Origin of the sequence: Paenarthrobacter sp. YIM B13468, assembly GCF_042788025.1 — a bacterium.
GTDB classification, from domain to species: Bacteria; Actinomycetota; Actinomycetes; order Actinomycetales; family Micrococcaceae; genus Arthrobacter; species Arthrobacter aromaticivorans.
The window spans coordinates 1-56,485 of sequence record NZ_JBHZPI010000006.1 but is presented as its reverse complement, the minus strand read 5'-3'; the positions used below and the strand labels follow the sequence as shown (position 1 = coordinate 56,485).

The window sequence follows — 56,485 nt, the reverse complement described above, 5'->3', positions numbered from 1 at the left end:
GTCGAACGCGAGTCGCAGCAAGGCTGGGGCGCCAAGGTGGTCACGCGCCTTTCCGCCGACATCCGGAACCGCTTCCCTGAAGCGAAAGGCTTCTCCCCCAGGAACTTGCGGTACATGAAGAGTTTCGCCCAGGCCTGGCCGGACTTCCCAATGTTGCAAGCGCCGCTTGCAACATTGCCCTGGTACCACCAGATCGCGTTGATGGAAAAGCTCGACGACGCCGCCACGCGGCTTTGGTACGCCGCGGCGGCCGCCCAGCATGGATGGTCCCGCAACGTCCTGGCGCACCAGATCGCCACCCGCTTGCACGAGCGGTCAGGGCAAGCCATTACCAACTTTGCTTCCACCATGGTGCGGGCGGACTCTGACCTGGCGCAGCAGGCTACCAAAGATCCTTACGTTTTCGACTTCCTGGCCATGACAGATCGGCACACGGAACGGGATCTGGAGGTGCAATTGGTGAAGCATGTGGAGAAATTCCTGCTCGAGCTGGGCCAAGGCTTCGCCTTTGTCGGCGAGCAGGTCCGGCTGGACATCGCCGGCGACGAATTCTTCGCGGACCTGCTCTTCTACCATTTGAAATTGCGCTGCTACATGGTCATTGAGCTGAAGGCCGTGAAGTTCGAGCCCGGATTCCTGGGTCAGTTGGGCATGTACATGGCTGCGGTTGACGATCTTATGGCTCACCCGGACGACAAACCCACCATCGGGCTGTTGCTCTGCAAAGAGAAGAACAGCGTCGTCGCCGAGTACGCCCTGCGTGGCTTCAACGCTCCGGTGGGGATCGCGGAGTGGCGAACCTCTCTGGCTGACTCCTTGCCTGATGAGTTGGTGGAAAGCCTGCCCAGCATCGAGACCCTGGAGGCCGAGTTGGCCAGGCGGGACGGTGTCCTGCCGGACTGACCTCAGACGTTTTCCTTGAACCAAGCCAAGGTGTCGTTCCAGGCAGCCGTAGCCTGGGCCTCGTTGTAGCGGTCGCTTGTGTCGTTGTGGAATGCATGGTCCACACCCGGGTACACCTTGAGTTGGTGCTTGACGTGCGTTGCGTCCAGGGCGTCCTTCAACTGCGGCATGGAACCGGTGATCCGCGCGTCTTTTTCAGCGTAGACACCAAAAACGGCGGCTTTGATGTTGGGCACCTTCGCAGGGTCCGGGGCTGGGCCGTAGAACGCGGAGGTTGCCTTCAGCCCCGGGATCTCGGTCGCTGCCTGCCAGGTGATGCCTCCACCAAAACAGAAGCCGACCATGGCAATGCGGCCCTTCTCCACGAAATCCTGGTCGTTCAGATACTCGAATGCAGCTTGGAAGTCGCCAACGTGCCGCTGGGCTCCTGCCTTGGTGAGCGCACCCGGGACAGCGTCTGGATCCATTGATGCGGTGCCACCCTCCCTGCTGAGGAGATCCAGCGCCAAAGCTGCGTAGCCTTCCTTGGCAAAACGCCGGGCGACGTCCTGGATGTGGGGCGTGAGGCCGCGGTTTTCGTGACAGATCAGGACGGCCGGGCCCGGCTTAGCATTCTCGGGCCTGGCGAGGTACCCGCCGATCTCGGTCCCTCCGGAAGTGAACTTCACGGTTTCTGTTTTCAGGCTAGCGGCCCCTTCCGGTACCGTCAGCGGACTCTTGGCGTTGGGGACCGCTGTGGTGTTTCCCGACCTTACTGAGGCCGTGGGCATTGGGTCCCCTATTTTTGGCACCTCGTCCGGTGTACAGCCCACCAGCGTCATAGCCGCCGCAGCCGCGGTCATGCTTCCCATGATGAACGCCACGCGCCTGGTGAAGGTCCCGTGGGACAGGTCGCCCGAGCGGTAATCGTCGTAGAACTCTTCGATCAAGTACTTTTCAAACTTCTCAAGTTGAACCACTTGCGTCCTCCCGAAGTTGGCCAACATCTTCCTCTGATGGACAGACGCGGGCAAGGGCGGGAAGGGTTCACGGACGGTTTCGATCTGCCGCCAAAATTCGCGCCGGTAGTAATGTCGGTGGGTGCTGACATAGTGAAAATATGAGCCGGAGTCAGCAGATACAAGCCACCCAGGGGGTCGCCTCGGTGCCTGCACGTGCTCATGCAGGCAGCGTCAGCGGTGACCTGATAAATCAACTCCGTGCTCTTGAGGATATGAAGTCTGCCATCTCAGGCTTGCAGGCGAAGATAGCCGTGGCCTTTGACCTTGCCCAGCGTCAAGAGCAGGCAGCAGCGGGGCTTCCGGCTGCTGAACGGGGCCAAGGCGTATCAGCCCAGGTTGCCCTTGCCCGGCGGGAGTCTCCGAATAAGGGATCGCGTCTCCTTGGCTTCGCCAAAGCCTTGGTGACCGGAATGCCACGCACCCTGGCTGCGCTGGAGACCGGCCAGCTCAACGAGTGGCGGGCAACGCTGCTGGTGAAGGAAACAGCCTGCCTTTCTGTCGAAGACCGCTGTGCCGTTGACGAAGAACTCGCCGCCGACACCGGAACCTTCGACGGCGCTGGAGACCGCGCCATCATCGCCGCAGTCAAAGCAGCCGCCTACCGCAGGGATCCGCGCTCGGTCACTCAACGCGCCGCCCATGCGGCCTCGGAACGGCATGTCAGCCTCCGCCCCGCACCGGACACCATGACGTACCTGACCGCGCTGCTGCCCGTCGCGCAAGGCGTCGCCGCATACGCTGCCCTCACCCGGCACGCAGACTCCGCCCGCTCCGGCGGGGATAGCCGGTCCCGGGGCCAGGTCATGGCGGACGCCCTCGTCGAACGCATCACCGGTTCGCCTGCAGGGTTCTCTGGGATCGACCTTCAACTCGTCATGACCGACCGCACCTTGCTCCAAGGCGACGCGGAGCCCGCACGGCTGAACGGTTACGGCACAGTCCCAGCCGAATGGGCCAGGGAACTCTTGACTGGCAGTGACAGCAAGACAGACCAAGACTTCACCGTTTGGCTCCGACGACTGTTTACTTCACCAAGCACGGGCGAACTCCTCGCGACAGACTCACGGGCACGCCTCTTCCCCAAAGGAATGAGACGGTTCATCGAAACCCGCGACCACAGCTGCCGCACGCCCTATTGCGACGCACCCATCCGGCATATCGACCACATCATCCCCTGGCACAAAGACGGATCAACCAGCGCGGGCAACGGTGCCGGGCTCTGCGAACAATGCAACCACACCAAAGAGAACCCAGGGTGGAGGGCCAAACCAGAACCCGCAGGGAGACACACGTTGACGGTTACCACGCCCACCGGGCACAGCTACCGTTCCACCGCACCTCCATTACCAGGATATGAACGAGTACTGCAGGGGCAACTGCCTCGAAGTCCACGCCCGGGATAGCCATGTGGGAAAATTGCGGGCCTTGAGGGCTCAAAAACAAAGGTGAAGGTCCAGGCCCTCATCGCCCTCAAGGCCGACTTCCCGCTTCCGCTTCTTTTTCAGGTCGCGGGTTTTGCCTGATCAACGTTTTTCTATCATCAGGCGGGCCTTCAAAACCCTGACCTGCAAGAGGAGCTCAGGTCCTCCATCACGGACATCTTTGAGAAGAACCATGGGCCGTACGGGCACCGGCGGGTTAGGGAACTGCTCAACCGTGGCTGGGCGGTGGCAAGAAAGACGATGCTGCAGTTGATGCGGGCTCTCGGTTTGCCCTACGTCTCGTGGCGCACTCTGGACATCTCAAGGAAAAACTCTTCCAGTTCGCACAAGCACGATCAGTCCGCATAAAGCTTTGCGATTACTCGTTCGAATACAGGGCGGACTTGGGATGGATGCCCGCCAGCATCTTCCGAAGCCACGGCGGCGTTGAGGAGAACGCTTAGTTCGTCAACAGACGTGACTCCCTTAGGCAACCGCAGATACCAGTCAAAGCCCCTTGGCCGAGGCTCAAAACCCGCTGCCACAAGGTAGTCATCCAAGAAGTCGTCAATAACCTCTTGGTCCTGGTCGGTGAAAGGGACTTTCTTGATCGTTGGGGAGCCCGCAGTTGCCGTAACAACCGAGATCTCCTTTGGAATGCTGCGTTTGGGATTACGGACACCACGGCCAGGGCCAGCGACGGCAAGCACCAGCGCTTCCCACCCATTCTCAGGAAGTAAAACGAAGCCGGCCGGCGATGGCGTCGTCGAAAATTCATTCCACACGTGCACACCTCTGCGGTCGGATGAAGACTAAGACACAGACTCAAACTACATCAGCAACGACGAAGTCCCCGTCCCAAGTGGGACGGGGACTTCCTTGCAAAGCCGACGCCAGAGTGGAGCTCGCACGAGTCCAACTTCCGGGGACCAGTTCACGCAGAGCGTAAGGGGCCTTGAAGATACCGGGACCTGAACGGTCTTAGAACTCCCAGTCCTCATCCTCTGTGTTGACAGCCTTGCCAATCACGTAGGAGGAGCCCGAGCCGGAGAAGAAGTCGTGGTTCTCATCGGCATTCGGGGAAAGTGCCGACAGGATGGCCGGGTTCACGTCGGTGACGGAGGCCGGGAACATGGCCTCGTAGCCGAGGTTCATGAGGGCCTTGTTGGCGTTGTAGTGCAGGAACTTCTTGACGTCCTCGGCCAGGCCGACGCCGTCATAGAGGTCGTGCGTGTACTGGACTTCGTTTTCGTACAGCTCGAAGAGAAGCTCGAACGTGTAGTCCTTGATTTCGTGCTTGCGGGCCTCGGAAACCTTCTCCAGGCCCTTCTGGAACTTGTAGCCGATGTAATAACCGTGCACGGCCTCGTCACGAATGATGAGGCGGATGAGGTCGGCCGTGTTCGTGAGCTTGGCGCGCGAGGACCAGTACATGGGCAGGTAGAAGCCCGAGTAGAAGAGGAAGCTTTCCAGCAGCGTGGAGGCCACCTTGCGCTTCAGGGGGTCGTCGCCCTGGTAGTAGTCCATGACGATCTGCGCCTTCTTCTGCAGGTTCTCGTTCTCGAGCGACCAGCGGAAAGCGTCGTCAATCTCCTTGGTGGAGCACAGGGTGGAGAAGATGGACGAGTAGGACTTGGCGTGCACCGATTCCATGAAAGCGATGTTGGTGTACACGGCCTCTTCGTGCGGCGTCAGCGCATCCGGGATCAACGACACGGCGCCGACGGTCCCCTGGATGGTGTCCAGCAGGGTGAGACCCGTGAAAACGCGCATGGTGAGCTGCTGCTCTTCCGGCGTCAGCGTGTGCCACGACTGGACGTCGTTGGACAGCGGCACCTTTTCCGGAAGCCAGAAGTTGTTGACCAGTCGGTTCCAGACTTCCACGTCCTTGTCGTCCTGGATCTTGTTCCAGTTGATTGCTTCGACGTGGCTAAGCAGCTTGACCTTTTCGGTCATTTCATCCCCTTTTAGCGTTGGGTTCTTAAGGTAAGCGTACGACGGCGGGTGGTGACCCGCCGTCGTAATCTTTAGTTTTGCAAGCGGCAGCTGCCGCAAGATATCAACCGATACAGGTTGATCAGAGCATGCAGCTGACGCAACCCTCCACCTCAGTCCCTTCCAGCGCGAGCTGGCGGAGACGGATGTAGTAGAGGGTCTTGATGCCCTTGCGCCATGCGTAGATCTGCGCCTTGTTGATGTCGCGGGTGGTGGCGGTGTCCTTGAAGAACAGCGTCAAGGACAGGCCCTGGTCCACGTGCTGCGTGGCAGCTGCATAGGTGTCGATGATCTTCTCGTAGCCGATTTCGTAGGCATCCTGGTAGTACTCCAGGTTGTCGTTGGTCAGGTACGGAGCCGGGTAGTAGACGCGGCCAATCTTGCCTTCCTTGCGGATCTCAATCTTGGCAGCCACCGGGTGGATCGACGAGGTGGAGTTGTTGATGTAGCTGATGGAACCGGTGGGCGGCACGGCCTGCAGGTTCTGGTTGTAGATACCGTGCTCCATGACTGAGGCCTTCAGCTCGCGCCAGTCATCCTGGGTGGGAATGTGGTGGCCCGCGAAGAGCTCGCGGACACGCTCCGTTGCCGGAACCCATTCCTGCTCCGTGTACTTGTCGAAGAACTCGCCGGAAGCGTACGTGGACTTCTCGAAGCCGCCGAACTTCTGGCCGGTCTCGATGGCGAGACGGTTGGAGGCGCGCAGAGCGTGGAACAGCACCGTGTAGAAGTAGATGTTGGTGAAGTCCAGGCCCTCTTCGGAACCGTAGTGGACGTGCTCGCGGGCAAGGTAGCCGTGGAGGTTCATCTGGCCGAGGCCAATCGCGTGGCTCTGGGCGTTGCCCTGGGCGATGGACGGCACCGAGTTGATGTAGGACATGTCAGACACGGCGCTGAGGGCGCGGATGGACGTCTCGATCGAGAGACCGAAGTCCGGCGAATCCATGGTCTTGGCGATGTTCATGGAACCGAGGTTGCAGGAAATGTCCTTGCCCACGGTCTCGTAGCTTAGGTCTTCCGCGTAAATGGACGGCGATGAAACCTGCAGAATCTCCGAGCACAGGTTGCTCATGGTGATCTTGCCGTCGATCGGGTTGGCCCGGTTCACGGTGTCCTCGAACATGATGTACGGGTAGCCGGACTCGAACTGGATCTCCGCGAGGGTCTGGAAGAACTCACGGGCACTGATCTTGGTCTTCTTGATCCGGGAATCGTCAACCATCTCGTAGTACTTCTCCGTGACGGAAATGTCGGAGAAGGGGACGCCATAGACGCGCTCGACGTCGTACGGGGAGAAGAGGTACATGTCCTCGTTCTTCTTGGCGAGCTCGAACGTGATGTCCGGGATCACCACGCCCAGGGAGAGCGTCTTGATGCGGATCTTCTCGTCGGCGTTCTCGCGCTTGGTGTCCAGGAAGCGGTAGATGTCCGGGTGGTGTGCGTGCAGGTACACGGCACCTGCACCCTGGCGCGCACCAAGCTGGTTGGCGTAGGAGAAGCTGTCTTCGAGGAGCTTCATCACGGGGATGACGCCGGAGGACTGGTTTTCGATCTGCTTGATCGGGGCGCCGTGCTCACGGATGTTGGTGAGCGAAAGGGCAACACCGCCGCCGCGCTTGGAGAGCTGCAGTGCGGAGTTGATAGCGCGTGCAATCGACTCCATGTTGTCTTCGATGCGGAGCAGGAAGCAGGAGACGAGCTCGCCGCGCTGGGCCTTGCCTGCATTCAGGAAAGTGGGGGTCGCCGGCTGGAAACGGCCATCGATGATTTCGTCAACAAGGCGGCTGGCAAGTTCTTCGTTACCGCGGGCAAGGTGCAGGGCAACCATGCAGACACGGTCTTCGTAGCGCTCAAGGAAGCGCTTGCCGTCAAACGTCTTCAGCGTGTAGGACGTGTAGAACTTGAAGGCGCCAAGGAAGGTCTCGAAGCGGAACTTCTTCTTGTATGCACGGTTGAAGAGCTCACGGATGAAGTTCATCGTGTACTGGTCAAGGGTTTCGCGCTCGTAGTACTGGTTCTTCACCAGGTAGTCGAGCTTCTCTTCCAGGTCGTGGAAGAACACGGTGTTGTTGTTCACGTGCTGCAGGAAGTACTGGTGCGCGGCTTCACGGTCGGCTTCAAACTGGATCTCGCCGTTGGGGCCATACAGGTTAAGCATGGCGTTGAGCTCGTGATAGCCCAGACCCTTATAGGCCTCCGGCAGTGGCTTCTTGGCCGTTTCCACAGCGCCCCCGGTTACTTCTGTTTCTGCGACAGTAGTGTCCAAAACTTTTCCAATCCTTGATTGACCCGATCGACGTCTTCCGGCGTCCCCATGAGTTCAAACCTGTAGAGATGCGGTACGTTGCACTTGGCGGCGATGATGTCTCCCGCTGCGCAATAGTTGTCCGCGAAGTTGGTGTTTCCTGCACCGATAACACCACGGATCAGTTCCCTGTTCCGTGGGTTGTTGAGAAACCTGATGACCTGCTTGGGCACTGAACCTTCGCCGTTCGTCCCGCCGTAAGTCGGCAGGACGAGGACGAAGGGTTCAAGTGCTTGAAGCGGAGCATCGTGCGCATAGAGCGGGATGCGCGCCGCATCCCTGCCCAATTTCTGGACAAAGCGCTTGGTGTTCTCAGATGTCGAGGAAAAGTAGATGAGGTGACTCCTCGTGGTCACAGTGTCCGTGTCACTGCGCACGGATGCCGTTGCCAGCGGTGCCATGGGAGTCACCTCGACTACATAGGAATTCTTGCTTGCTATGGTGGCGAAGTCCGAAAGGAAACTTAGGCCACGGAGGAAACGGCCTGGGCCAGTTCCTCGATCTTGTCCGGGCGGAATCCAGACCAGTGGTCCTGCTCGGTCACGACGACAGGAGCCTGCATGTACCCCAGCGCCTTGAGGCGTTCGAGTGCCTCGGCGTCCTGGGAGATGTCGACACTCTGGTAGGCAATGCCCTTCTTGTCGAGTGCCCGGTAGGTTGCGTTGCACTGAACACAGGCCGGCTTCGTGTAAACCGTAACGGTCATGATCCCTGTCCCCTTAGTTGAAGTCTGTCGCTCTTCGTATCTGGCGGGCTCAACCGGAACTGAATACTGAATCCGATACCGGCCCGCAGGCTGCTGTGGCAGCCAACACGCTTATTTAGTCTTGTGCTGGTTTCCCGCTCAATCCGTAAACCGATACTACATGTAGTGCAAGCGCCTCGCCGGGACCCCAAGATGATGTATTACAAGTATGTCATTCAATCCACCGCTCGTCCACAGGGCAGGTGCCTCAAAATGTCCGTGATTCCGCCAAAGTGGGAGATGAAATCCACACCCTGTGGACTACTTAGCCACATTTAATCTCCAGCGTGTCGCCGGGTTCCGGCGTGTCGTGACACTTTGAAAATGTGGCGTGGCGTACACAAAGCCAACACCCAGATTTGCTGGTGGTCCAAGGCAGAGTACGGTTGCCGTGGTGCTTCACAGGAGACCACTCCCCTGTGTTGGCGCGAAGAATCGAGCAAAAGGACAGCTGATGGTCAATCTTCTCCATCTCAGGACCCTGCTGGAGGTCACCCGACTGGGTTCCTTCGCTGCAGCGGCCGCGCAGCTTGGCTATACAGCCTCCGCCGTTTCCCAACAGATGGCCGCGCTCGAACGGGATACCGGCGTCGAACTGTTCCAGCGTTCCGCGAGGAGCGTCGTTCCCACCGAAGCGGCTGTCACCATGACGCGGCACGCGTCCAAGGTACTGACCGACGTCGAAGCACTGATGGCGGCAGCATCAAGGACCAACGATGCGCCAGCCCAGGAATTGCGGCTCGGCATCTTCCCGAGCCTTGCCACGTATGTGCTGCCGGACATCCTCAGGAATGAGCGGTGGAACGGACTGGGCATAGAGCTGCGGGTATCAGTCGCTGAGCCGGCGCAGACCATCCAGGGACTGCGCAGTGGCGGAGAATTGGACGTCGCCCTCGTGTACCAGGTGGGACAGTCCGGATTGGCGTGGCCACATTCCCTGGAGCGGCAATGGATCGGCGACGACGACTTTCGCGTGGTGCTGCCCGCTTCATGGAAAATCCGCGAGGATGCCGAGATTGAGGCCGCACACCTCTCGGACATGCCGTGGATCATCCACCACCCGGGCACCAGCGACGCCCTGGTGATCGAACGGTTGTTTGCCAGCTGCAACCTGCATCCCCGCGTCGTGGCTTACAGTGACGATTTCCACGCCAGCCTGGAGATGACCGCGGCTGGCCTGGGTGCTTCGCTGGTACCGGAACTGGCGTTGCGCAACAGGCCACCCGGCGTCGTGGTCCTTGACGTCCCGGACATCCGGCTGGCACGAAACGTGTTCGCGCTGCTCATCAACGAAAAGCGCACAGCGCAAGTGCAACTGTTTACGCAACTCCTGGCCGACACCCTCCGTGGCACCTCCGAAAAGAGCGGTTTGCACCCCCTGAAATCAGCGCCTGTCAAGGGTCCGCAGCGTCGGAGGTGAATTCTTCCCAATTGCTGGAACCGGCCCCATGTTGGGGTTAGATTGATCACATGGGCAAGGTAGCGAGCACACATTTTGGGGAGATCGAGCTCAATCACGGGCGTGAACATTGCTTCGTGACCAAACACGAACTCGGCGGCAATCAGCTTGAGCTGGACCTCAACGTCACGGCGCAGGACCACTTCGACGAGGCTGCCATGCACAAGGTGGACTATCGTTTGCGCTTCCTGCCGGAGCTGGTTGACCAGGTCCGGGAGATGATCGCCGATGAGCTTGACCAGGACGGCACCAACCCGCAGCAGTTCCTGCATTTCCATAGTTCCCAGCTCAAGGAAGAGCAGCTCGAATCGGTTTTCGGGGTCAGGGACAAGTCCCAGCTCACCAACGACGTCTTCCTCAAAGCCCTCAAACTGGGTCATGTGGCCATCTACCCTGGCCAGCCCGAGCGCTACTTCGTCCTGGACTTCACCCTCGGCTCGCACTTCACGGATGAGCTGCTGGTAGTAGCCGCCGATGAAGACGGCGTGGTGGACGACGAAATCCTTTGGGAGTCGTGAAGGACACGTCCTTAATCGCACGACGGCGGCCGGGAGAAGCGGCCAGGTGTTTTTAGCTTGCGTATTCCTGGCGGGGGGCCATGGTGTTTACGCGGCCAGCCGGCCGGGATGGCCGCGGCAGCGCAAGCTTGTCCAGCACGTCCAGGGCGTCAGCGTGCTCATTGAACGTGTACAAGTGAATGCCCGGTGCGCCGGCATCCAATGCTGCATTGGCAAGATCCACGGTGGCCGCGACGCCGATCCGCCGACACTCGGCTTCAGTGTCCACGGCAGCGAGGCGCTCCACGAGTTCCACGGAAGGATCGACGCCGGCTAGCTCACCGAGCCGCTTCAGCCGCCGGAGGCTGGTGAGCGGCATGACACCGGGGATGATCGGAATGGTGACCCCGGCCCGACGTGCACGGGTAACCAGGTCAGAGTATTCGTTCGCGTGGAAGAAGACCTGCGTGATCGCGAAGTCTGCACCGGAACGCTGCTTGGCCAGGAGAACTTCGACGTCGTGTCCCACACTCGGCGATTCAGGATGCCTGGTGGGGTACGCGGCCACTCCGACAGCGATCTTGCCGGCGCAAAGAAGTGCTGAACGACGCTGCTCCACGCGGCGGATCAGTTCGATCAGATCCTGGGCATACCTGAGTGAGCCGCTGGCAGGCCGGCTTCCTTCCTTGGGCAGATCCCCGCGCAGTGCCAGGATGCCACGGACGCCGTGGTCCAGGAGCTCGCCAATGATCTCCGCCAGTTCCGCCGGTGTGTTGCCTACACACGTCAAGTGGGCCAAAGGCCGAAGCGTGGTTTCGAGCAGGAGGCGGTTGATGAGGTCAACGGCGGTATCCCGGTTGGATCCACTGGCGCCGTACGTCACGGAGACGTAGTCCGGCTCGGTGGCTTCGAGTTCACGGATCGTGGTCCACAGGGTTTCTGCGGCCGCCGGGGAGCGAGGGGGAAACAGCTCGTAGGAAAGTGCTACGGGCGCCGCTCCGGCGGGGTTGGAATGTAGGTCAAGGCTTGGTGGCGACATTTGCGTCCTGGCTGTTCGTCATCGAACGTCACCCAATGGATCCAAGGAAACCATTGATTGCATGATCGATGAATTGAGTTTGGGATACACGAAAGAACTCCAGCAGGACGCAGCAGCGACTGGTACGCCTCGAATGAAGCTTTCCGTGTGCAAATGTCAGGCCCACATGGGGGCACCCACACCCTCCTCACCGCCCTTGCGGGGCGGATCCAACGGAGGATCGCTGACACGTTACCGCGGTAACTTGTTTACGACTGTAGGTCGTGGGTATCGGGCGGTTCAACTCGACTACCGAATTAAGACGCGGTTTTACGATCCGCGAAGAAGGATCTGTGAACTTTGTTCGCCGAAAGGCGATCTGCAGTAGAAATCCTCCTGCAGGTGAAGGCTTCACCAGGGCTTGTCTACGCCGGACTCATTCCCGGGGCCGCGTAGATACGCCTCGCGTTCCTGCCCTTCTGCCCGCTCCCGTTGGGCCTCTTGCGCGTTCTTTCCCAGCTTCTGGAGTTGCTCCTGCTGTTGGTCAGGCGGCGTATCCTTGGCTGGCTTCTCCGCATCGGCCCTTCCGTCGGAGCCCGAAGCCATCTTGGCTTTAAGCCGATCAGCAGCTGAATCCAGGGCCTTCCCCTCTCCGGACGAATTTCCGGGACCTTCCTGCGCACACTGGGCAGGTGAGGACTCGATGACGTCCAACGCTTCACGAAACAACGTGGCTGCCGTCGGCTTACTGCCTGCCGACAGGGCAGCATCACCCAGTTTCTCGACGCTCAACACCAGATTGACCCGCACCTGGCATTCATCCTGGCCGGCGCCGGCATCCAACGCCGCCTCGAAGTCCTTCCGCGCCGCAGTGAAGTCGCCTGCCAGAACATGGGCGTCGCCGGATGCAAAGTAGGCCTTGTGCGACTCGAACGAGTTTGCAACCTGCAGCCACGAAGCGGCCCTGGCTGCGCCATCCTGATCGGAGGTTTCGAAGGCACGTGCAGCGTAGCCCCCCAAGGGACCCACGCTCAGGAGTTTCGCTGCCACGGCGAGCGCAAGCAGAGCCGGTGGAGCGGACCACAGCGCGAGGCGGCGTCTCCGGCGTCGAACATTGTTCATGCCAGTGGCTCCTTGGCTTTCGGGGGCAGTCTTTGACCCCGCACTTCCCGTAGCGCGATGAAATGCCGCACGGGTTCGTGAAGGGCCAGCAGGAATCCGGCGAGCGCCAGGAGCCAGTAGAGTTCCACGCGGCCGGGTCCGTCGTCGTTGGTAGGCGTGAGGGCTCCGGGCTGGGCTTTGGCAAGCATGTCAGCCGTGGGTTGGCTCCCGGCCCGGTGGACGTATGGGACTTGGAGTTGGCTTGCGATATTTTGCAGTTGCCCTTCGTCGATCCTGGACACTGCATCCTCGCCCGAGCCCTTGTCCTGCAGATACCGGACTTCGGTGTCCGAGGTGTCCTTCATCCGGCCGCCCTGCCCGGTGCCGTAACCGAGCACCGCTCCCCCGCTGACGCTGTTCGCATCCACCGGCAGCGGCACTGGTGCCTCGGCGGCCGTGTTCTCGCCGTCCCCGGCGTAGAACACCAATGCTGGACGTCCTGGGTGCTGCTCCCGGGCGGCCGCGAGCCTGTCTTTGAGCAACGCTCCCGCACCCGTAACGCTGCTGCCGTTGGCGTACCGCGGGTTTTGCGGCTGCAGTGTTGTCATAGCGGTTTGCAGCGCGGTGGCATCCTGGCTCAACGGCATGCGGACGGTCGCCTTGTTGTCGAAAGTGATGAGGGAAAACCTGGCGCCCGCTAGTTCCTTGGCGATGGCCATCACGTCGCTCGTCGCCCCTGACAAACGGGTGCCTGTGCCGTTGTAGTCTTCTGCGGCCATGCTGGTGCTGGTATCGACAACGAAGAAGACATCCACGTCCGCGACGGCTGTCCTTGCCTCGCTGCCGGGCCACCCTGGTCGCAGCGCGGCAAGGACCAGAAGCACGACGGCGGCGCCCCGGACGGCGGCTGGCCGCACCGACCCTTTTGGTCCGGTGCTGCCGGAGACCGGCCCGCGAACGATGGCCCACAGGGTGAGGGCTATGATCCCGACGCCCATGGCAGCGAGGAACGCCCACGGAACAATTGGCAGAAGTGTCACGGGTTCAGCCTCCATCCCAGGATCACCATTCCGGCACCCGCCAGCAGCGCGACCCCAAGCGGCAGCGCCGGGCTATCGCTGACTACAACCTGGGGCGCGGCCAGGTAGCTGCTGGCCTCGGTCTCCTGCACTTTCTGGACTATCCCTGGCACCGCATCAGGACTGTCCAGAGCGAAGTAGCTGCCCCCGGTTCCTTCGGCAACCGCCTTGAGTTGGCCACCAGGCTGATCAGCTTGATCTCCGTAGTCAAAGTCGCCGGGGTTCAGTGCATACACCTTGACGTTCTTGCTGCGGGCCAGCTCCCCGGCCTGCTGAAGGGTGAAGATGGGGTCCCCTGAGAGGAAGTTGTCAGTCGCCAACACAACAGACCGCGAGCGCTTGGCGTTGCCGGCCTCCGAGTCAACATCCGGGAAGCCTTGCACACAGGATGCCAGGCCGTCGCCGATCAGGGAGGATCCTCTCCCGTTCCATGTCCCGTCGAAGAAGGATCCTGCCCCGCTGTCCAGGGCCTTCTGGGCTGCGGTGAGCTGTTCGGCCGCATAGTCGTAGTCGTCTGTCAGCGGGAACAGTTGGACGCTGCTGCTATCGAAGATCACCATGCCGATGCGCTCGCCATCGAATTGCCGGGCAAGTTTCTGGAACACTTTGGCGATGGCGGCGTCCGTACTGGTCATGGATCCTGAAACATCCAGGCAGAGGATGATGTCCCGGTTCCGGATTTCGGGCTGCTCTGTGGTGCGCTGGGCAGGTCTTGCAGCGGCTGTGGCTGTGGCCGCCAGAAACAATGCACCCAAGGCCACGGCGAGGACCAACGTGGCCTTGTACCGCCGCAGCACGTTTTGGTACTCGGGAAGGTCGGTGAGGCGCTCGCCGTGTGCCACTGGCCTGCCCGTCTGCGACCGACGCCGGATCAACAGTCGGGCGGCAATCACCAGTGCCAGGGCAGCAAGGGGAAGAATCCACCAGAAAGTCAGTTCCACGCCTGCACCACCTGGCGTGCAGTCTTTGCGGAGTCCCGAACGGATTGCATGGCTACGGGCGCAAATTCGTTGGGGTAGATCAAGGCGATACCCACGGCGAACTGATCCAGTCCGTTGCGGCGCAATTCCTCCAGTGTCATGGAAGTGGCCGGAAGGCCTGTGGCTGCACTCGCAAATTCCCGTACGAGGAGGCTGAGTCGCTGGTGGGCGTCGCGCCCGGGGAGGCGGCCGGCGTCGGCCTCTCTTTCGAGGGTATCTATTGCTGACAGGCAGCTGGCCCGCAGCGTTTCCAGATCGTATGACGTCCCGTGCGCGCCTGCCGGTGTCTTTGGTGCTGCTTTGCGAACAGGCCACAGGATCCATCCGTACCAGCATGCTACGAGCAGCAGCAGCACCAAGCCCAGCCATAGCCAAAGCTGCTGATATTGAAGGGGCGCGTAGAAGCCCGCGTTATCCTGCACGGTTGCTACCCTTGGGGGACTTCGCGCCCGAGCGGTGCTTCTCCAGGAGCGCGAACACCGCCGTGAGGACGTCGCCCGTGGCGCCAACCGGCTGCTCAGCAATTCCGAGCCTGCGGAAGAAGACGCTGCGCTCCTCCTCACGTTTTCGCCTTGCGCTGGCGTATGCGGCACGAACAGCGCTGTTCCCCGTCACCGGCGCAGGGATCCGCTGGCCGTTCCCGACGTCGAAGCTGGCCTCCTGCGTAGGCGCCGGGTTCCCCGGTTCCCTGGCCATGCGGGCGTCGAGGATAGTGAGCCAGAGGACTTCGTGCCGGGCCCTCAGGCGCCGAAGCAGCATTTCAGTGTGGGCGTCGGGCCTAAACTCATCGGCGAGAACGGCAATGAGCAGTCGGCCCTTCAAGAACCTCAGCGCGTAGTCGAGTTGCGCTGTGATGGCGCTCGCCGGCCCATCCAGGGAAATGCCGGCCTCCACTTCCCGGAGCAGCCGCTCCAGGTGCTCTTCCCCGCTTTGAGGCGGGAGGTAGCGGGAGGTGAAGGCCGAGCCGTGCAGGAGTCCGACGTCGTCCCCGTGCCTGCAGGCGAGATAGCCCAGCACGCCGGTAGCGTCAACGGCAATGTCTTTTTTGGATTCACCCGAGGCGGCGTGGGCTGCCATGTTCCGTCCTGTGTCCACGAGCAGCAGCACCGAGTGACGGCGGACGGCCACATAGCGTTTGACCAGCGGTGATCCGTGGCGGGCAGTGGCTTTCCAATCAATGTCCCTGACTTCGTCGCCAGGTACGTACGAGCGCAATTCGTCAAAGTCCAGGCTGCGGCCCTTGAAGACAGAACCGTATTCGCCATCCAACAGGGTGAGGGTCCTGCGATGGGCGAAGATGAACATCTTCGACTTCACGCGTCGGAGGAGGCTGGGCATCCGGTGACCGTTACGGCGTCTGCACGGACGCGAGCACCGCATCAATGATGGTTTCCACGGGGATCCCTTCAACCACGGCATCGAACCCGAGCACGATTCTGTGGCGCAGGATCCTGTGGGCCAGTTTCTTGACGTCTTCCGGGATGACATGGTCCCGCCCGCTTAGGAGTGCCAATGCCCTCGCAGCCTGGCTGAAGGCAATGCTGGCCCGCGGACTTGCACCGAACTCAATGAGGTTGGCCAAACGAGGCTCCAGATATTGTGAGGCGTTGCGCGTCACATAGGCCAGGCCAACGATGTACCTGATGATGGCAGGATCAACGTAAACCCTCTTGACGAGTTCCTGCACCTGGACGATGGCGTCCAGGGAAGCGGCTGCCGGGGGCTTCTGCGCTGCGCTGTACACCCCGGCATCTATCCGCCTGATGACTTCGGCTTCCTCCGCCGGGCTCGGATAGTCCAGGACGTCCTTGAGCATGAAGCGATCCATCTGTGCTTCCGGAAGGCGGTAGGTTCCCTCCTGCTCAATCGGGTTTTGCGTTGCCAGCACCAGGAAAGGCTCGGGCAGCGGATATGACTCGCCACCGATTGACGTCTGCCGTTCCTGCATCGCCTCCAGCATGGCGCTCTGCGTTTTGGCGCTGGAACGGTTGATCTCATCAAGGAGCACAATGTTCGCATGAACGGGTCCCAGTTGGGTGACGAATGTGCCTTTGGCTGCATCAAATATCTGGGTGCCGGCGATGTCGCTTGGCAACAGGTCCGGAGTGCACTGGATCCGGCGAAAATCCGCACTTACCGACTCCGCGAGAGCTTGCGCTGCTGTGGTCTTGGCCAGACCCGGAACGCTCTCCAAAAGTACATGTCCGCCGGTCAGGAGGCCGATCATCAGCGTCTCCTGCAGCCTCGACTGGCCTACCACCTTGGTCTCAAAGCTGCGGATAATGCTGCCGACGAGCTGCTGGGCACGGGCCAGGTCCGGTGCATCGATTCCGGTCGTGGCTGTGTTCTGAAGCACTCGTGGTCCCCTCGCTGGCGTGAATCCACTCTATCCAAGCCTCCCCTGAACAAGCCCGCAATGGGGAGCTCTCCCCATGGGCGCTTCTGAGGTCTATCCTTTTGCCATGCCTCAGCTACCAGCCCGCTATGAGCAGTACCTCACCGGCCAAAGCCAGCGCGTCATCGACGCCGTCCGTCCAGTTCTGCTGCAGTCCGCCGCAGACCAAAGGCACGGAGTCCGGATTGTGTACAACGCAGGCCCCACCGGACACCAGGCTCATCTGGACGAGTCGATACCCTACGGCGAAATAGTCGAGGACATCGACTAGCCCTTTACCGAGCCGGACAACGCGAAGGAGCTACCCACGCTCCGGGATACCAGCACGTACAGCAGCAGCACCGGCACTGAGTACAGGATGGAAAACGCCGCCAGCTGCCCATAAGCTATGGCGCCATGCTGGCCAAAGAAGCTGAAGATGGACACCGCAGCTGGTTGCTTGGCTGTGGAGAGCAACAGGATGAAGGGGACGAAGAAGTTTCCCCAGGCCTGGATGAAAACAAAGATGAATACAACGCCCAGGCCCTGCCTCATAAGCGGCAGCACGATGGTGCGCAAGGCCGCCATGCTTGAGGCGCCATCCATCCATGCCGCTTCCTCCAGTTCCAGGGGAACGGAGTCCATGAAGTTCTTCATCATCCAGATGGCCATGGGCAGCGTGGTTGTAGCCATGAAGAATATGGTGGCCATCATGGAATCGAGCAACTGGAGCTGGACGAACAACCCGTAGACGGGCACCATAATGGCGGTCACTGGCAACGACGTCCCGAAAAGCACCGAGTACATGAACGGCTTGTTGAACCTGGACTGGTAGCGGGACAGCGGATACGCAGCAAGGACTGCTGCCACCAAATTGACCGCCGCTGTTCCGGCCGAGAGAAGGAAACTGTTCGTCAAGGGCTGGAACAACAATTCCGGAGTGAACACCGCGCCAAAATTATCCATCGAAGGCGCCGACGGCACCGCTGTCTGGTACCCGGCGTGAGGATCGACGGCGGCCAGCAGCAACCACAGCAATGGCGCCACAAAGCAGAAACCGATCACGGCCAAAGCGATGTCTGCCGCAATCCGCGGCCTGGACATCACGGCTTCTGCTCCCTGAGCAGGCGGACATAGACAGCGCCGAAGACCACTCCCAACACAATCAATACCGAAGCAACAGCCGTGCCATAGCCGATATCCCCAAATTTGAAGGCCTCTTGGTAGGCCAACACCGGCAGGGTGGTACTGGCATTGGCTGGGCCACCGGCTGTCATCACCCAAATAAGCGTGAACACGGCCAACGTCTGCAGGGTAATCAGCATCAGGTTGGTGGCGATGCTGCTCCTGATCAGTGGCAACGTGATAAATGCCAGGCGCTGCCAGCCTTGCGCACCATCCATCAAGGCAGCTTCCGAGACATCCTGTGGCACGTCCGCTAGGGCGGCCCTGTACACAAGCATGGAGAACGCCGTTCCCCGCCACGTGTTCGCCAGGATAATCGCGACAAGCGGGAACGTGTACAGCCAGTCCGGCCCCTTCCCGCCAAAGAGGGCCAGCATTTGATTCAGTGTGCCGTCACGGTTGAAGTAGGCATAGGCCGCGAAGGCGGCCACGATTTCCGGGAGTATCCAAGCTGCTACCACCGCCGTTCCTACCCACGAGGAAACTGCCTTACGTGAGCGCCTCATGAGCAGCGCGATGAGTAGACCGAGCACATTCTGGCCGAGCACGGCCGAGGCCGCGACGAAAACAACAGTCAGCCATGCCGCCAGTGGAAACGAGTCATCGCTGAACATCCGGACGTAGTTCTCCAGCCCCACCCACTGTGGATCCCGGGCCGCCCGGCCTGAAAGAGCGGCGTTGGTGAAGGACGCATAGAAGGACCAAGCCACCGGGGCAAGCAGGAACACCAGCAGCAGGAGAACGGAAGGAACAACCCCCAGCAGCCGCAGGTAGCGGCGAATCGTCATTTCCCTGCTGTCATTTCTTTGATGTCATCTCTCCAGCACCTTGCCATCACCAACGAGCTTGCGCACCGTGGCGTCATACTCCGCTGCGGCATCTTCAGGGCTTTGCTTTCCAGTGATGACAGACTCGGTGGCTACCTGGACCGCCGTCGAGATCCTTGGGTAATCTGCGGTAGCCGGGCGGTAATGCGTCACCTTCACCAACTCCGAGACGTCCTTCACGAACGGATTCGCCGAAAGGTAGCTCGATTCCGATGCAACATCCGTCCGAACCGCTATCTGGGAGTTGTTAACGTCAAAGGCCAGGGCATTCTTCTTGTTCAGCGCGGTGGTGAGGAACTTGAACGCAAGCTCAGCGTTCTTGCTCTTGGCACCAACTGCAAGGGTCCACCCACCGGACATGCTGACGCCGCCGGGCTCCTGTCCGTTCCGCGTGGGGAACATGGCCACACCCATTTCCTGCTCGTAGCCTGCCCACTCATAGGCCCCGCCTTTTTGCCAGAACGACGGCGTATACGAGCCTTCCACGGTTGCCGCGAGTTTGCCCTGCGGGAACCACTCGCCAAAGACTTTCTTCCAGACATTGGCGTCGAGGGCTTCAGCCGGGCTCACTGCAAGCTTTTCGTCGTAAAGGGTCTTCAGGAAAGCCAGCGAGTCAGTAAAGCCCTGGGAGCCCACCACCCACTTCTTTTCCTTTTCGTCGTACAGCGTGCTGTCAGTCCCGTAGAGGAGTTCGTAGAAGCTCTGCATGACGGTGCCCTCGCCGGTACCCTTGCCGGCGTACATATTGAAGGGAATCACGCTTGGGTCCGAGGCTTTGATGGCACGTGCCGTGGACAGGATGTCTTCCCACGTTTTGGGCTGCCACGGAACAGCAATTCCGGCCTTCTGCAGCACTGCCTTGTTGTACCAGATGGCACGAGTGTCAGTGCCGAGAGGCACCGCGTAAATACCTCCGTCGTCGGCCCGTCCTGCTGCTTTGGCGGCTTCGTTGAACCTGGACCAGTCGTCCCACTTTTCAAGATAGCTGTCCAGCTTCAGGAGGTAACCGGCGTCGACGTCGGAACGCACCTTGAACGTGTCCTCATAGAAGACATCCGGCGCGGTGTCCGGGGAACGCTGGGCCAGGGCGAGCTTGGTTCCGTAGTCGTCGTCGTTGGCTTGGATCGGTTCGAGGTTAACCGTCACCGAAGAGTTGGCCGCCTCGAATTCCTTTTTGGCGTCCTGCATGACGGTATCCAGGGCCGTGAACGAATCGGATTTCTGGTAGACGATCTTCAAGGTCTTGTTCTCGGCAGCAGGCGGCGTCGAGGAACAAGCGGTTGCAGCGAGAAGAGCAGCTACGACGGGAAGGACGGTGGCAAACCTCATTGGGCGGCGCATTTTGCTCCAATCGAGTCAACGTGGCTGAGTAATTAGCCCTCCAGCAGGAGCCGTTGGGCACGTGGTGCCAGCGTGTGCTCCAGCACGAGGCATGCCGCACCAATGGCGCCCACGTCCTCACCCACTCCGGAACCCACAACTTCAATACCGTGGATCATGCGTGCCGCACTGTTTTCAGCTATCAGGGCCGGAACACGATCCAGGAAGTACTTTGACATCCGCCCCCAGAAAGGACCGCCGAAAACAACGCGTTCCACGTCCAGGGTGTTGGTCACCACCGAGACAGCACGGGCCACGAGGGTGGCTGACTTGTCAAGGATGGCAATGGCTTTTTCGTCGCCGGCGTCGGCTTTGTCGCACAACAAGGCGTAACGTTCCTGGACCTGCGGCCCATCTGCATCCTCGCCATGGCTGTCAAGCACACCGGCCGCCTCCGCCTCAGCAACCAGGACCTGAGGGATACACGAGGATTTCACACAACCACGGAGCCCGCAGTCACACTGGGGCCCCGTCGGATCAACGATGATATGGCCGATTTCGCCCGCGTTACCGGACGTTCCACGGACCACTTCATCGTTCAGGACAATGCCGCAACCAATACCCGTGCCCATGTACATGAAGACGAAACTGCCCGCACCGCTGGCCCCGCCGGCCCAGGTTTCGGCCACTGCGGCACTCGTTACGTCCTTGTCCACCAGCGTCTCCAGCCCGGTGGCCTCCGTGAGGGCTTCCCGGATACGCACGCGATTCCACCGAGTCAACAGCGGCGGCTCCACAACGGAACCTTCATCGAGGTCGATCGGGCCCGGGACGGCTACGCCGAGCCCCGCGATCTTGGATGCATCCACGCCCGATTCCTCAATGAGGACCTTGATCTGCTGGGCGATGCTCGTGATCACCGCCGCAGGCTCACCACCGGGAGTAGCCATCCGCGAGTGCCTGACGACATCGCCAAGGAGGTCCAGGACGACGAACGTGATGACTGCCGGGTCAAGATGGACGCCCACCGCATACATGCCCGATGGGTTCAGCCGCAGGATGGTCCGCGGCTTTCCTGGGCCAGTACCCTCTTTGCCAGCCTCCACGATCAAGTGCTGGTCAAGCAGGCGACGGGAAATATTGGAGATCGTCTGGGGGGACAGGCCAACAATCTGCGCCAGTTCAACACGGCTGAGCCCACCCGAGGACCTCCGGATCGCCTCCAGAATGACCGTCAGATTAAAGTCACCCATGCGGGGTAGATTCGTTCCGCGCCTCGGTGTGGGCTGCCGGATCTCAGTCACTGATTCCCCTAAGTAATTTTCGAAAAAACATCATCGTACTTCGTCTTTGTCTGAATCGTACGATACCCATGCTCACACGGGTATGCGCACACGCAGGCAACGGTGTCAGGGGTTGGTAACGATGAGACTAAATTCCTGTATGGAAGCGCCGGACCGGCTCATCCACGACGACTCCGCGTCACTGTGAACTTCGGGTTCCGGCCTTCCTCCACGGTGGGACCTATGAGCCGCTCAAGGGTGGGCCTGTATTGAAGGTGGCTGTTGTACACGGTCCACAGCTCGCCGCCCGGCGCGAGAACGCGGGCGGCCGCTTCGAACATCTTCAGGGCAGCGCCGGCATGCACGCTTGCTCCAAGATGGAAAGGTGGATTCAACAGGACGAGATCCGCGCTGCCTGCTTCAAACGTCGACAGGGCGTCGTCGTGGATCACGGAAATCCGGGATTCCAGTCCGTTGGCAGCTGCCGTGGCTATAGCTGATGCGACAGCCGCCGCCGACTGATCAGTTGCCACCAGGCTCGCCCCCGGCTGGTGTCGGGCAAACATCGTGGCAAGAATGCCGGTCCCACACCCCAGATCCACAACGCGTCGCGCTTCAGGCATCCGGTCCAGGAAGGTCAGGAGGTAACGGGTTCCGATGTCAAGGCGTGCACCCGAAAATGCAGCACCATGAGCACAAACCGTGATCCCCAATTCCGGCAGCTGCTCCACAACAGGGTAGGGAGGCTCGCTGGAAACCGGTTTGGGATTGCTGGCTACCAGTACCCGGGACTTCTGCCGGGCAAGTTGCGGTTGGACAGAAGAGAAATAACGGTCCAGCACTTTGTTCATACCCAGGGACATGTGCTTGACGCGACCCCCTGCGAGCAGGACCGCATCCGGCGCTGCATAGCGGGCAACGGCGTCGGCGTTTTCCTCCAGCTCAGCCAGCGATTTCGGCAACTGCATGAGCACCAGATTGGCGCCCTCCAAGAGTTCAGCGCCCAATTCGTGGGAACTGAACCGTCCCTGCAGGCCAGCTGCTTCCGCATTGCGCTGCAGCGCAAGCCTGCCGGTGTAGAGATCCTGGTTAACGCGGACGTGCCCGACGCCGGTCCCCAGCAAAGCGCCCAGCGTCAGGGCGCCGTACCGGTCGCCAATGACGACAGCGTCGGTTTCGGGCAGGATGTGGTCCGACGCCATCTGCAGCAACAGCTTGTCCGTGGCGTCGTAAGCCTGAAGATTCTCGGCCTCGACATCGGGGAACCTGCGCAGCGCGTCGAACAGTGACTCCAACTGCTTTGCGGTCACGATCCTGTTTCTCGCTTTCCCTTGTCAAATTTCCCGGGCGGCTTATGCAGACCTCGTAAGAAATTCGTTCGCTTTAGTGTCTCGACTTCGTGCTGCCTTCGGAGGAATGTGGATGATGCAGCATGCCAAGCACCTGTTGTCGCGTCGGATGGCGGACCCATACCCGGACGGCAGCAGGCACCGGTCCCGCCCAACCGACGAGCCAGGCCCCGGGACCACACTTAACCGGCTCCCTTCCCTGAGAGCAAACCATGAGTGTCAATGTTGTCACGCAACTCCAAGTGAAATCACACAACTCTCCCGACGAAACGCGCAGCCCGGACAAGACGACGGTGGAAGTCGTCACTGTCGGAGATTACACAATCGGCCGGACTACCTTTGAACCCGGCTGGACCTGGGACGACTGCATTAAACCCGTAGTCGGAACCGACTCCTGCCAACTCAGCCATGTAGGCTTCTGCGTCTCCGGCTCCATTGAGGTGGAAACCAATGATGGCGCACAGATCAGCATTTCCAGCGGCGACTCCTATTCGATTCCACCGGGACACCATGCCCGGGTGGTAGGCGATCAGCCCTTCCAAGGCATCGAATTCCTCAGTGCAGCCGAGTTCGCCGTCCGCCCGGAATAGGAATCCGTCCAGCTAACCCACGAATCCCGCCGAGGGACCAGAAAGCAAAAGACCCCGCTCACTTGAGCGGGGTCTTTTATCCGAAGTGGAGCTGAGGGGACTCGAACCCCTGACCCCCTGCATGCCATGCAGGTGCGCTACCAGCTGCGCCACAGCCCCGGATCTCGTTGATTTCAGGAGGAAGATTTCCCTTCCCGCCGAAGCAACTCGTCAATACTAACCACATTCCCCTGAGAAGCGAAATCAGGGGAGCGTGATCCCCATCACGGGCATCAGTGGGCATTTCTGTCCAACTCAAACCCGTAACCTCGCAGCCGGGGTGCGCTGGATTGCTCCACCGCACCTCCCCCCAATCGGCTGCGCGGGAGTCACATCAAGCCCACGCCTGCGCGACTCCTCTTGAAGTCTAGAATCACGGGAAGAATAAACCAAACCGTCCAGTCGGTTTTACGCCCTGAAATTTAAGCACGGTGGTAGCGTTGTGGGGTCCGGCGGCGCGTTTCTGCTGGCCGTCCCACACCGGAACAAGCGAGAGGCTCCCCCACCGCCCATGCAGCAACGTGCGAAAGACACCCGCCTTTCCGTTATTGAAGGCGCCGCCCATGTCTTCGCAGAAGTTGGGTACGGCAACGCAAGCCTGAGCGACATCACCAAGCGTGCCGGAGTCACCAAGGGAGCACTTTACTTCCACTTCACGTCCAAGCGGGAGCTGGCTTTGGCAGTCATCGAGGAGCAACATGCCCTGGTCCTGGCGGCCGGTGCAGGCATCGTAGGCTCAAGCATTCCGGCCATGGACAAAATCATTGGCCTCTGCAGGATGTTCGGCCGGCAACTACTGGACGAAGCAATTGTCCAAGCCGGGATCCGCCTGACATTCGAAGCATCCGCATTTGACGCCGATATCTCTGGCCCCTATCAGGACTGGATTGACACCGTGGAGGAACTGCTCCGCCAAGCCCAAGCCGAGGGGGCAGTCCGGACCACGCTGGATCCTGCCGCCTTTGCCCGCTACCTGGTTGCTTCCTTCACCGGAGTCCAGATGGTTTCCAACGTCCTCACTGCCCGCACGGACGTACTTCGCCGCATCGACGAAATGTGGGAATTTATGCGTCCGGCCATCGAAGCGGGCGCTGACAACTAGGGCGAGGCCGCACGCAAAAAAGGTTCTGCCCTTCTTCATCACGAAGAAGGGCAGAACCTCAAGAGTGGAGCTGAGGGGACTCGAACCCCTGACCCCCTGCATGCCATGCAGGTGCGCTACCAGCTGCGCCACAGCCCCATATTCTTGCTGCTTCACGATCGACTTTCCAGCCATCCGCGCCGAAGCAACTCAAATATCTTAGAACAGCGTTTCCGAAAATTCCAAATCGGGCATATTCGGATGCCAGCCTATGTTTAGAGCTCTGATTCCCCCGCTGGCGCGGCCTTTGCCGAGGCGTCATCCCCCAGTTCAAGGTCAACTACGGGGCAGTCCTTCCAAAGGCGCTCCAGGGCGTAGAAAACACGGTCCTCTGCGTGCTGGACGTGGATGACGATGTCCGCGTAGTCCAAGAGCACCCAGCGGCCTTCGGAACGGCCTTCCCGACGAACCGGGCGAAGGTCCTGCTTCATCAGTTCTTCCTCGATGCCATCAACGATTGCGTTGACCTGGCGTTCTGTGGGCGCAGAGGCAATCAGGAAGACGTCAGTCAGGGCGAGGCGTTCGCTGACATCGAGGGCAACGATGTCTTCTGCCAGTTTGTCGGCCGCGGCACGCGCGGCGTGACGGGCGAGGGTGATGGATTGTTCATGTGCAGACACGGGACTCCTTGTTGTGGCCGATGGCCTGTAAATGGCGTTAGCCGGGTTCTAGCGGAATTAGCCGCTGGTGATCATGATGATGCCGACGATGAGCGCGACAACACCCAACGCCAGGACGCCGAGCTGCAGCAGCCTGTTGCGCTGCGCGCGGGCCAAGCCGGCCGTGTTGGCGTCCAGGGGGTCAAGCCCGTAAGCCGCGCTGGCAGCAATCGGCGGACGCTGCGTTTCTTCAAGCTGTTCATCGACGGCGACGGGCCGCTTCCGGGCGTTCCTTGCCACAGCCTCGGCCCGGGCGAGAACACCCGAGCGGCCACGTGTGCCTCTTCCGTTTGCCGGGGCGTTGCCGGTACCAGCGGTGGGACCCGAAGACGTCACGAGAGGCACAAATGTGGTGCTGGGGCGCTTCATGACCGGGCGTTCAATGCCGGGAACCTTGACGAACTCCAGGGGCGTGACCATGGCAAGGTTGTTGGCAGTGGAGGGGCCTACCGAAACTCCGGAAGACTTCTTTCCTTCGGCCGCACCAGCTACTGCTGCCGGGACCTTGGCTTCGGCTTGGTTCTGTTCGGCAAGCTTCTGCTTGGCCGCTGCCCGCTTGTTCAGGACCGCGGCACGCTCGGCGAGGGCAATCTGCTGGGCAAGGACTTCAGGATCGACAGCCAGTGGATCCTGCTCCGCAATGTGCTCAAGCTTAGAGGTTTGATTCTGGACCTGGGCAGCGATCAGTTCGCGTACCGCAAGTGCCTGCTCCACAGACATTTCAGACTCAGCAGGACCGGAGCTGGCTGTCGAATCGTCGTCGGAATCTTTGGCGCCTGCATCAGGCGCAGCCTTGGCGTCCACGGGTTTACCGGCTGGCTTATCGGCTGGTTTGCCGCCCGGCATGGGGACGATGGGGTTGGCAGAGGTGGCGACTTCTGCCTGGAGTTGCTGCAGGCGAAGCTGGCGACGTGTTGGTGGTCCACCGCCGGATAGCTGCTCTTCCTTGTCTGCGAGCTCTTTGATGGCACGCAGCGCCGCGCGGTCACGGGCGCGGATCTGGGAGGACCGCTCCTGCGCGGTGGCACCCACTGCGTCTACAGGTGCGTCCGCCGCACGACGATTACGACCAGTTACAGCATTCTCCGCTGCGTCCATTACCTGGGGTGGCGTAGCTTCCGCCTGCGGTGCCTGGTTCTCTTCGCGGGCGCGGCGAAGCTCACGCCTGCTGCGGATGGGTCGCTGTTCCTGGCTGCTCATTCAAAACTCATTCAGTACGTGCTTGGTCGTCTGATCCGGATAGTGCGGGGGCCAGCTCCCCTACCCCTGGCTGCGCGGTCCCGGAGTGCGCGGCGTACAGGCCATACTTGGCGATGTACTGCACCACGCCATCGGGCACGAGGTACCAAACTGGGTTCCCGGCACCTACCCGTGTTCGGCAATCCGTTGAAGAAATCGCCATGGCTGGAACTTCCAGGAGGCTGACGTCTTCCCTGCCCATGCCGTCCAGTTCGTGGCCAGGGCGCGTCACACCAACGAAGTGCGCCAAAGACCAGAGTTCGTCAACGTCCTTCCAGGACAGAATCTGGGCCAACGCGTCAGCGCCAGTGATGAAGAACAGATCAGCGTCGGGTCGCTGGGCCCTAAGATCGCGCAGGGTGTCGATGGTGTAAGTGGGGCCGGGTCGGTCAACATCAACCCGGCTCACCGTGAACCTCGGATTTGAGGCCGTGGCAATCACAGTCATCAAATAGCGATGCTCGGGTTTGCTGACCTGCTTGCTGGACTTCTGCCAAGGTTGACCAGTAGGCACGAAAACGACTTCGTCGAGATCGAACTTGGCGGCAACCTCACTTGCAGCCACAAGGTGGCCGTGATGGATAGGATCAAAAGTTCCACCCATCACGCCCAGCCGGAGCCTGCGCTCCGACTCCCCGCGCGGAGTTGCGGCGATAATGTTAGTGGCCCTGCTTGTGGGTGTGCTTGTTCGGGTGCTGGCGGTGCGGGTCCGAGTGCTCTTCTACAGCCTCGTGACGGTTGCCAAGGTTGGTGTAGGAGAGAGCAACGAACATCAAAACCAGCAGGATAGCAAACATGCTGACTCCGAAGACCCACGGCTCGGCCCAGAGCGGGGCGGGCGCTTCGTGGCCGCCTTCTGTTTGGGCTGCAATGGACGTGGCGATCTGCTGAAACAGCATCTTCTCCCCTAGTTGGTTCTCAAGGATTTTCGACGGCGGGACTCCCCACCGTTCCGGACTTCTGTTCTATGTTACCGCGTAGCTAGCTGCGGATCTGGCCTTCGCCTTGCACGATCCACTTGGTAGTGGTGAGTTCGGTAAGGCCCATGGGCCCACGCGCGTGCAGTTTTTGGGTGGAAATACCCACTTCTGCTCCGAGGCCGAGCTCGCCTCCGTCAGTGAAACGCGTGGAAGCGTTGACTATGACAGCAGCCGAGTCGATTTCAGCGATGAATCTCTCGGCGTTGGCGAGGTTGTTCGTCAGGATCGCTTCGGTATGTCCGGTGGTCCACTTGCGGATGTGATTGACGGCATCATCGAGGTTGTCCACCATGGCCACGGCGAGGTCCAGGTCCATGTATTCGGTGGCCCAGTCGTCGTCATCGGCGGGGACGGTTTCCACGTCCTTGCCCAGGGCTGCGGCTATACGCTCATCCACATGGAGGGTGACTCCGGCAGAGCGAAGTGCGGCGGCAACGGCAGGCAGCACGGTGGAGCCCGAGTGGACCAGGAGGGTTTCCACAGTATTGCAGACGCTGGGACGCTGGGTCTTCGCATTCAAAAGAATGTCAACGGCCATCTCTTCACTTGCCGATTCGTCGATGAAGATATGTACGTTGCCTTCACCCGTTTCAATAACAGGCACGGCAGAGTTGGTCACGACAGTCTGGATAAGATCCCGTCCGCCGCGGGGAATCAGAACGTCGACCCGCCCCCGGGCACGCATGAGCACGTTGGCGCCCTCGCGGCCGTATTGGTCCACGGTTTGCACGGCATCGGCAGGCAGGCCTACGGAATCCAAAGCTTCCCGAAGAATCTGCACCAAGGCCTCGTTGGTGTTCGCAGCTGCCGATCCACCGCGCAGGATGACGGCGTTGCCGCTCTTGAGCGCCAGACCGGCAATATCCACCGTGACATTGGGCCGCGCTTCATAAATGGCGGCAACAACGCCCATGGGGACGTTGACTTGGCGCAAGCGCAAGCCGTTGGGAAGGGTCTGGCCGCGGACTACGTTGCCCACGGGATCCGGCAGGCCGGCCAGGTTCTCCAAAGCCGCAACCAGGCCATCAATGCGGGCAGGTGTCAGTGTCAGCCTGTCCAGCAGTGCGGCAGACGTACCGTTGGCACGGCCTGCGGCGACGTCCTTCGCGTTTGCTTCCAGCACGTGCTTCCGGCGCTCCTGAAGGGCGGTCCCGATGGCACGCAGGGCGCGGTCCTTCCAGGCTCGGTTGGCCTGTCCCATGCGTCGGGCAGCCTTACGGGAACGGTCTGCAATGGCGTGTACCGCGGTTTGGACGTCTTCCGGTGACAACGGAACGCCGCCTGCCACAGGGCTCTCCGGCGTCTGGCCGGCGGCACCGGAAACGTCGGAAATCACAGGGGCGTCAGGGGTCAGCGCTTCAGTCATGTTCCAAGTTTAGATGAGCGAACAGCCTGAAGGAGTACGAGGTCGTCAACATGAACAACTTCGCGGTCGTAACCCCTGCCCATCGCCTGCCCGAGCTCCTGGGTGCTGCGGCCAAGCATGCGGGGAAGCTCTTCCGAGGAATAGTTCACCAGGCCACGAGCCACAACAGTCCCGTCCGAGGCCACCATTTCCACGGGGTCGCCAGCCTCGAAGTCTCCAGAGACACTCGATATTCCTGCAGGAAGGAGTGACCTGTGCCGGTCGCGCACGGCTTTCACCGCGCCGTCGTCGAGCATCAGGCGCCCGTGAACCGTTGCCAGGTGCGCCAACCACAAGAGGCGAACTGGCTTTCGGTTGCCGTTCACGGCGAACCAGGTTCCCACGTCCTCCCCCGCAAGGGCTGCTGCGGCGTTCGCCGTGGACGTCACCAAGGCGTGAATCCCGGAGCCGGCGGCAATGGAAGCCGCCTCCACCTTCGTCATCATGCCGCCGGTGCCCACACCTGCTTTGCCCGCCTTGCCAATGGTCACGTCTTCGAGGTCCTGCGGACCGCGCACCAAGGCGATCCGCTTGGCCCCATGTGAGGGTGGACCGTCATAGAGGGCATCGACGTCGGAGAGCAACACGAGAGCGTCGGCGCGGACCAGATGGGCCACCAAAGCCGCAAGGCGGTCGTTGTCGCCAAAGCGGATCTCGTGGGTAGCGACGGTGTCATTCTCATTAACGACCGGAACGACGCCAAGATTCAGCAAGCGGTCCAAGGCCCGGAACGCGTTGGTGTGCTGGGTCCTGCGCATGAGGTCGTCAGCCGTCAGCAGGACCTGGCTGACCGTGACGCCATGCGCGCTGAAAGCCTGCGTATAGCGCGCCATCAGCAGGCCCTGCCCCACGCTTGCCGCGGCTTGCTGGGTGGCAAGATCCTTCGGACGCTTGGCCAGCCCAAGCGGGGCAAGGCCGGCTGCAATCGCACCCGAAGAAACCAGGATGATTTCCGTGCCGGCGTTACGCTTGTCAGCCAACGCATTAACCAGCGACGTCAGCGATTTCTCGGAGATGCCACCTTTGATACTGGTCAGCGAGGACGAGCCAACTTTGACCACAATCCTCTTGGCAGTAGCCAGGGCCTGGCGCTCAAGAACCTCTTCGTTCGGAACTTCGACGGTCCTAGTCGTCATCACCGGTATCCAGGTTGCCTTCCGTTACAGGCTGGGCACGACGGCGGCTGACGGACTCAGTCCAGATGCCCGCCTTGCGCTCGGCTTCCAGTTCGGCGCGGGCAGCAGCCTTGGCTTCGCGGCGCTCAATCTGTTCATCGCGCTTCTGTGAACGCGTGGGACGGTCGCCGATGTCGGCAACGCGGATGTCGGTACCGCGGGGAGTTGCCAGCAGTTCAGCGCCGGCCATCATGGTGGGCTCCCAGTCGAAGACCACGCCATCGTCCTCACCGATGACCACGGTATCGCCAGGCTTGGCACCAACTTTGAAGAGCTCAGTCTCGACGCCAAGCTTGGCCAGGCGATCAGCCAGGTAGCCGATGGCTTCCTCGTTGGTGAAGTCGGTCTGCTTGACCCAGCGGACAGGCTTCTCCCCAAGGACGCGGAACAACGGTTCGAGGTTCTTTTCCTCGCGGCGGATCCGGAATCCGCTCTCGTTGACGGCACGCGGACGAAGGATGGGCGGGGCAACCTTGGGAGGCGCAGTCTCAACCGCGTCCCGTGCGGCCTTGACGATCTCAGCCATGGCGAAGCCAAGCTGGCGCAGGCCTTCATGGCTGGTTGCCGAGACTTCGAAGACCCGGTAGCCGCGTGCTTCGAGGTCGGGCCGGACGAACTCGGCCATGTCCTTGCCGTCAGGAAGGTCCACCTTGTTCAGGACAACAAGCTTGGGACGTTCATTCAAGGGCACAACCTCGCCGTCGACGCCGGCATAGCTCATGTCAACGGCGTACTTCTCCAGTTCCGCCTCAATGATCGCCAGATCGGAGAGGGGATCACGGTCCGATTCCAGGGTTCCGCAGTCCAGGACGTGCACCAGGGCCGCGCAGCGCTCCACGTGGCGCAGGAAGTTGTGGCCAAGGCCCTTGCCCTCGCTGGCGCCCTCGATCAGTCCGGGCACATCCGCGATAGTAAAACGGATGTCGCCGGCCTGGACAACGCCAAGGTTGGGAATGAGAGTGGTGAAGGGGTAATCGGCAATCTTGGGCCGTGCAGCTGACATCGCTGCAATGAGGCTGGACTTTCCTGCGGACGGGAATCCGACCAAAGCGATATCGGCGATGGACTTCAGCTCCAGGACGATGTCGCTGGATTCGCCTTCGATGCCCAGCAGCGCAAAGCCGGGCGCACGGCGCTTCTGGGACGAAAGCGAGGCATTTCCAAGGCCTCCCTGGCCACCTGCAGCCGCAACATACTCGGTGCCCTCGCCAACGAGGTCAGCCAGGACTTCGCCGTCCTTGGTCTTCACCACGGTGCCGTCCGGCACAGGAAGGATCAAGGTTTCGCCGTTCTTTCCGCCGCGCCAATCGCCCATGCCAGGGCCACCGTTGGTGGCGTGGCGGTGGGGGGCGTGGTGATAGTCCAACAGGGTGGTGGTCTGCGCGGAAACCCGAAGGATGACGTCTCCACCATTGCCACCGTTGCCGCCGTCAGGACCACCGAGTGGCTTGAACTTTTCCCGCTTGACAGAGACACAGCCGTGGCCGCCGGTTCCGCCGGATACGTGCAGGACTACCCGGTCTACAAAGCTCGCCACGTGAATCTCCTCTTGCTGTTGCCAGCGCTGTTGCAAAAACCAGAGCGCCATAAGCGCCCTAATCGATTGTAATGCGGTTAAAAGAACGGTGGAGCGGGCCGTTTGGCCCGCTCCACCGGTTCAGAACTTGTTGTTACTCTGCAGCTGCAGCAGCAACGATGTTCACTACGCGACGACCGCGGCGAGTACCAAACTCAACCGCACCGGCCTCGAGTGCGAACAGGGTGTCGTCGCCACCGCGGCCGACGCCTGCACCCGGGTGGAAGTGGGTTCCACGCTGGCGAACGATGATCTCGCCTGCGGAAACTACCTGGCCACCGAAACGCTTGACGCCGAGGCGCTGTGCGTTGGAGTCACGACCGTTGCGAGTGGAGCTCGCGCCTTTTTTGTGTGCCATGTGAAATGCCTGCCTCTAAATTTCTGGGGAAACTGAAAATCTGAACAGAGTAACGAAAGTTACTTGATGCTCGTGATCTTGATCTTGGTCAGTTCCTGACGGTGACCCTGGCGCTTCTTGTAGCCGGTCTTGTTCTTGAACTTCTGGATGACGATCTTGGGACCGCGAAGGTCCTCAAGGATCTCAGCCGTGACCGTGACCTTGGCCAGGTCCGCGGCAGCGGACGTGACCTTGTCGCCGTCAACCAGGAGCAAGGCGGGCAGCTCAAGCGTGCTGCCGGCTCCACCGGGGACGCGGTTCAGCGTTACGTAGTCTCCAACGGAAACTTTTTCTTGGCGGCCGCCTGCGCGGACAATCGCGTACACCACTTGGGTACTCACTTCTCTCGACGTTTCTTACTAAATTTGCGTGCGGAACCTTGAACCGGAATCAGGCTTGGTTCGCGCTGTGCCTCAACGCCGTGGACTTCAGATCGAAGCCCGCGAGTCATCCCATGAACAATTCCAAGGGGCATAACCCAAGTGTTGGCGTAAGCACCGAAGATCAAGATTACGCTAGTTTGACCTTCAGCTGCAAATGAGGCCGGGTCCGGAGGCTATCGAGTGACTTGCGCCACCAGTTGTAACGGACTCTCCCGGCACCGTGCCCATACAGCCTACAGGATTTGCACGGTGATACTGCGGTTTGGCCCGCGACGCGCTGGAGCTTTGTGGATTTGTTCCACTCGGCAACCTCGGAAACCCTGCTTAGGCGAAGAGCCTGGGGGCATCGAAGAAGGCCGTTTCGTAGCGGCAGGACTGGGCGAAGGCCTCAACCATGGCCTTGCGTTCCTGCGCAGAGGCGCCAGCTGCCGCAGCATCGGTAAAGTCGATCGCCTTCCGGGTTGCGGCAGCAAACTCCTCGTCCGCGTATGTCTTCAGCCATGCGGCACAAGGGTGGTCGCTGCGAGCGCCTGCTTGGACATACGCCGCGTGAAGTTGCTGCCCTACCTCCGCGTACAGCCAGTAGCAAGGCAGGATTGCCGCCAGCAAAACGGCGTAACTGCCCGAAGCCGATGTCGCCAGCAGGTGGTCCACGTACGACCTTGTCACGGGTCCGGTTTCTGTTGAAGCCGGACGCGTGCTCAGCCAGTCCCGGTGGAGTTCGGACTCCACCTCAAGGCAGAGTTGCGATGATTTTGCCCAGAAGAGCTGTTCTTCTTCCGTGGGGGCAAGCGCACCCGCACGCGCCAAAACCCGGGAATAGCCGTTCAGGTAGATGGCGTCCTGGGCGAGGTAGTAATTGAACTGGGGCTCCGGCAGGCGCCCCGACTGCAGGCCCTGAATGAAAGCGAGGCCGTATATTGCCTCCAATTCAGGTACAGCTTCGGCCCACAGCCGCGCGGCAAAGTCGCCGGATTTCCCGGCAGGATTCAGCGCTGGCTCCAGGTGATGGAAGTGGTGGACCGGCCCGCTACCCTTGCCTACCTTGAGGCCGTCGGCCGTCGCGAGGGCCTGCAGCAGCCACGGCTTGACCTCGCGGAGCGATGCCTCCCAATCGTCCGTGCGGGCTTGGACCGTGGCCAATGCCGAGGAAAGCGAGCACCCTGTTCCGTGGCTGTTCCTGGTATCCACTCGGGTCCCCGGCACCTCGATGACGTCCTGGCGCAGCAAACCGCTCGTGTTGACCAGCGCATCCGGACAGTCGTTTCCTGCCAAGTGGCCACCCTTCAACAAAACGGTCGTTCCGCACTCAGCAGCCAGTCGCTTGCCTTGGTCAAGCGCCGTCGCCCAGTCCGGGGCTTCTGGCTCACCTAACAACATCGCCAGTTCGGGAAGGTTTGGGGTGATGAGATCCGCCAACGGCAAGAGGCTGCGCAGAGATGCTTCGGCGGTCTCATGCAGAAGACGGTCGCCGCTGGTGGCTACCATCACCGGGTCAAGGACCACGACGGCGGGACGCACCTCTTCGAGCCAACTGCGGACTTCGTCGATGACGGCCGCGTCACCCAACATCCCGATCTTGACCGCATCAATGTCAATATCGCTACTGATCGCGTCCAGTTGCTGACGGAGGAACTCCACGGGCGGAACATGAACAGCGCTGACGCCCAGGGTGTTCTGGGCCGTCAAAGCCGTAATGGCAGCCATGCCATAGCCACCGTGCGCTGCGATGCTCTTCAGGTCTGCCTGGATTCCGGCGCCGCCAGAAGGATCCGAGCCTGCAATGCTGAGCACACGCGGATGTGGCCGGGCCGGAACTGCTCCGATACCAACGGGGTAGACGGCGGAATTCGACGATGAAGCCATGGTGGACATCCCTTCGCCGGTGCTAACCGGACAGGTTCAACGGGTCTGGATCTCAGCCAGGCCCAGTGCCCGGCACCCCGTGTCAGTTTCCTAGCGTAGCCCGTAAGCCCGCCGGCCCGGGAACCGGACGGCCTCCGGGAATGGATGTGACTGGCAGCAACAAAAAAGTCCCGCAGCATCCGCCGTAAACGGATGCTGCGGGACTCTTATTGCCCTACGACCATGTCACTGCTTAGTGGTGTGTGCCGTGCTTACAACTCGGAAGCAGGCACTCCCACCCCAAGGATGATGGGCTCGTCAGCTACCTTCTTTTTGGCAGGCTCTTCTGCTGCTGGCGCCTTGGCCTCATGGGCCGATCCACCTGCGGCGGCAGCAGTTACGTCGTGATGTTCCACACTGGTTTCGTTGGCGGCACCCTGCGCCCTGCTGGCACTGCGGTTCCTTCGGCCGCGACGGCCACGGGAACGCGATGAATGATCGTGCTCATCCTCAGTGACAGCAGGAGAACTGGCCGGGGAAACCGCGGAAGCAGTCGCAGGTTCGGAAACCGCAGCCGTCGCTTCTTCCTCCGCAGCCGGTGCAGCACCGAGGTGCGAAAATGCCTCTGCCAACAGGTCCAGGCTCATGGCCGGCTTACCGGCAGGTGGTTCCTCGTGGTGTTCCACAAACGGAAGAGCCACTTCTTCGCCACCGAAACGCAGAACTGGGGTGGAGCGTGCTTCCCGAACCGCAGCGTCATGACTGGCGGCATCACGTGCAGCCGGTACCCCGGCATCGCCGGGTGTAGCTTCAGGGGCGGATTCATCCGTGTGAGCCTGCTGGCCTGCTGCGCGGGCTTGCTCCTCCGCACGGTGAACCTCATCATCGTGCAAGTGCGCGGCATGCGCCGCAGCGGCGATGGTGGCAAGAGCTGCCCTGGTGGCCTCAGCCTTGGCCTGGCGGACCGGGTCCACGGACTCCGTGGGCGCCGGAGCCGCGGGGGCGGCAGGCGTGCTGTGGAGCGTAGGGGGCACTTCGGCCATTGCCGCTCCCCCACCTTTCCCACGGCGACGCTTACGATCAGTGCGCGCGGCAGGCTGTTGGGGTTCTGCGTGCGGACGGTGGTGCTCGGCAGCAACAACGTTGGCGCGTCGGTGTTCCACGGGCTCGTCATGGGTGACGACACCACGCCCGGCACAGTGCTCGCACTGCTCACCAAACACCTCAAGCAGGCCTGTGCCCATGCGCTTGCGCGTCATCTGCACCAGGCCCAGCGACGTCACTTCGGCCACTTGGTGCTTGGTGCGGTCACGGCCCAGGCATTCCACCAATCGGCGGAGCACCAGGTCACGGTTCGATTCGAGGACCATATCGATGAAGTCGATGACGATGATGCCACCGATATCGCGCAGGCGCAGCTGGCGAACTACTTCCTCGGCCGCTTCAAGGTTGTTCTTGGTGACGGTTTCTTCCAGGTTTCCACCGCTGCCGGTGAACTTACCTGTGTTGACGTCCACCACGGTCATGGCTTCGGTGCGGTCGATGACAAGGGAACCACCAGACGGCAGGAAAACCTTGCGCTCCAGTGCCTTGTGGATCTGCTCGTCGATCCGCCAGGCAGCAAAGATGTCCTGGTCCTTGGTCCACTTCTCAAGGCGGCCCACCAAGTCGGGAGCAACGTAGGTGACGTAAGCCTCAATGGTGTCCCACGCGTCGTCGCCGGAAACGATCAGCTTGGAGAAGTCTTCATTGAAGACATCCCGGACCACCTTGATGGTCAGGTCAGGCTCGCCGTAGAGCAATTCCGGGGCCAGCACCTTGGTGGAGGACGCCTGCCCTTCAATGCCTTCCCACTGCGCGCGCAAACGGTTGATGTCGTGCGTCAGTTCTTCCTCGGAAGCACCCTCTGCGGCCGTGCGCACAATGACGCCGGCGTTCTCCGGCAAGCGGTCCTTGAGGATGCGCTTGAGGCGGTTGCGTTCGACGTCGGGCAGTTTGCGCGAGATACCGGTCATGGAACCGCCCGGCACGTACACAAGGTAGCGGCCCGGAAGGGAAATCTGGCTGGTGAGGCGGGCGCCCTTATGGCCAACGGGGTCCTTGGTAACCTGCACCAGGACGGAATCGCCGGACTTCAGCGCATTCTCGATCCGGCGCGGTTGGCCCTCAAGGTTTACTGCATCCCAGTTCACTTCACCGGCATACAACACCGCATTGCGGCCCCGTCCGATGTCAACAAAAGCAGCCTCCATGGAGGGCAGGACGTTCTGGACCTTGCCCAGGTACACGTTGCCAATGAGGGAGTCCTGCTGGGTCTTGGACACAAAGTGCTCAGCCAATACGCCGTCTTCAAGAACCGCGATCTGGATTCTGTCGTCGCGCTGGCGAACGATCATCTGGCGATCCACGGACTCGCGGCGGGCAAGGAACTCAGCCTCTGTAATTACCTGGCGGCGGCGTCCGGTCTCGCGGGACTCGCGGCGGCGCTGCTTCTTGGCCTCAAGCCTGGTGGAACCCTTAACGCTGGTAACCCGGTTTGACGGGGCCGTCTCAGTGATCGGGCGGGGCGCGCGGACACGGGTCACCGTGTTGGGTGGGTCGTCGTCGGACCCGCCAGTCAGTTCAAGATCCTGGTCACCCCTGCGGCGACGCCGGCGACGACGCGACGTGACGCCCTCTTCGAGCGCTTCCGCTGCCGGAGCATCTTCTTCATCCTCAGTCTCAGCGCCGTCTTCGGAATCGGTCTCATCGCGTTCCGTTCCGCGGCGGCCCCGCCGGCCGCGGCTCCGGCGACGACGACGGCTGCTGGAATCCTCCAGCTCGTCAGTTGACCGGGTTTCCGCAGTTTCGTCTTCAGCCTCTTCGGCCTTTTCCTCGACGGCCGGACGCGTCACAGTGCTGAGGTCAGGGGCCTGGAAGATCATGGACGTAATGGAGACCGGCTCCAGGAACAAAGACGTTGAACCGGGGGCGGACTCCTCGGATGCTTCAGACTCTTCCTCGGCGGGAACAGTGCCTTCTGCGGAAATGCCTTCCGCAGAAACGTCTTCTGCGGGGACGCCTTCTGGAGAAACGTCAGCCCCTGCAGGAACATCTGCTTCTGCAGGAACGGGGCCCGGGGTGGCCGGCTCAGGCTGGGACACGGCGTCCGTGGTTTCAGCAGCGGGTGAAGGCTCCTCAGCTGCCGTTGCGTCTACGGCGTCAACGTCCTTGGGCTTGGTAGTCCGACGACGGCGGACCGGCTTTTCAGGGGCAGGTTCGGCATCGGTTTCCGGCTGGGACGCTACCGCGTCCGGCTCGTCAAAACCGGGGAGGGGCTCAGCAGGCACCGTTGTCTTGCGCGCGCGGCTACGACGCGCCGGCGCCTTGACTGGTTCTTCGATGCCAGCCACGGATTCGGCAGGGGCCACTTCTTCGGTGGCAGCTACTGCAGTCTGCTTGGGCGCAGCCTTGCGCCGGGTCCGGGTGGTCTTTTTAGGCGCTTCCGCAGTTTCCGCGGTAGCTGCCTCTTCATTAACGGCTACAACCTGGTCATTATCCATATGTGGCAACACTCCTGCCCCAGCGACGCCGCCACATCCGGCGCCCAGTGGGGCAATTATTTGTCAAAACCCTCAGGCGTTGACAGAAGTCGGTAGTATTCCTTCCGGTTCGCACCATCATTGGGGTGCGGCAGCCCTGGAAGGCCAGTGGCTTTGCTCTGAAACCCGTTGTTCTGCTGCCACAACCAGGTGCCGTCCATTGTCATGGCGGGCATGCCGGGGATCACGTGATCCAGGCAGGCCCTGCTCATGCTGGCGGTCTTGGGAACAAGTCACCGGACCGGATTCCGAATGTGGATCGGCTTCCGGCCATGTTCATTCTCTCACACCCCTGCACATTCGAAGCGTAGGAGACTGTGTCGCACGGTGGGGACAGTGCCTTCAGAAGCTGGGGACCGTGTCCAGCCTCCGGCGTTACAATCCTCACAAGAGCCGTTCCCGGACTGGCCGGGTCATTGTCGAAAGGGATTGCGTCCGCGATGCCAAGCACCGCCAGGGAAAACCTGGCCAATCAAGCCTCCACCCCCGCGGGTGGCAAGACCACGGAGCCGGGATTGCAGCGCGCGGCCCGGCCTGACCATCTGCCTAAAGCAGTGCAAGACAAGCCATTTGCGTGGCTCCTGCTGATCACCGGCGTCATCGGCTGGCTGGCTTCGGGGGCATTGGTCCTTGAGAAGTTGGAAGTACTCAAGGACCCCAACCACATCACGCTCTGCGATGTGAATCCATGGGTTTCCTGTGGAGCGGTGATGCAGACACCGCAAAGTTCCGTTTTCGGGTTCCCCAACATGTTCATCGGGATCGTCGCGTTTGCGGTGATCATCACCACTGCCATGGGACTCCTGGCCGGCGCCAAATATTCACGCGGCTACTGGCTGGGCCTGCAGGCGGGCGTAACCCTCGGTTTTGCCTTTGTTGTGTGGCTGTGGTCCCAGGCCCTGTACGTCATCAACATTCTCTGCCCGTTCTGCATGGTGGTGTGGGCGGTCATGATCCCCATGTTCGTCTGGGTGACCATCCGCAACATCTCCCATGGAGTCATCAAAGCACCGCCTGCACTGGCCAAGGTCCTGGGCGACTCCGGATGGATCGTCGTGGCACTGCTGTATGTAGCCGTGATCGCCACGATCTTCTTTGCCTTCATCCACGTCTTCGCCGGTACGTCCGGTTACTAAACCAACTCCGCGAGATAACAGTTAAGGCCAATGTTCATTGCGAACATTGGCCTTAACTGTTATCTCGGTGAGGCGTCGTTAGCCCGCGAACCAGATCTTGATCTCACGCTCGGCGGAGTCAACGGAGTCCGAACCGTGCACGAGGTTCTGCTGGACTGCCAGGCCCCAGTCGCGGCCGAAGTCGCCGCGGATAGTGCCCGGTGCCGCGGTAGTGGGGTCGGTGGTGCCCGCCAAGGAGCGGAAGCCCTCGATCACGCGGTGGCCTTCAAAGACAGCCGCAATGACCGGGCCGCTGAGCATGAATTCCACCAGTGGCTCGTAGAACGGCTTGCCCACGTGCTCTTCATAGTGCTGCTCCAGCAGTTCGCGGGTCGCGTTGACCTTCTTCAGCTCAGCCAAGGCGTAGCCCTTGGCTTCGATCCTGGCGAGGATGCTTCCGCTGAGGTTGCGGGCGACGCCGTCGGGCTTGATCAGGACAAGGGTCCGTTCAATGCTCACAGTTGCTCCAATGTGATGGGTGGGTGGGTTTCCCAGCCAGTTTACGGGGTTTCCGGGCCTGCCTCGTCACGGTGGGCCGCATCCCATTCAGCCTGCTCCCGGTCGCGTTGCGCCACCTCGCGGTCAATCCTCATCCCGGTCCGGATTCCGTACCACCAGCAGATCGCGAAGAGGATGCCGACGATGAACATCATGGGCTCTGCGATTCCTGTCAGGATCAGGAGGACCTGCAGCCCCCAGCCGAGGCCTACACCCCACGGCTTGGACAACACGGCACATGCCAGGACGAGCACCACGCTAAGCGTGATGCCTACACCCAGGATGATTCCGGGAGCCACTTCGCCCCGCTTCAATCCAAAGACCACCAACGTGCCGAAGAACGCTACGAAAGCTTCGAGCAACAGCACGGTGGAAGCGAACATCACCTTGGTGGATCGGCGCTTTTTGGGCATGCCAGGGCGCCATTCGCGTTGGGCCTTGGTCAGCTTGGCCATCTTCAGGCACCTTCCTTTCCGAGCAGGATGCGTGCCTCGGCCACCAGCGTGATGGAGCCGGTGACCAGGACGCCGCCGGCAAGGTCATCGTTGGACTCAGCCCGTTCGACAGCCCACTCCAGGGCATCGTCGAGTTTCTCGGCGATGTGGACGTTGTCCTCGCCAAAGCCAAGATCGACGGCGAGTTCGGCCAGTTCCGCTGCAGGGACGGCGCGTAGCGAATTGGACTGGGTGAAGCAGAACTCCTCTGCCAGGTCTCCGAGCTGCTCCTTCAAGGTCTTCAGGATCTCCTCGGCGTCCTTCTCCCGGAGTACTCCCACTACCACCACGAGCTTGCTGAAACTGAAGGCTTCACGGATCGCCTCCGCCGAGACGCGGATGCCATCCGGGTTGTGGGCGGCATCGACCACGATGGTGGGGGCAGTCCGCACCACTTCCAAGCGGCCAGGGGACGTCACGTTGCCGAAGGCTTCCTTCAGGACGTCAAGGTCGAGCTCTTTCTCCCCCCCACCGAAGAACGCTTCCAACGCGGCCACAGCCACGGCGGCATTCTCCGCCTGGTGGGCACCGTGCAGCGGCAGAAGGAGGTCTTCGTAGCGACCCGCCAGGCCTTGGACGGTGATGACCTGTCCGCCTACAGCTACGGTGCGTGACTCTACACCAAATTCCACGCCCTCGAAGCGGAACGGTACATCCACCTCACGGGCTTTTTCCAGCAGGACCTGGGCACCGTCCACCGGCTGGGCAGCGCTCACCAGGAAGCCACCGGGTTTGATGATCCCGGCCTTCTCATACGCGATGTCCTCGGTGGTGTCGCCCAGGAGATCCGTGTGGTCCAGGGAAATCGGCGTGATAACAGAGACTTGGCCATCGCCCACGTTGGTGGCATCGGTAATGCCGCCCAAGCCGACTTCCACGACCGCGACATCCACCGGCTGGTCTGCGAAAATCGCGAAACCCAAGATTGTCACGCACTCGAAGTACGTAAGCCGGGGCTGGTTCTCAGCTATGAGTTCGTTGTCAACGATTTCCAGGTAAGGCCGGATCTCGTCCCAGATCCGAACAAACGTCGCATCTGATACGGGCTCGCCATCAATGCTGATGCGCTCGGTGACTTTTGAAAGGTGCGGGCTGGTGTAACGGCCTGTGCTCAACCCGTGTGCGCGGAGCCCGGCCTCAATCATGCGGGCCGTGGAGGTCTTGCCGTTGGTTCCGGTGATGTGGATGATCGGAAAAGCCTTGTTGGGCTCCCCCAGCACGTCCATGGCCCTGAAAAGCGGCGCCAACCGGGGTTCCATCTTGTTTTCAGGTGCCCGGCCAAGAAGTTCGGCGTAGACGCTTTCCACGGAGAATTCGTCAGTCATGGTTCAGGCCCCTGCCTTTGCTACGGTGACGCGCGGTTCCTCGGCGCTGGAGAGAAGGACTTCCAGTTCCAAGGACAGCGTCTCGGTCTTGACGAGCTCAGCGTTGGTTTCCAGCGCATCAATGACGTCCTGCTGCGCCTCGACAGATGTGCGGATGCGGTCGCTGACATTCAGTCCGGCATCCTTGCGTGCTTGCTGGATGGCACGAACCAGGTCGCGGGCCAGGCCTTCCGCAGCAAGCTCAGGAGTGACCTCGGTATTCAGGACGACGAATCCACCACCGGGGAGCACTGAGACGGCCTTCTGGGCGGCAGCACCGCCGTCGGACGTCTCTCCCACCACAGTCTCCAGGCTGTATTCATGCGGCTCAAGCTCGAGTCCCCCGGCCACCACCACTCCGGAACCGTTCACGGACCAGTCACCGGACTTGGACCCCTTGATGGCCTGCTGCACGTTTTTGCCAAGGCGCGGTCCAGCAGCCCGGGCGTTGACCACCAGTTTCTGCTCGATGCCGAATTCCTCCGGCGAAGCCGAAGCAGCGTCCAGCAAGCGGACGGAGCGAAGGTTCAGTTCATCAGCGACGACGGCGGCGAAGCCTTCCAGCGCATCTGCGCCAGGTGCCACAACCGTCAGTTCCTGGAGCGGCAGGCGGACCCGCAGGTTAGCGGCCTTGCGCAGGCTTGAACCGGTGGAGCAGATCTGCTGAACGCGGTCCATGGCCTCCACGAGGTCGGCGTTGGCCGGGAACAGCGAAGCATCAGGCCAGTCAGCCAGGTGCACAGAGCGGCCACCGGTCAGGCCGCGCCAGATCTCCTCGGTCACCAGCGGCAGCAGGGACGCCGAGACCCGGCATACAGCTTCCAAGGCCGTGTACAAGGCATCGAATGCGTCTTCATTCTCGTCGAAGAAGCGCTGCCGGCTGCGGCGAACGTACCAGTTGGTCAGCATGTCCAGGTAGCTGCGGAGTTCATCGCAGGCCCCGGAGATGTCGTAGGAATCCAGGCTTTCGGTCAGGCTGCGGACGAGGTCCCCGGTGTTGGCCATCAAATACCGGTCCAACGTGTCGGAGTAGCCGTCGTAGCGCAGCTTCGCTTCGTAGCCTGAACCGGAGTTCGCGGCATTGGTGTACAGCGTGAAGAAGCTGTAGACATTCCACAGCGGCAGGATGACCTGGCGGACGCCGTCGCGGATGCCCTGCTCGGTAACCACCAGGTTGCCGCCTCGCAGGATGGGGCTGGACATCAGGAACCACCGCATGGCGTCGGAGCCGTCACGGTCCAGGACCTCGGAAACATCCGGGTAGTTGCGCAGGCTCTTGGACATCTTTTGTCCGTCCGAGCCCAGCACGATGCCGTGGCTGATGACGTTGCGGAAGGCCGGGCGGTCAAACAATGCGGTGCTCAGGATGTGGAGCATGTAGAACCAGCCGCGGGTCTGGCCGATGTACTCCACGATGAAGTCCGCAGGGTTGTGGGTGTCGAACCATTCCTCGTTCTGGAAGGGGTAGTGCACCTGGCCATACGGCATCGAGCCCGAGTCGAACCAGACGTCCAGGACGTCCTCGACGCGACGCATGGTGGACTGGCCCTCCGCCGGAGAACGGGGGTCGTCCGGATTGGGTCGGGTCAATTCATCGATGAACGGGCGGTGCAGGTCCACCTGGCCTTCGTTGTTGACCGGCAGGCGGCCGAAATCGGCTTCCAGGTCCGCCAGCGAACCGTACACATCCGTGCGCGGGTACTCGGGGTCGTCCGACTGCCATACCGGGATGGGTGAGCCCCAGTACCGGTTGCGGCTGATGGACCAGTCGCGGGCGTTGTCCAGCCATTTGCCGAACTGGCCGTCCTTGACGTTGCCCGGGATCCAGTTGATCTCCTGGTTCAGTTCGGACATGCGGTCCTTGAACTTGGTGACCTCCACGTACCACGAGGACACTGCACGGTAGATCAGCGGGTTCCGGCAACGCCAGCAGTGGGGGTAGCTGTGCTCGTAGCTGGCCTGGCGGACCAGGCGGCCGTCGGCGCGAAGCACCTGGGTGATGGGCTTGTTCGCATCAAAGACCTGCAGGCCCACGATGGCGGCCAGCTCTCCGTGCGCAAACAATGGAAGGAACTTCGCGCCCTCGTCCACGGACAGGACAACGGGGATTCCGGCGTCTTCACAGACCTTCTGGTCATCCTCACCGTAGGCCGGAGCCTGGTGCACGATTCCCGTACCGTCTGTGGTGGTGACGTAGTCGGCCACAAGGAAGCGCCAGGCGTTTTGGGTGCCATACTTCTCAGCATCGGCGAAGTCGTTCCACAGCGGCTCGTACTCAAGGCCCGCCAACTCGGCGCCTGTATGCGTTGACACGACAGCGGCAGCTGCGGCAGCTGCGTCGTCGTACCCCAAATCCTTGGCGTAGGTCCCCACGAGGTCAGCAGCCAGAAGGAAGCTACCCGTGACCGGCGCTTCCGCCGACGCAGCCTTGACGCCATTCGGACCGGCGGGCAGGACTGCGTAAGCGATGTCAGGCCCGACGGCGAGCGCCAGGTTGGTGGGCAGCGTCCAGGGCGTCGTGGTCCAGGCAAGGGCCTGGACGCCTGCGAGCGCCTGTGAGAGTTCGGATGTGCCAGCCTTGATGGGGAAGGTCACCGTGACGGTTTGGTCCTGGCGGTTCTTATAGACGTCGTCGTCCATGCGGAGTTCGTGGTTGGACAGAGGGGTCTCGTCCTTCCAGCAGTACGGCAGGACGCGGTAGCCGTTGTAGGTGAGGCCCTTTTCGTGCAACTGCTTGAAGGCCCACAGCACTGACTCCATGTACTCGACGTTGAGTGTCTTGTAATCGTTGTCGAAATCCACCCAGCGGGCCTGGCGGGTGACGTAGGCCTTCCATTCGTTGGCGTACTTCATCACCGAGGCGCGGCAGGCGTCGTTGAATTTATCGATGCCCATGGCTTCGATCTGGGTCTTGTCCGTCATGCCCAGCTGTTTCATGGCTTCCAGTTCGGCGGGGAGGCCGTGCGTGTCCCAGCCGAAGCGGCGTTCTACGCGCTTTCCGCGCTGCGTTTGGTAGCGCCCTACGAGGTCTTTGGCGTAGCCAGTGAGGAGGTGGCCGTAGTGCGGGAGGCCGTTGGCGAAGGGCGGGCCGTCGTAGAAGACGAATTCGTTGCTGCCGTCTTTGCCGGCATCGCGCTGGTCGATGCTTGCCTGGAAGGTGCCGTCTTCTTCCCAGTACTTGAGGATGCGCTCTTCGATTTCCGGGAACTTCACGGAAGCGGACACGCCTTGCGTGCCTGAAGGAGACGCTGAGGCCTTGGGGTAGTGGGTCATCTCATATCCTGTGATAGCTGGTTGACTGTCAGGATGCGAGGACGGCTTCAGCGTTTGCTGTTGCCGCGGTACCACCTCACTTACCGGAACCATGGCGCCCTGGGTGGGGCAACGGCCGGTTCCGGCCTCTCATTACTGCTGTGACGGGCTTACCCGTCCGGTTCTACTGGGCCCTGACCGCCGCTTGGATTTCGCCACGTGGGCGTTCAGGGATGTTCTTCCGGAAGCTCACCGGTGATGGCCGGGTCAACGCTTGTCTCCCAAGTCTAGCGGCAGGAGAGGCCCGCGCTCCACTCGCAGGATCATCCTTCGGGTGGACCAGCTGGAGGCGGTCGGGTGCATAGACTCGACCCCATGACCAACCCTGCCTCTGTCCTTCCGACCTCAGGCCCGGTCAGACGCTGGCTGGCTCACCAAGCATCCCCTGCGTGGTCGGTCCTGGCTCTGCTCTTGGTGTTGCCTGTGGCAGGAATGTCCCTGTTCAGGGCGGTCCCCACGGAGTGGCCGCTGGTGGTGGTTCAACTGTTGTCGCTCACCCCGTGGATGGTCCTGCCCTCGGCGCTGGCGATGGTCCTTGCTTTGTTTGGGCGCCGGCTGTGGGTCTTCATCACGACGGCGGCCCTCTTGGCTCTCCAATTGTTCTGGCTGTTTCCGCTGGACACCGGAAGGCCAGAAGCAGTTCCTGCGGGGACCGCCACTGTTTCCGTGAAGGTGATGAGCCTCAACACTGAATACGGTGAGGCTGACGCAAGTGCCATCGTGAAGTTGGTCCGGGAGAACGGTATTCAACTCTTGACGTTCCAGGAGCATACGCAAGGGCTGGAAGACCGACTACGCTCCGAAGGCCTGGAATCAATACTGCCGAACCTCCTGAGTGAACCCAACGACGACGCTTCCGGTGGCGCCGTATATTCCGTTTTCCGTCTGCAGCCGGAGGGGCTCCTGCCCGATACGCCATTCCGGATGGACGTCACGCGGGTCTTCATCACGGATCCGGACAACGTTTCCAAGGCCACGTTGAACCTCACCAACGTTCACGCTCTGCCCCCGGTTGATGAGCGGATGCAGCAGTGGCGCAGCGACCTTGTCCAGGTTGCCCGTCAGGCCTCCCGTCCAGGGCATCACCTGCTGATGGGTGACTACAACTCCACCTACGATCACACCGAGTTCCGCGCCTTGCTTGACCCTGCCCTGGGCGGTGGACAGGACGGCAAAAAGCTCGTCGATGTTGGAACAGCCTCAGGCGGACGGTTCTCCCCCACCTGGCCAATGGAGGGACCACCTCTTCCGGGAATCGTGATCGACCATATGGTTACTTCGCCCCGAATCAGCAGCAGTGGCTACGCGGTCCACCAGGTTTCCGGTTCTGACCATGCGGCCATTGTGGCAACGCTGGTCATCCCCGCCAGTTAGAGTGCGCCCGTGCTTCAGCTTTCCTTGCGGATGAGCTTGTGGTTGGCTGCCTGGGCCACCGGGCGGACAACGATCTGGTCCAGGTTGATGTGATGTGGCAGGGAGACTGCGTACTTGACGACGTCGGCCACGTCCTCTGCCGTGAGGGGCTTTTCGACTCCGGCGTAGACCTGGGCGGCGGCGTCCTTGTCGCCCAGCCGGTTAAGGGCAAATTCCTCCGTGTGGACCAGGCCCGGCGCTACCTCGATGACACGGATGTTGTGACCCACTTCTTCCAGCCTTAGGGCGTTGGTCATGGCGTGCTGGGCGAACTTTGCGGCGTTGTAACCGGCGCCGCCTTCGTAAGCGGCCAGTCCGGCGGTGGATGTCAGGTTGAGTACGGTTCCTTCCCCGTCCTCCCTCAGCATCGGAAGGAATGCCCGGGTGATCTTCATGGTGCCCAGGACGTTTACCTGGTACATCCACTCCCAATCCTCAGTATCGGCATTCGCGATCATGTCCGCGCCCCGGGCACCTCCGGCAATGTTGATGAGGGTATCGGCTCCCCCGGCTTTGGAAACTGCCTGCAAAAGGGCAGAGACGTCGTCGTCGCTGGTGATATCGGCCGCAAACGGAATGGCGCCGGTTTCGGCGCCCAGCGCACCCAGTCGTTCGGCCCTGCGGGCCACCGCAAAGACCTTCCAGCCTGTGGAGGCCAACGCCCGCACCGTGGCCTCGCCGATGCCCGTGCTGGCACCGGTAACTACTGCCGTTTTGTTCTGAACTGGATAAGCCGTCCGTGCTGCCAAAGTCATGGCACTACACTATCGGTGGTCGCCGGCACCGGCCGAAGCAGCCCGTAACGGCGGGCCATGGAACAATTGACCCATGGCTGAATCAACGCAGGGTACAGACACGCCCGCCACCGCCCCCATCAACGTTCCCGACAAGCCGGCCCTCGAAGGCCTGGAGGCCACGCTGACGCAGCGTTGGCTGGACGAAGGGACCTACAAGTTCAATCCGGACACCACCCGGGAGCAGGTCTACTCGATCGACACTCCCCCGCCAACCGCCTCGGGCTCCCTTCACGTGGGGCACATGTTCTCGTTCACCCAGACAGACGTCCAGGCCCGCTACATGCGCATGACCGGAAAGAACGTCTTCTACCCCATGGGTTGGGACGACAACGGCCTGCCTACCGAGCGTCGCGTCCAGAACTACTACGGTGTGCGTTGCGATCCCGCCATCCCGTACAACGCCGACTACCGTCCGCCTGCGCAGCCAGCCAAGAACCAGCGCGATTTCGACGTCGTTTCCCGCCAGAACTTCATCGAGCTGTGCGAGGAACTCGCTGTGGAGGACGAAAAAGTCTTCGAGAACCTCTTCCAGACCCTCGGTTTGTCCGTGGACTGGGACCTGACCTACCGCACCATCGATGACACCTCCCGTGCGGTATCCCAGCGTGCCTTCCTCGCCAACCTCTCTGCCGGTGACGCCTACATGGCCGAGGCTCCCACCCTCTGGGACGTTACCTTCCGCACCGCCGTGGCGCAGGCTGAGCTGGAGGACCGCGAGGTAGCCGGCGCGTATTACCGCTACCCCTTCTTCACCGAAGACGGCGAAAAGATCTTCATCGAAACCACGCGCCCGGAGCTTCTTGCCGCCTGCGCCGCGCTGGTGGCAAACCCCGACGACGAACGGTACAAGCCGCTCTTTGGCAAAACAGTGAAATCCCCGCTGTTTGATGTAGAGCTCGAAGTAAAGGCCCACCCTCTCGCCAAGGCGGACAAGGGTTCCGGCATCGCCATGGTGTGCACCTTCGGTGACCTGACCGACGTCACGTGGTGGCGTGAACTGCAGCTGCCCACCCGCGCCATCATGGGCCGCGACGGCCGCATCATCGCCGAGACCCCGGAGTGGATCACCACCGACGCCGGCAAGGAAGCCTACGCAGCGATCGCTGGCAAGACTGCTTTCTCCGCCAAGGAAGCCGTAGTGGAGCTTCTCACTGCAGCAGACCTGCTGGACGGCGAACCGAAGAAGATCACGCACCCCGTGAACTTCTTCGAAAAGGGTGACAAGCCCCTTGAGGTAGTGACCTCACGCCAGTGGTACATCCGCAACGGCGGGCGCGATGAAGAACGCCGCGAACGCCTGATCGGCCGTGGCCAGGAAATCAACTTCCACCCTTCCTTCATGCGCTCCCGCTACGAGAACTGGATTGCGGGCCTGAACGGCGACTGGCTGGTATCCCGCCAGCGCTTCTTCGGCGTGCCCATTCCCGTCTGGTATCCGCTGGATGCCCAGGGCAACCCGGACTACGACCACCCCATCCTGCCCTCGGATGACATGCTCCCCGTGGATCCCGCCGCGGATGCAGCCCCAGGCTTCGAGGAAGCTCAGCGCGATCAGGCCAACGGCTTCACCGGTGACGCCGACGTCCTGGACACTTGGGCCACGTCCTCCCTTACCCCGCAGATCGTGGGTGGCTGGAGCCGTGACGAGGAACTGTTCTCCAAGGTCTACCCCTTCGACCTCCGCCCCCAGGGTCACGACATCATCCGCACGTGGCTGTTCTCCTCCGCTGTCCGCGCCGACGCCCTGCAGAAGAGCGCGCCTTGGAAGCATGCAGCTATCTCCGGGTGGATCCTTGACCCGGACCGCAAGAAGATGTCCAAGTCCAAGGGCAACGTGGTTGTTCCCACGGATGTCCTGAACGAGTTCGGCTCGGACGCTGTCCGCTACTGGGCAGCCTCGGCCAAGCTCGGCGCAGATACGGCCTACGAGATCGCGCAGATGAAGATCGGCCGCCGGTTGGCCATCAAGCTGCTCAACGCCTCCAAGTTCGTGTTGAACCTTGGGGCCACCGAAAACTCCGTCGTGTCCAGCGATCTCTCCGTACTGACCAATCCGCTGGACCGTGCACTGCTCGCGCAGTTGTCCGATGTGGTTGCCCAGTCCACCAAGGCGTTCGACAACTATGACTACGCGCGTGCCCTGCAGATCACAGAGTCCTTCTTCTGGCAGTTCACTGACGACTACGTCGAGCTCATCAAGGACCGCGCCTACGGTGCGGCCGGGGAGTCGGAACAGGCATCCGTGCTGGCAGCACTGGCCACCACCTTGGACTCCTTGCTGCGCCTTTTCGCGCCCTTCCTGCCCTTCGCGACCGAAGAGGTGTGGAGCTGGTGGCGCTCCGGCTCGGTTCACCGCGCCCAGTGGCCGGCCGCACTGGAAATCGCCGACGGCGACACCACAATGCTTGGCACTGTTGGGGTAGCACTCAGTGGCATCCGCAAGGCCAAGTCCGAGGCCAAGGTGAAGCAGCGCACCGCAGTACTCTCAGCATCCATCACCGCCAATGAGATGCTTGTTGCGCAGCTCAAGGCTGGACTCGGGGACCTGAAGGCAGCCGCGAACGCACAGGAGATTGCACTCCAGTCCGGCGAGGGTGAGCTCACGGTCAGCGATGTTGTCCTGGCACCGGCAGAGGAAACGCCCGCGTCGTAGCCCAGCCCGCGTCCTTGGCCCATTTTTGGGCAAAGGGGAAGCCCCATCAGCGTTTTGCCGTTGGTGGGGCTTCGACTTTTCGGCTGTCCGGTGACGGCTTGACAGTCTGGCGGAATCCTCGGAATTTCAGGTCTTACTACCTCGTCACTGGTAGCTTGCTTCCAACTTTGCCAAAGGCTGCGTTGGTTGCATATCACTGAATCTTTGGTTTCCGTGTCCCTCTTCTTTCGAAGTGGGTAAGAACCATTGTGGTCCCGTCGGAGACCATGCACAAGGCCTCCGGCAGAACTACAATCCTGTAGTTCTGCGGAGGCCTTTTTCGTGCAGCTTTCCTGCAGCCCGGGCAAAGCTATGGCAGAGTATGCTCATGCCGGAACTTCCCGAAGTGCACGGCCTGTGCACGTATCTGGACACCCAACTCCGTGGAGCCGTACTGTCCAACGTCCGCATTAACTCCATCGCAGCCCTGAAGACGGCTGATCCCCCTTACAGCTCACTTGAGGGCCGGACCATCCTGGGCACCCAGCGCTTCGGCAAATTCATCAGCCTCGACGCCGGGGGCCTGTTTTTCGTCTTCCACCTGGCGAAGGCAGGATGGGTTCGCTACACCGAGCATCCCTCGTCAGCAGGGCTCCGCATGGGCAAGAGCAACATCGCCGCCAGGCTATTGCTGCACCGGGCGGCCGATGACGCCCACATCGGTCTTGACCTGACGGAAGCCGGCACCAAGAAAAGCCTGGCCATCTACGTAGTAAGGGATCCCTTGGATGTTCCTGGAATCGCAACCCTTGGCCCGGAACCACTCAGCCCCGACTTCGACGAAAATGCCCTGGCAGCAATCCTTAGGTCAAGTTCCCAACAAATCAAGGGACTTCTGCGCAGCCAAAGTGTCATCGCCGGGATTGGCAATGCCTACAGCGACGAGATACTGCATGCTGCCAAAATCTCTCCCTTCGCCATCGCCAAGTCGCTCGACGGCGAAACAGTACAGCGGCTCTACGATGCCATGCAGGAAGTACTGGTGGGCGCCGTGAACGCGGCAGCCGGAAAGCCTTCCAGCGAGCTGAAGGACACCAAGCGAAGCAATTTCAGGGTGCATGCCAGGACCGGGCTACCCTGCCCTGTCTGTGGTGACACTGTGCGTGAGGTGTCCTTCGCGGACACCTCACTGCAGTACTGTGCCACCTGCCAAACCAACGGAAAGATCCTCGCGGACCGGCGCACGTCACGCTTCCTGAAGTAGCTCCAGGCAGCTCTGGTTCAGGTTGAACCGCGAAGCTCTAGTTAAACTCAGGGCTTTCCGTGCGGCTGCGCTTAATTTCGAAGAAGTGCGGGTACCCGGCAAGGGTTACCGTGGCGTCCCAAAGCTGTCCCGCCTCTTCGCCCCTCGGAATCCGGGTGAGGACCGGGCCGAAGAAGGCCGTACCGTTTACCGCGACCACGGGTGTTCCGACATCCTGGCCCACCAAGGAGATGCCAGCCTCATGACTAGCGCGCAATTGCGTGTCGTAGTCGTCGGAACCAGCGAACCGTGCCAGTTCAGCGGGAAGCCCAACCTCTGCCAGGGCCTTCTCAATCACGGAAGTACGGTCCTTGTTGCCCTCATGGTGGATCTGCTCCCCCATGGCGTCATACAACGGCTTGACGTAGCTGCTGCCGTGCAGTTCCTGGGCCGCGATGATCACACGCACCGGACCCCAGCTGTCGTCCATCATTGCCCGGTAGTCGCCGGGAAGGTCACGGCCCTCGTTGAGCACCGACAGGCTCATGACATGCCAATCCGTCTCAATACCCCGCACCTGCTCCACCTCGCCGATCCAGCGCGATGTGATCCATGCGAAGGGACAAACGGGATCGAACCAGAAATCGGCTTTGTTGACGGACTGCTCAGGCAAATTCTGTTCGGGCACAGGAAACTCCTCGACAAGAGTGGAAACGGGCGTGGAGCGACGCTGAATCAGTGAAACCGCCGCTACTAGGCCAACGGCTGGCTAGGCCGACTTATTCCGGCGCTTCGCTACGACGTCGTGGCCGATCATGGTCGGCTGGGCCTTGTTATCCACGACATCAGCGGTTATGACCACAGTTGCGATGTCATCCCTGCTCGGGAGATCAAACATGACTGGCAGCAACACTTCTTCCATGATGGCCCTCAGGCCACGTGCCCCTGTGCCGCGTTCAAGCGCTTGGTCAGCGATGGCGTCCAGCGCGTCGTCGTCGAATTGCAGCTCCACACCATCCAACTGGAACATCTTCTGGTATTGCTTCACCAAAGCGTTCTTGGGCGTGGAAAGGATCTGGATCAATGCAGGACGGTCGAGGTTCGAGACGGTGGTGATCACCGGCAGGCGGCCGATGAACTCCGGAATGAGTCCAAACTTCAGCAGGTCTTCGGGCATGACTTCGCCGTAGGTGTCCACGTTGTCCCGGACCTCGTTGAGCGGCGCTCCGAAGCCGATGCCCTTGCGCCCGGACCGGGAACCGATGATGTCCTCGAGACCGGCAAATGCGCCTGCCACGATGAAGAGCACATTGGTGGTGTCGATCTGGATGAATTCCTGATGCGGATGCTTACGTCCGCCCTGTGGCGGCACGGAGGCAACGGTGCCTTCGAGGATCTTCAGCAGGGCCTGCTGGACTCCTTCGCCCGAGACATCCCGGGTGATCGAGGGGTTCTCGCTCTTGCGGGAGATTTTGTCGATCTCGTCAATGTAGATAATGCCTTGTTCGGCTTTCTTGACGTCGTAATCTGCCGCCTGGATGAGCTTGAGCAGGATGTTCTCCACATCCTCGCCAACGTAGCCTGCCTCCGTGAGCGCCGTGGCATCGGCTACAGCGAACGGCACATTCAGCCTGCGCGCCAGCGTTTGTGCCAAGTAGGTCTTGCCACAACCGGTTGGGCCAATCAGCAGGATGTTGGACTTGGCGATCTCCACATCCTCGTGATGCGGACCCTCACCAAGGCTGCCGGCTTTGGGAGCGTGACCAGCCTGGATGCGCTTGTAGTGGTTGTACACAGCAACCGCCAGCGACCGCTTGGCAGGTTCCTGGCCAATGACGTACTCCTGCAGGAAATCGAAGATCTCCCGGGGCTTGGGCAATTCAAAACTGCCAAGGTCCGAAACTTCCGCAAGTTCTTCTTCGATGATCTCGTTGCAAAGCTCGATGCACTCATCGCAGATGTACACACCGGGCCCGGCAATCAGCTTCCGTACCTGCTTCTGGCTCTTTCCGCAGAAAGAACACTTCAGCAGGTCCGTGCTCTCGCCAATCCGAGCCATGTGTGAATCCCTTCGTTACATGCGGGTGATGCGGCTCCGCGCCGTACTCAAGTGTGCGGCCTGGCCGGGGTTGGCACCACCGTGACAACATCCACTCTAGGTCACAATGGGCTGCTTGGGCGGAAACAGAACGCCGGTGCGGTCCATATTTCGCGAACCGCACCGGCGTCGTTTTACTGTCTGCTACCTGGCGATTGCCTGGGGCTTGATCTTGCGGGAGTCCAGAACCTGGTCAATCAAGCCGTAACTCATGGCCTCGGCCGCGGTCAGGATCTTGTCGCGCTCGATGTCGTTATTGACCTGCTCGGACGTGCGGCCGGAGTGGTGTGCCAGCGTGTCCTCAAGCCATGTACGCATGCGCATGACTTCAGCAGCCTGGATCTCGAGGTCGGATGCCTGGCCGCCCTGGCCGCCGGACAACGCGGGCTGGTGGATCAGCACGCGTGCGTTCGGCAGTGCCAGCCGCTTGCCCGGAGTTCCTGCTGCAAGCAGCACAGCAGCCGCGCTGGCTGCCTGGCCCAGGCATACCGTCTGGATCTCGGGACGAATGTACTGCATGGTGTCATAGATCGCCGTCATGGCGGTGAAGGATCCACCTGGCGAATTGATGTACAACGTGATGTCGCGGTCCGGATCCGTCGATTCAAGGACCAGCAGCTGGGCCATGATGTCATCGGCAGAAGCGTCGTCAACCTGGACGCCGAGGAAGATGATGCGGTCCTCGAACAGCTTGGTGTACGGATCCTGGCGCTTGAAGCCGTAAGGGGTACGCTCTTCAAACTGGGGCAGGACGTAGCGGCTGGTTGGGAGATTACCGGCAGACCATCCGAAGTTGTAGTTCATGTCATTACTCCTGGGTTTCAGTGGTTCTTTGGTGCCGGTTAGTTTTCGGAGCCTGGCTCGGAGTTCGACTGGTTGGCCGTTCCACCGCCACCAGCTACCGAGCCTGCGTGGGCCGAGATCTTGTCGAAGAAGCCGTACTCCAGGGCCTCGGTGGCCGTGAACCACTTGTCGCGGTCGTTGTCCTTGAGGATGGTCTCCACAGTCTGGCCCGTCTGTTCGGCAGTGAGTTCCGCCATGACCTTCTTCATGTGCAGGATCAGCTCGGCCTGGATTTTGATATCCGAAGCAGTGCCACCGATACCACCGGAAGGCTGGTGCATGAGAATACGGGCGTTGGGGGTCGCGTAGCGCTTACCCTTGGTTCCGGAGGAGAGCAGGAACTGACCCATGGAGGCAGCCAGGCCGGTGGCAACAGTGACAACATCGTTGGGGATGAACTGCATGGTGTCGTAGATGGCCATGCCGGCCGTCACGGAGCCACCGGGCGAGTTGATGTAAAGGTAGATGTCCTTCTCGGGGTCTTCAGCCGAGAGGAGGAGCAGCTGCGAGCAGATGGCGTTGGCGTTCTCGTCACGGACTTCAGAGCCAAGCCAGATGATGCGCTCTTTCAGCAGGCGGTTGTAGATGTAGTTGTCCTGGGCTGCGGGATCGACAGTTGCCATCCGGGGAGCCTCTGATTGCTGTGACATAAGTACTTACCTCTCGCTGGTGCCAGTGACCTCACTGAACTTCACTACTTGGACACTAACCGTTTTCAGGGACGATTTGTTCGCCGGAATCGCGCTGTTCGCTGACGGCGCACGATTGGAGCGGGCCCGCAGATCCAGCGCGCTTATTGTATGCGGACTTGTCCGTTCAGGGCTTAAAACAAACCGACCCCGGATCTGCTGATCCGGGGTCGGTTGATGTGTTTTGACTAGAACTTCACGGCTGCGGGGTCATCGCTGGCGACAACATCCGCTTCCTCGCCGGCTTCGGCAACTGCAGACTCGTCGGCAGCAACCTCGCCTGCGGGGCGGACGAAGTCGCTGAGGTCGACCTTGTTGCCTTCAGAGTCGACAACCTCGGCCTGGCCCAGCACAACGGCCAGTGCCTTGCGGCGGCGTACCTCGGAAACCATCATGGGAACCTGGCCGCTCTGATCGATGATCTGGGCGAACTGGTTGGGGTCCATGCCGTACTGGCTTGCCGTGCTGACGATGTAGTCGATCAGCTCGTTCTGGCTGACCTCAACTTCTTCCTTGTCCGCAATGGCGTCAAGGATGACCTCGTTCTGGAAGGCGCGCTCGGTGTTGGCCTTGACCTCGGCGCGGTGTTCCTCGGTGTCGTGGTCACCTTCGCCGTGGGCGTTCTCCGGGTTGAAGTGAGCTTCAATCTGCTCTTCGACAACCGAAGCCGGAACAGGGACCTCGACGAGCTCTACAAGCTTGTCCAGAACCTTGTCGCGGGCCTCAACACCCTGTCCGACAACCTTGGAATCGGCAGCCTGCTTGGCGAGGTCCTCGCGGAGCTCAGCAAGGGTGTCGAATTCCGAGGCCAGCTGGGCGAAGTCGTCGTTGGCCTCAGGAAGCTCGCGCTCCTTGACGGCTTTGACAACAACCTTCACCTGGGCCGCCTCGCCGGCGTGGTCGCCACCAACGAGCGTGGTGTCGAAGATTGCCTCTTCGTCGGCGGACAGGCCGGTTACGGCCTCGTCCAGGCCCTCAAGCATGGTGCCGGCACCAACCTGGTAGGACAAGCCTGAGGCCGAGTCGATTTCTTCGCCATCGATCGTCGCGGTGATGTCGATCGTGAGGAAGTCCTCGTTCTGTGCGGGACGCTCCACGGACTTCAGGGTGCCGAAGCGGCCACGAAGTTCATCCAGGGCCTTGTCGACGTCTTCAGAAGAGGATTCGGCCGCAGCAACCTCAACCTTGATGCCTGCGTAGTCCGGCAGCTCGATCTCGGGGCGTACGTCAATTTCCACCTGGAACTTGAGCTCGCCGTCGGTGGCGGACGGGTCCGGAACCTCGGTGATTTCAACTTCAGGACGGCTCAGGGGACGAACACCCGTTTCCTGGACAGCGGCCTGGTACCAGCCGTTGAGGCCATCGTTGATGGCGGTTTCCAGGACATAGCCACGGCCAACGCGCTGGTCGATCAGCTTGGACGGAACCTTGCCCTTGCGGAATCCGGGGACCTGGATCTGCGAAGCAACAGTCTTGTAAGCGGCATCGATGCTCGGCTTCAGTTCCTCAAAGGGAACCTCAACGTTGAGCTTGACCCGCGTGGGGGTGAGGTTCTCGACAGCGCTCTTCACAGTCTAAGTACTCCTGAATTTGTGGGTATGGGGTTCTGCCGCATCCCTGAGGCGGACACGAAACACAGAGTCGGGGTGACAGGATTTGAACCTGCGACTTCCTGCTCCCAAAGCAGGCGCTCTAGCCAAGCTGAGCTACACCCCGAATGCACAGGACAGTCTACGGGCAAGCGGGCCCGGAATGCACATTTGACACCGCCGCCGGAATTAGGTTTAGTTGTACCCGGCTTCAACAGCCACCGGGAAGATGTCCTAAGCGAGAGATCCATACAAGGATCCAGCAGGAGATCCATCCGGGGACGTAGCTTAATGGTAAAGCCTCAGTCTTCCAAACTGATTACGCGGGTTCGATTCCCGTCGTCCCCTCCAGTAAAAAAGCCCCAATCTTCGGATTGGGGCTTTTTCGTTGTTAGGACCAGCAAGCGCTGGGTTATAGGACAAAACGTGTGTAAATCCCGGGTGTGTCATGATCGTCCGGCCCAGCCTGCGCGGTGCCAGAGGCCT

At 61.2% G+C, this 56,485-nt stretch carries 52 protein-coding genes, 4 tRNA genes and 1 riboswitch (1 of these 57 cut by a window edge); of the genes, 13 read left to right on the top strand and 43 right to left on the bottom strand.

The genetic code is table 11. The features are described from left to right. Positions 1-903, top strand: partial view of a YhcG family protein gene (locus ACFX4T_RS07770; protein WP_216925517.1) — the 3' portion only. Its footprint begins 201 nt before the window's first position; 903 of the gene's 1,104 nt are visible here — the last part of the coding sequence; its start codon lies beyond the left edge, outside the window; its stop codon occupies positions 901-903. Positions 904-905: 2 nt separating this feature from the next. Here the strand turns inward: ACFX4T_RS07770 and ACFX4T_RS07765 are convergent, their stop codons facing one another. Beyond that, entirely contained in the window at positions 906-1,862 is a 957-nt protein-coding gene (locus ACFX4T_RS07765; protein ID WP_377651382.1) for a dienelactone hydrolase family protein, read from the bottom strand. A 140-nt stretch (positions 1,863-2,002) separates the two neighbouring features. On the opposite strand from ACFX4T_RS07765, the gene ACFX4T_RS07760 reads away from it, so the two are divergent. Then, positions 2,003-3,307 carry a DUF222 domain-containing protein gene (locus ACFX4T_RS07760; protein ID WP_377651381.1) on the top strand — a complete coding sequence of 435 codons (1,305 nt, stop codon included), beginning with the start codon at positions 2,003-2,005 and terminating at the stop codon, positions 3,305-3,307. Positions 3,308-3,469: 162 nt separating this feature from the next. Then, a complete protein-coding gene (locus ACFX4T_RS07755) occupies positions 3,470-3,694 on the top strand; it encodes a transposase (protein WP_377651447.1) in 225 nt (74 codons plus the stop codon). Here ACFX4T_RS07755 and ACFX4T_RS07750 read toward each other — a convergent pair. From ACFX4T_RS07750 to nrdH, 5 genes are all read right to left on the bottom strand, one after another. Continuing rightward, positions 3,682-4,110, bottom strand: coding sequence for a DUF5956 family protein (locus ACFX4T_RS07750; protein ID WP_377651380.1), 429 nt, complete (start codon positions 4,108-4,110; stop codon positions 3,682-3,684). The two genes, ACFX4T_RS07755 and ACFX4T_RS07750, sit on opposite strands and share 13 nt — an antisense overlap. A 196-nt stretch (positions 4,111-4,306) precedes the next feature. After that, positions 4,307-5,281, bottom strand: a complete 975-nt coding sequence (gene nrdF / locus ACFX4T_RS07745) for a class 1b ribonucleoside-diphosphate reductase subunit beta (RefSeq protein WP_377651379.1) — start codon at positions 5,279-5,281, stop codon at positions 4,307-4,309. A 121-nt stretch (positions 5,282-5,402) separates the two neighbouring features. Beyond that, entirely contained in the window at positions 5,403-7,544 is a 2,142-nt protein-coding gene (gene nrdE, locus ACFX4T_RS07740; protein ID WP_308169382.1) for a class 1b ribonucleoside-diphosphate reductase subunit alpha, read from the bottom strand. Between the two features lie 11 nt (positions 7,545-7,555). Then, positions 7,556-8,026, bottom strand: coding sequence for a class Ib ribonucleoside-diphosphate reductase assembly flavoprotein NrdI (gene nrdI / locus ACFX4T_RS07735; protein ID WP_216925512.1), 471 nt, complete (start codon positions 8,024-8,026; stop codon positions 7,556-7,558). 62 nt (positions 8,027-8,088) lie between these two features. After that, on the bottom strand, positions 8,089-8,331 hold the full coding sequence (nrdH, locus tag ACFX4T_RS07730; protein WP_011775022.1) for a glutaredoxin-like protein NrdH: 243 nt from the start codon (positions 8,329-8,331) through the stop codon (positions 8,089-8,091). Positions 8,332-8,824: 493 nt separating this feature from the next. On the opposite strand from nrdH, the gene ACFX4T_RS07725 reads away from it, so the two are divergent. Together ACFX4T_RS07725 and ACFX4T_RS07720 are read left to right on the top strand one after the other, a co-directional pair. Continuing rightward, complete coding sequence (locus ACFX4T_RS07725) at positions 8,825-9,790, top strand: LysR family transcriptional regulator (protein WP_216925511.1); 966 nt, start codon at positions 8,825-8,827, stop codon at positions 9,788-9,790. A 50-nt stretch (positions 9,791-9,840) separates the two neighbouring features. Beyond that, positions 9,841-10,347: a DUF2004 domain-containing protein gene (locus ACFX4T_RS07720; protein ID WP_216925510.1), complete on the top strand. Its 507-nt coding sequence runs from the start codon at positions 9,841-9,843 to the stop codon at positions 10,345-10,347. Between the two features lie 52 nt (positions 10,348-10,399). On the opposite strand, the gene ACFX4T_RS07715 is transcribed toward ACFX4T_RS07720, so the two are convergent. From ACFX4T_RS07715 to ACFX4T_RS07685, 7 genes are all read right to left on the bottom strand, one after another. Next, entirely contained in the window at positions 10,400-11,365 is a 966-nt protein-coding gene (locus tag ACFX4T_RS07715) for a methylenetetrahydrofolate reductase (protein WP_377651378.1), read from the bottom strand. A gap of 390 nt (positions 11,366-11,755) precedes the next feature. Continuing rightward, a complete protein-coding gene (locus ACFX4T_RS07710) occupies positions 11,756-12,466 on the bottom strand; it encodes a hypothetical protein (protein WP_377651377.1) in 711 nt (236 codons plus the stop codon). Then, positions 12,463-13,485, bottom strand: coding sequence for a VWA domain-containing protein (locus ACFX4T_RS07705; protein WP_377651376.1), 1,023 nt, complete (start codon positions 13,483-13,485; stop codon positions 12,463-12,465). The genes ACFX4T_RS07710 and ACFX4T_RS07705 overlap by 4 nt, the downstream gene beginning before the upstream one ends. Further along, positions 13,482-14,465, bottom strand: a complete 984-nt coding sequence (locus tag ACFX4T_RS07700; protein ID WP_377651375.1) for a VWA domain-containing protein — start codon at positions 14,463-14,465, stop codon at positions 13,482-13,484. The genes ACFX4T_RS07705 and ACFX4T_RS07700 overlap by 4 nt, the downstream gene beginning before the upstream one ends. Beyond that, positions 14,456-14,926 (bottom strand): hypothetical protein, encoded by a 471-nt coding sequence (locus ACFX4T_RS07695; RefSeq protein ID WP_377651374.1) that lies wholly within the window; start codon positions 14,924-14,926, stop codon positions 14,456-14,458. Before ACFX4T_RS07695 ends, ACFX4T_RS07700 begins: the two co-directional genes overlap by 10 nt. Further along, the gene (locus ACFX4T_RS07690) at positions 14,916-15,842 is read right to left on the bottom strand and encodes a DUF58 domain-containing protein (protein ID WP_377651373.1); all 927 of its coding nucleotides are present in this window, start codon (positions 15,840-15,842) and stop codon (positions 14,916-14,918) included. The genes ACFX4T_RS07695 and ACFX4T_RS07690 overlap by 11 nt, the downstream gene beginning before the upstream one ends. 10 nt (positions 15,843-15,852) lie before the next feature. After that, a complete protein-coding gene (locus ACFX4T_RS07685; protein WP_216925503.1) occupies positions 15,853-16,860 on the bottom strand; it encodes a MoxR family ATPase in 1,008 nt (335 codons plus the stop codon). A 76-nt stretch (positions 16,861-16,936) separates the two neighbouring features. Here ACFX4T_RS07685 and ACFX4T_RS07680 point away from each other — a divergent pair, with 76 nt between their 5' ends. Then, entirely contained in the window at positions 16,937-17,170 is a 234-nt protein-coding gene (locus ACFX4T_RS07680) for a hypothetical protein (protein ID WP_377651372.1), read from the top strand. On the opposite strand, the gene ACFX4T_RS07675 is transcribed toward ACFX4T_RS07680, so the two are convergent. From ACFX4T_RS07675 to ACFX4T_RS07655, 5 genes are all read right to left on the bottom strand, one after another. Further along, positions 17,167-17,982, bottom strand: a complete 816-nt coding sequence (locus ACFX4T_RS07675; protein ID WP_216925648.1) for a carbohydrate ABC transporter permease — start codon at positions 17,980-17,982, stop codon at positions 17,167-17,169. The two genes, ACFX4T_RS07680 and ACFX4T_RS07675, sit on opposite strands and share 4 nt — an antisense overlap. Then, positions 17,982-18,851, bottom strand: a complete 870-nt coding sequence (locus tag ACFX4T_RS07670; RefSeq protein WP_377651371.1) for a carbohydrate ABC transporter permease — start codon at positions 18,849-18,851, stop codon at positions 17,982-17,984. The genes ACFX4T_RS07675 and ACFX4T_RS07670 overlap by 1 nt, the downstream gene beginning before the upstream one ends. Before the next feature lie 24 nt (positions 18,852-18,875). After that, on the bottom strand, positions 18,876-20,231 hold the full coding sequence (locus ACFX4T_RS07665; RefSeq protein WP_377651370.1) for an extracellular solute-binding protein: 1,356 nt from the start codon (positions 20,229-20,231) through the stop codon (positions 18,876-18,878). Positions 20,232-20,263: 32 nt separating this feature from the next. Further along, entirely contained in the window at positions 20,264-21,463 is a 1,200-nt protein-coding gene (locus ACFX4T_RS07660; protein ID WP_377651369.1) for an ROK family transcriptional regulator, read from the bottom strand. 209 nt (positions 21,464-21,672) lie between these two features. Further along, positions 21,673-22,803 carry a class I SAM-dependent methyltransferase gene (locus ACFX4T_RS07655; RefSeq protein WP_377651368.1) on the bottom strand — a complete coding sequence of 377 codons (1,131 nt, stop codon included), beginning with the start codon at positions 22,801-22,803 and terminating at the stop codon, positions 21,673-21,675. A gap of 251 nt (positions 22,804-23,054) precedes the next feature. Here ACFX4T_RS07655 and ACFX4T_RS07650 point away from each other — a divergent pair, with 251 nt between their 5' ends. Then, positions 23,055-23,432 carry a cupin domain-containing protein gene (locus tag ACFX4T_RS07650; protein WP_216925497.1) on the top strand — a complete coding sequence of 126 codons (378 nt, stop codon included), beginning with the start codon at positions 23,055-23,057 and terminating at the stop codon, positions 23,430-23,432. An 86-nt stretch (positions 23,433-23,518) separates the two neighbouring features. Here ACFX4T_RS07650 and ACFX4T_RS07645 read toward each other — a convergent pair. Next, positions 23,519-23,591 (bottom strand) — tRNA-Ala (locus ACFX4T_RS07645). A 391-nt stretch (positions 23,592-23,982) separates the two neighbouring features. Between ACFX4T_RS07645 and ACFX4T_RS07640 the strand changes: the two genes are divergently transcribed. After that, positions 23,983-24,573: a ScbR family autoregulator-binding transcription factor gene (locus ACFX4T_RS07640; protein WP_377651367.1), complete on the top strand. Its 591-nt coding sequence runs from the start codon at positions 23,983-23,985 to the stop codon at positions 24,571-24,573. A 65-nt stretch (positions 24,574-24,638) separates the two neighbouring features. Here the strand turns inward: ACFX4T_RS07640 and ACFX4T_RS07635 are convergent. The 13 genes from ACFX4T_RS07635 to ACFX4T_RS07575 all read right to left on the bottom strand — a co-directional run bounded on the left by ACFX4T_RS07635 (position 24,639) and on the right by ACFX4T_RS07575 (position 38,064). After that, positions 24,639-24,711 (bottom strand) — tRNA-Ala (locus tag ACFX4T_RS07635). 116 nt (positions 24,712-24,827) lie between these two features. Beyond that, complete coding sequence (gene rsfS / locus ACFX4T_RS07630; protein WP_216925495.1) at positions 24,828-25,232, bottom strand: ribosome silencing factor; 405 nt, start codon at positions 25,230-25,232, stop codon at positions 24,828-24,830. Between the two features lie 57 nt (positions 25,233-25,289). Next, positions 25,290-26,471, bottom strand: coding sequence for a hypothetical protein (locus tag ACFX4T_RS07625; protein WP_377651366.1), 1,182 nt, complete (start codon positions 26,469-26,471; stop codon positions 25,290-25,292). Between the two features lie 7 nt (positions 26,472-26,478). Then, positions 26,479-27,165, bottom strand: a complete 687-nt coding sequence (gene nadD / locus ACFX4T_RS07620; protein ID WP_223949299.1) for a nicotinate-nucleotide adenylyltransferase — start codon at positions 27,163-27,165, stop codon at positions 26,479-26,481. Positions 27,166-27,169: 4 nt separating this feature from the next. After that, on the bottom strand, positions 27,170-27,409 hold the full coding sequence (locus ACFX4T_RS07615) for a hypothetical protein (protein WP_216925492.1): 240 nt from the start codon (positions 27,407-27,409) through the stop codon (positions 27,170-27,172). 82 nt (positions 27,410-27,491) lie between these two features. Then, positions 27,492-28,856: a glutamate-5-semialdehyde dehydrogenase gene (locus ACFX4T_RS07610; RefSeq protein ID WP_216925491.1), complete on the bottom strand. Its 1,365-nt coding sequence runs from the start codon at positions 28,854-28,856 to the stop codon at positions 27,492-27,494. After that, positions 28,853-30,031, bottom strand: coding sequence for a glutamate 5-kinase (gene proB / locus ACFX4T_RS07605; RefSeq protein WP_216925490.1), 1,179 nt, complete (start codon positions 30,029-30,031; stop codon positions 28,853-28,855). The genes ACFX4T_RS07610 and proB overlap by 4 nt, the downstream gene beginning before the upstream one ends. Next, a complete protein-coding gene (gene obgE, locus ACFX4T_RS07600; protein ID WP_216925489.1) occupies positions 30,021-31,607 on the bottom strand; it encodes a GTPase ObgE in 1,587 nt (528 codons plus the stop codon). Before obgE ends, proB begins: the two co-directional genes overlap by 11 nt. Positions 31,608-31,740: 133 nt before the next feature. Beyond that, a complete protein-coding gene (gene rpmA / locus ACFX4T_RS07595; RefSeq protein ID WP_021470683.1) occupies positions 31,741-32,004 on the bottom strand; it encodes a 50S ribosomal protein L27 in 264 nt (87 codons plus the stop codon). A gap of 59 nt (positions 32,005-32,063) precedes the next feature. Next, positions 32,064-32,372, bottom strand: a complete 309-nt coding sequence (gene rplU, locus ACFX4T_RS07590) for a 50S ribosomal protein L21 (protein ID WP_216925647.1) — start codon at positions 32,370-32,372, stop codon at positions 32,064-32,066. A 378-nt stretch (positions 32,373-32,750) separates the two neighbouring features. Beyond that, positions 32,751-34,292, bottom strand: coding sequence for a bifunctional hydroxymethylpyrimidine kinase/phosphomethylpyrimidine kinase (locus ACFX4T_RS07585; protein WP_377651365.1), 1,542 nt, complete (start codon positions 34,290-34,292; stop codon positions 32,751-32,753). Beyond that, positions 34,284-34,382: riboswitch (TPP riboswitch) on the bottom strand. Its footprint overlaps the gene before it by 9 nt. A 161-nt stretch (positions 34,383-34,543) precedes the next feature. Beyond that, positions 34,544-37,813 carry an Rne/Rng family ribonuclease gene (locus tag ACFX4T_RS07580; RefSeq protein WP_377651364.1) on the bottom strand — a complete coding sequence of 1,090 codons (3,270 nt, stop codon included), beginning with the start codon at positions 37,811-37,813 and terminating at the stop codon, positions 34,544-34,546. A 56-nt stretch (positions 37,814-37,869) separates the two neighbouring features. Then, a complete protein-coding gene (locus tag ACFX4T_RS07575; protein ID WP_377651363.1) occupies positions 37,870-38,064 on the bottom strand; it encodes a hypothetical protein in 195 nt (64 codons plus the stop codon). 228 nt (positions 38,065-38,292) lie between these two features. Here ACFX4T_RS07575 and ACFX4T_RS07570 point away from each other — a divergent pair, with 228 nt between their 5' ends. After that, complete coding sequence (locus ACFX4T_RS07570; protein WP_216925486.1) at positions 38,293-38,988, top strand: vitamin K epoxide reductase family protein; 696 nt, start codon at positions 38,293-38,295, stop codon at positions 38,986-38,988. Between the two features lie 78 nt (positions 38,989-39,066). Here ACFX4T_RS07570 and ndk read toward each other — a convergent pair whose 3' ends face one another. Genes ndk through ileS form a run of 4 tightly spaced genes read right to left on the bottom strand, consistent with a single transcriptional unit; the run spans position 39,067 to position 44,656 of the window. Then, the gene (gene ndk, locus ACFX4T_RS07565) at positions 39,067-39,486 is read right to left on the bottom strand and encodes a nucleoside-diphosphate kinase (protein ID WP_216925485.1); all 420 of its coding nucleotides are present in this window, start codon (positions 39,484-39,486) and stop codon (positions 39,067-39,069) included. A 41-nt stretch (positions 39,487-39,527) separates the two neighbouring features. Continuing rightward, entirely contained in the window at positions 39,528-39,980 is a 453-nt protein-coding gene (locus tag ACFX4T_RS07560; protein WP_216925484.1) for a DUF4233 domain-containing protein, read from the bottom strand. Between the two features lie 2 nt (positions 39,981-39,982). Further along, complete coding sequence (locus ACFX4T_RS07555; RefSeq protein ID WP_377651362.1) at positions 39,983-41,344, bottom strand: bifunctional folylpolyglutamate synthase/dihydrofolate synthase; 1,362 nt, start codon at positions 41,342-41,344, stop codon at positions 39,983-39,985. A gap of 3 nt (positions 41,345-41,347) precedes the next feature. Next, entirely contained in the window at positions 41,348-44,656 is a 3,309-nt protein-coding gene (ileS, locus tag ACFX4T_RS07550) for an isoleucine--tRNA ligase (protein WP_377651361.1), read from the bottom strand. Positions 44,657-45,010: 354 nt separating this feature from the next. On the opposite strand from ileS, the gene ACFX4T_RS07545 reads away from it, so the two are divergent. Next, on the top strand, positions 45,011-46,069 hold the full coding sequence (locus ACFX4T_RS07545) for an endonuclease/exonuclease/phosphatase family protein (protein ID WP_377651360.1): 1,059 nt from the start codon (positions 45,011-45,013) through the stop codon (positions 46,067-46,069). A 14-nt stretch (positions 46,070-46,083) separates the two neighbouring features. Here ACFX4T_RS07545 and ACFX4T_RS07540 read toward each other — a convergent pair whose 3' ends face one another. After that, positions 46,084-46,863: an SDR family oxidoreductase gene (locus ACFX4T_RS07540; protein WP_216925480.1), complete on the bottom strand. Its 780-nt coding sequence runs from the start codon at positions 46,861-46,863 to the stop codon at positions 46,084-46,086. Between the two features lie 73 nt (positions 46,864-46,936). Between ACFX4T_RS07540 and valS the strand changes: the two genes are divergently transcribed. Both valS and ACFX4T_RS07530 read left to right on the top strand, forming a co-directional pair. Continuing rightward, entirely contained in the window at positions 46,937-49,558 is a 2,622-nt protein-coding gene (valS, locus tag ACFX4T_RS07535) for a valine--tRNA ligase (protein ID WP_377651359.1), read from the top strand. A 367-nt stretch (positions 49,559-49,925) separates the two neighbouring features. Further along, positions 49,926-50,801 carry an Fpg/Nei family DNA glycosylase gene (locus tag ACFX4T_RS07530; protein WP_377651358.1) on the top strand — a complete coding sequence of 292 codons (876 nt, stop codon included), beginning with the start codon at positions 49,926-49,928 and terminating at the stop codon, positions 50,799-50,801. A 37-nt stretch (positions 50,802-50,838) separates the two neighbouring features. Here ACFX4T_RS07530 and ACFX4T_RS07525 read toward each other — a convergent pair whose 3' ends face one another. From ACFX4T_RS07525 to ACFX4T_RS07500, 6 genes are all read right to left on the bottom strand, one after another. Continuing rightward, positions 50,839-51,468, bottom strand: coding sequence for a DsbA family protein (locus tag ACFX4T_RS07525; RefSeq protein ID WP_377651357.1), 630 nt, complete (start codon positions 51,466-51,468; stop codon positions 50,839-50,841). A gap of 81 nt (positions 51,469-51,549) precedes the next feature. Continuing rightward, entirely contained in the window at positions 51,550-52,839 is a 1,290-nt protein-coding gene (clpX, locus tag ACFX4T_RS07520) for an ATP-dependent Clp protease ATP-binding subunit ClpX (RefSeq protein ID WP_216925477.1), read from the bottom strand. Between the two features lie 183 nt (positions 52,840-53,022). Beyond that, on the bottom strand, positions 53,023-53,682 hold the full coding sequence (locus ACFX4T_RS07515) for an ATP-dependent Clp protease proteolytic subunit (protein WP_216925476.1): 660 nt from the start codon (positions 53,680-53,682) through the stop codon (positions 53,023-53,025). 38 nt (positions 53,683-53,720) lie between these two features. After that, complete coding sequence (locus ACFX4T_RS07510) at positions 53,721-54,344, bottom strand: ATP-dependent Clp protease proteolytic subunit (protein WP_275964122.1); 624 nt, start codon at positions 54,342-54,344, stop codon at positions 53,721-53,723. A 254-nt stretch (positions 54,345-54,598) separates the two neighbouring features. Beyond that, entirely contained in the window at positions 54,599-55,981 is a 1,383-nt protein-coding gene (gene tig / locus ACFX4T_RS07505) for a trigger factor (protein ID WP_377651356.1), read from the bottom strand. Between the two features lie 70 nt (positions 55,982-56,051). Further along, positions 56,052-56,126, bottom strand: a tRNA-Pro gene (locus ACFX4T_RS07500). A gap of 150 nt (positions 56,127-56,276) precedes the next feature. On the opposite strand from ACFX4T_RS07500, the gene ACFX4T_RS07495 reads away from it, so the two are divergent. Further along, positions 56,277-56,350, top strand: a tRNA-Gly gene (locus ACFX4T_RS07495). The last annotated feature ends 135 nt before the right edge of the window (positions 56,351-56,485 follow it).

What these genes read in the sequence shown, in the direction of transcription:
- ileS (WP_377651361.1), bottom strand. Translation starts at nt 44,656, where the DNA reads ATGACCCACTACCCCAAGGCCTCAGCGTCTCCTTCAGGCACGCAAGGC.
- ACFX4T_RS07560 (WP_216925484.1), bottom strand. Translation starts at nt 39,980, where the DNA reads ATGGCCAAGCTGACCAAGGCCCAACGCGAATGGCGCCCTGGCATGCCC.
- ACFX4T_RS07615 (WP_216925492.1), bottom strand. Translation starts at nt 27,409, where the DNA reads ATGCTGTTTCAGCAGATCGCCACGTCCATTGCAGCCCAAACAGAAGGC.
- ACFX4T_RS07680 (WP_377651372.1), top strand. Translation starts at nt 16,937, where the DNA reads ATGGGCGCTTCTGAGGTCTATCCTTTTGCCATGCCTCAGCTACCAGCC.
- ACFX4T_RS07720 (WP_216925510.1), top strand. Translation starts at nt 9,841, where the DNA reads ATGGGCAAGGTAGCGAGCACACATTTTGGGGAGATCGAGCTCAATCAC.
- ACFX4T_RS07665 (WP_377651370.1), bottom strand. Translation starts at nt 20,231, where the DNA reads ATGCGCCGCCCAATGAGGTTTGCCACCGTCCTTCCCGTCGTAGCTGCT.
- ACFX4T_RS07585 (WP_377651365.1), bottom strand. Translation starts at nt 34,292, where the DNA reads ATGGCTTCATCGTCGAATTCCGCCGTCTACCCCGTTGGTATCGGAGCA.
- ACFX4T_RS07640 (WP_377651367.1), top strand. Translation starts at nt 23,983, where the DNA reads ATGCAGCAACGTGCGAAAGACACCCGCCTTTCCGTTATTGAAGGCGCC.
- ACFX4T_RS07510 (WP_275964122.1), bottom strand. Translation starts at nt 54,344, where the DNA reads ATGGCAACTGTCGATCCCGCAGCCCAGGACAACTACATCTACAACCGC.
- ACFX4T_RS07555 (WP_377651362.1), bottom strand. Translation starts at nt 41,344, where the DNA reads ATGACTGACGAATTCTCCGTGGAAAGCGTCTACGCCGAACTTCTTGGC.
- nrdH (WP_011775022.1), bottom strand. Translation starts at nt 8,331, where the DNA reads ATGACCGTTACGGTTTACACGAAGCCGGCCTGTGTTCAGTGCAACGCA.
- ACFX4T_RS07575 (WP_377651363.1), bottom strand. Translation starts at nt 38,064, where the DNA reads ATGAGCAGGGCCTGCCTGGATCACGTGATCCCCGGCATGCCCGCCATG.
- ACFX4T_RS07690 (WP_377651373.1), bottom strand. Translation starts at nt 15,842, where the DNA reads ATGCCCAGCCTCCTCCGACGCGTGAAGTCGAAGATGTTCATCTTCGCC.
- ACFX4T_RS07675 (WP_216925648.1), bottom strand. Translation starts at nt 17,982, where the DNA reads ATGTCCAGGCCGCGGATTGCGGCAGACATCGCTTTGGCCGTGATCGGT.
- ACFX4T_RS07670 (WP_377651371.1), bottom strand. Translation starts at nt 18,851, where the DNA reads ATGACGATTCGCCGCTACCTGCGGCTGCTGGGGGTTGTTCCTTCCGTT.
- ACFX4T_RS07545 (WP_377651360.1), top strand. Translation starts at nt 45,011, where the DNA reads ATGACCAACCCTGCCTCTGTCCTTCCGACCTCAGGCCCGGTCAGACGC.
- ACFX4T_RS07570 (WP_216925486.1), top strand. Translation starts at nt 38,293, where the DNA reads ATGCCAAGCACCGCCAGGGAAAACCTGGCCAATCAAGCCTCCACCCCC.
- nrdF (WP_377651379.1), bottom strand. Translation starts at nt 5,281, where the DNA reads ATGACCGAAAAGGTCAAGCTGCTTAGCCACGTCGAAGCAATCAACTGG.
- ACFX4T_RS07660 (WP_377651369.1), bottom strand. Translation starts at nt 21,463, where the DNA reads ATGGGTGACTTTAATCTGACGGTCATTCTGGAGGCGATCCGGAGGTCC.
- ACFX4T_RS07725 (WP_216925511.1), top strand. Translation starts at nt 8,825, where the DNA reads ATGGTCAATCTTCTCCATCTCAGGACCCTGCTGGAGGTCACCCGACTG.
- clpX (WP_216925477.1), bottom strand. Translation starts at nt 52,839, where the DNA reads ATGGCTCGGATTGGCGAGAGCACGGACCTGCTGAAGTGTTCTTTCTGC.
- ACFX4T_RS07515 (WP_216925476.1), bottom strand. Translation starts at nt 53,682, where the DNA reads ATGAACTACAACTTCGGATGGTCTGCCGGTAATCTCCCAACCAGCCGC.
- ACFX4T_RS07610 (WP_216925491.1), bottom strand. Translation starts at nt 28,856, where the DNA reads ATGACTGAAGCGCTGACCCCTGACGCCCCTGTGATTTCCGACGTTTCC.
- proB (WP_216925490.1), bottom strand. Translation starts at nt 30,031, where the DNA reads ATGACGACTAGGACCGTCGAAGTTCCGAACGAAGAGGTTCTTGAGCGC.
- ACFX4T_RS07580 (WP_377651364.1), bottom strand. Translation starts at nt 37,813, where the DNA reads ATGGATAATGACCAGGTTGTAGCCGTTAATGAAGAGGCAGCTACCGCG.
- valS (WP_377651359.1), top strand. Translation starts at nt 46,937, where the DNA reads ATGGCTGAATCAACGCAGGGTACAGACACGCCCGCCACCGCCCCCATC.
- ACFX4T_RS07715 (WP_377651378.1), bottom strand. Translation starts at nt 11,365, where the DNA reads ATGTCGCCACCAAGCCTTGACCTACATTCCAACCCCGCCGGAGCGGCG.
- ACFX4T_RS07530 (WP_377651358.1), top strand. Translation starts at nt 49,926, where the DNA reads ATGCCGGAACTTCCCGAAGTGCACGGCCTGTGCACGTATCTGGACACC.
- nrdI (WP_216925512.1), bottom strand. Translation starts at nt 8,026, where the DNA reads ATGGCACCGCTGGCAACGGCATCCGTGCGCAGTGACACGGACACTGTG.
- ACFX4T_RS07650 (WP_216925497.1), top strand. Translation starts at nt 23,055, where the DNA reads ATGAGTGTCAATGTTGTCACGCAACTCCAAGTGAAATCACACAACTCT.
- ACFX4T_RS07710 (WP_377651377.1), bottom strand. Translation starts at nt 12,466, where the DNA reads ATGAACAATGTTCGACGCCGGAGACGCCGCCTCGCGCTGTGGTCCGCT.
- ACFX4T_RS07540 (WP_216925480.1), bottom strand. Translation starts at nt 46,863, where the DNA reads ATGACTTTGGCAGCACGGACGGCTTATCCAGTTCAGAACAAAACGGCA.
- ACFX4T_RS07760 (WP_377651381.1), top strand. Translation starts at nt 2,003, where the DNA reads ATGAGCCGGAGTCAGCAGATACAAGCCACCCAGGGGGTCGCCTCGGTG.
- ACFX4T_RS07625 (WP_377651366.1), bottom strand. Translation starts at nt 26,471, where the DNA reads ATGAGCAGCCAGGAACAGCGACCCATCCGCAGCAGGCGTGAGCTTCGC.
- rpmA (WP_021470683.1), bottom strand. Translation starts at nt 32,004, where the DNA reads ATGGCACACAAAAAAGGCGCGAGCTCCACTCGCAACGGTCGTGACTCC.